52 protein-coding genes and 1 riboswitch (1 of these 53 only partly in view) are annotated in these 57,099 nt (G+C 59.3%); of the genes, 36 read left to right on the forward strand and 16 right to left on the reverse strand.

The window, feature by feature from the left end:
* Positions 1–340: 340 nt before the first annotated feature.
* Complete coding sequence (locus V2B23_RS26080) at positions 341–1,657, forward strand: plasmid pRiA4b ORF-3 family protein (RefSeq protein ID WP_430952959.1); 1,317 nt, start codon at positions 341–343, stop codon at positions 1,655–1,657.
* Positions 1,658–1,726: 69 nt separating this feature from the next.
* On the opposite strand, the gene V2B23_RS26085 is transcribed toward V2B23_RS26080, so the two are convergent.
* Positions 1,727–2,302, reverse strand: a complete 576-nt coding sequence (locus V2B23_RS26085; RefSeq protein ID WP_033235982.1) for a TerD family protein — start codon at positions 2,300–2,302, stop codon at positions 1,727–1,729.
* Between the two features lie 112 nt (positions 2,303–2,414).
* Positions 2,415–5,642: an SNF2-related protein gene (locus V2B23_RS26090; protein WP_430952960.1), complete on the reverse strand. Its 3,228-nt coding sequence runs from the start codon at positions 5,640–5,642 to the stop codon at positions 2,415–2,417.
* A 110-nt stretch (positions 5,643–5,752) separates the two neighbouring features.
* Here V2B23_RS26090 and V2B23_RS26095 point away from each other — a divergent pair, with 110 nt between their 5' ends.
* The gene (locus V2B23_RS26095) at positions 5,753–6,847 is read left to right on the forward strand and encodes an alpha/beta hydrolase (protein WP_430952961.1); all 1,095 of its coding nucleotides are present in this window, start codon (positions 5,753–5,755) and stop codon (positions 6,845–6,847) included.
* A 120-nt stretch (positions 6,848–6,967) separates the two neighbouring features.
* Complete coding sequence (locus V2B23_RS26100) at positions 6,968–8,062, forward strand: alpha/beta hydrolase (protein ID WP_430952962.1); 1,095 nt, start codon at positions 6,968–6,970, stop codon at positions 8,060–8,062.
* Between the two features lie 55 nt (positions 8,063–8,117).
* On the opposite strand, the gene V2B23_RS26105 is transcribed toward V2B23_RS26100, so the two are convergent.
* Positions 8,118–9,488 (reverse strand): dicarboxylate/amino acid:cation symporter, encoded by a 1,371-nt coding sequence (locus V2B23_RS26105; RefSeq protein ID WP_430952963.1) that lies wholly within the window; start codon positions 9,486–9,488, stop codon positions 8,118–8,120.
* Between the two features lie 319 nt (positions 9,489–9,807).
* Here V2B23_RS26105 and V2B23_RS26110 point away from each other — a divergent pair, with 319 nt between their 5' ends.
* A complete protein-coding gene (locus V2B23_RS26110; protein WP_430952964.1) occupies positions 9,808–10,725 on the forward strand; it encodes a phosphodiesterase in 918 nt (305 codons plus the stop codon).
* A 6-nt stretch (positions 10,726–10,731) separates the two neighbouring features.
* Here V2B23_RS26110 and V2B23_RS26115 read toward each other — a convergent pair whose 3' ends face one another.
* Positions 10,732–12,147, reverse strand: a complete 1,416-nt coding sequence (locus V2B23_RS26115) for a stealth family protein (RefSeq protein WP_430953079.1) — start codon at positions 12,145–12,147, stop codon at positions 10,732–10,734.
* A gap of 412 nt (positions 12,148–12,559) precedes the next feature.
* Positions 12,560–12,673, forward strand: a riboswitch (SAM riboswitch).
* 89 nt (positions 12,674–12,762) lie between these two features.
* On the opposite strand from V2B23_RS26115, the gene V2B23_RS26120 reads away from it, so the two are divergent.
* The 3 genes from V2B23_RS26120 to V2B23_RS26130 all read left to right on the forward strand — a co-directional run bounded on the left by V2B23_RS26120 (position 12,763) and on the right by V2B23_RS26130 (position 15,702).
* The gene (locus tag V2B23_RS26120) at positions 12,763–13,989 is read left to right on the forward strand and encodes an LLM class flavin-dependent oxidoreductase (protein ID WP_430952965.1); all 1,227 of its coding nucleotides are present in this window, start codon (positions 12,763–12,765) and stop codon (positions 13,987–13,989) included.
* Between the two features lie 19 nt (positions 13,990–14,008).
* Entirely contained in the window at positions 14,009–15,376 is a 1,368-nt protein-coding gene (locus V2B23_RS26125) for an NtaA/DmoA family FMN-dependent monooxygenase (RefSeq protein WP_430952966.1), read from the forward strand.
* Positions 15,377–15,456: 80 nt separating this feature from the next.
* A complete protein-coding gene (locus V2B23_RS26130) occupies positions 15,457–15,702 on the forward strand; it encodes a hypothetical protein (protein WP_033235999.1) in 246 nt (81 codons plus the stop codon).
* 3 nt (positions 15,703–15,705) lie between these two features.
* Here V2B23_RS26130 and V2B23_RS26135 read toward each other — a convergent pair whose 3' ends face one another.
* A complete protein-coding gene (locus V2B23_RS26135; protein ID WP_430952967.1) occupies positions 15,706–16,131 on the reverse strand; it encodes a nuclear transport factor 2 family protein in 426 nt (141 codons plus the stop codon).
* A 380-nt stretch (positions 16,132–16,511) separates the two neighbouring features.
* Between V2B23_RS26135 and V2B23_RS26140 the strand changes: the two genes are divergently transcribed.
* From V2B23_RS26140 to V2B23_RS26160, 5 genes are read left to right on the forward strand one after another with little or no spacing between them, the layout of a single operon-like run.
* Positions 16,512–18,116 carry an ABC transporter substrate-binding protein gene (locus tag V2B23_RS26140; protein WP_430952968.1) on the forward strand — a complete coding sequence of 535 codons (1,605 nt, stop codon included), beginning with the start codon at positions 16,512–16,514 and terminating at the stop codon, positions 18,114–18,116.
* Between the two features lie 8 nt (positions 18,117–18,124).
* Entirely contained in the window at positions 18,125–19,081 is a 957-nt protein-coding gene (locus V2B23_RS26145; RefSeq protein ID WP_045071473.1) for an ABC transporter permease, read from the forward strand.
* Positions 19,081–19,935 carry an ABC transporter permease gene (locus tag V2B23_RS26150; protein ID WP_430952969.1) on the forward strand — a complete coding sequence of 285 codons (855 nt, stop codon included), beginning with the start codon at positions 19,081–19,083 and terminating at the stop codon, positions 19,933–19,935. The genes V2B23_RS26145 and V2B23_RS26150 overlap by 1 nt, the downstream gene beginning before the upstream one ends.
* Positions 19,936–19,968: 33 nt before the next feature.
* On the forward strand, positions 19,969–21,669 hold the full coding sequence (locus tag V2B23_RS26155; RefSeq protein ID WP_430952970.1) for an ABC transporter ATP-binding protein: 1,701 nt from the start codon (positions 19,969–19,971) through the stop codon (positions 21,667–21,669).
* Positions 21,670–21,723: 54 nt separating this feature from the next.
* Positions 21,724–22,698, forward strand: a complete 975-nt coding sequence (locus V2B23_RS26160) for a TauD/TfdA dioxygenase family protein (RefSeq protein ID WP_430952971.1) — start codon at positions 21,724–21,726, stop codon at positions 22,696–22,698.
* Between the two features lie 51 nt (positions 22,699–22,749).
* Here V2B23_RS26160 and V2B23_RS26165 read toward each other — a convergent pair whose 3' ends face one another.
* Entirely contained in the window at positions 22,750–23,604 is an 855-nt protein-coding gene (locus V2B23_RS26165; RefSeq protein ID WP_430952972.1) for a hypothetical protein, read from the reverse strand.
* An 88-nt stretch (positions 23,605–23,692) separates the two neighbouring features.
* Positions 23,693–24,694, reverse strand: a complete 1,002-nt coding sequence (locus V2B23_RS26170) for an MBL fold metallo-hydrolase (RefSeq protein WP_430952973.1) — start codon at positions 24,692–24,694, stop codon at positions 23,693–23,695.
* A gap of 301 nt (positions 24,695–24,995) precedes the next feature.
* On the opposite strand from V2B23_RS26170, the gene V2B23_RS26175 reads away from it, so the two are divergent.
* The 7 genes from V2B23_RS26175 to V2B23_RS26205 all read left to right on the forward strand — a co-directional run bounded on the left by V2B23_RS26175 (position 24,996) and on the right by V2B23_RS26205 (position 36,002).
* Positions 24,996–26,096 carry an LLM class flavin-dependent oxidoreductase gene (locus V2B23_RS26175; RefSeq protein ID WP_430952974.1) on the forward strand — a complete coding sequence of 367 codons (1,101 nt, stop codon included), beginning with the start codon at positions 24,996–24,998 and terminating at the stop codon, positions 26,094–26,096.
* Between the two features lie 98 nt (positions 26,097–26,194).
* A complete protein-coding gene (locus V2B23_RS26180; protein WP_430952975.1) occupies positions 26,195–28,288 on the forward strand; it encodes a hypothetical protein in 2,094 nt (697 codons plus the stop codon).
* The gene (locus V2B23_RS26185; RefSeq protein WP_430952976.1) at positions 28,281–29,792 is read left to right on the forward strand and encodes an ATP-binding protein; all 1,512 of its coding nucleotides are present in this window, start codon (positions 28,281–28,283) and stop codon (positions 29,790–29,792) included. Before V2B23_RS26180 ends, V2B23_RS26185 begins: the two co-directional genes overlap by 8 nt.
* Positions 29,789–32,713 (forward strand): Z1 domain-containing protein, encoded by a 2,925-nt coding sequence (locus V2B23_RS26190; RefSeq protein ID WP_430952977.1) that lies wholly within the window; start codon positions 29,789–29,791, stop codon positions 32,711–32,713. Before V2B23_RS26185 ends, V2B23_RS26190 begins: the two co-directional genes overlap by 4 nt.
* Before the next feature lie 33 nt (positions 32,714–32,746).
* A complete protein-coding gene (locus tag V2B23_RS26195) occupies positions 32,747–33,601 on the forward strand; it encodes a ParA family protein (RefSeq protein ID WP_430952978.1) in 855 nt (284 codons plus the stop codon).
* Positions 33,598–34,089: a hypothetical protein gene (locus V2B23_RS26200; RefSeq protein WP_430952979.1), complete on the forward strand. Its 492-nt coding sequence runs from the start codon at positions 33,598–33,600 to the stop codon at positions 34,087–34,089. Before V2B23_RS26195 ends, V2B23_RS26200 begins: the two co-directional genes overlap by 4 nt.
* Before the next feature lie 62 nt (positions 34,090–34,151).
* Positions 34,152–36,002: a TerD family protein gene (locus V2B23_RS26205; protein WP_430952980.1), complete on the forward strand. Its 1,851-nt coding sequence runs from the start codon at positions 34,152–34,154 to the stop codon at positions 36,000–36,002.
* 170 nt (positions 36,003–36,172) lie between these two features.
* Here the strand turns inward: V2B23_RS26205 and V2B23_RS26210 are convergent, their stop codons facing one another.
* Complete coding sequence (locus V2B23_RS26210) at positions 36,173–36,943, reverse strand: hypothetical protein (RefSeq protein WP_430952981.1); 771 nt, start codon at positions 36,941–36,943, stop codon at positions 36,173–36,175.
* 132 nt (positions 36,944–37,075) lie between these two features.
* Here V2B23_RS26210 and V2B23_RS26215 point away from each other — a divergent pair, with 132 nt between their 5' ends.
* A complete protein-coding gene (locus V2B23_RS26215) occupies positions 37,076–38,011 on the forward strand; it encodes an HNH endonuclease (RefSeq protein WP_430952982.1) in 936 nt (311 codons plus the stop codon).
* A 151-nt stretch (positions 38,012–38,162) separates the two neighbouring features.
* On the opposite strand, the gene V2B23_RS26220 is transcribed toward V2B23_RS26215, so the two are convergent.
* Positions 38,163–38,762: a T3SS (YopN, CesT) and YbjN peptide-binding chaperone 1 gene (locus V2B23_RS26220; RefSeq protein ID WP_430952983.1), complete on the reverse strand. Its 600-nt coding sequence runs from the start codon at positions 38,760–38,762 to the stop codon at positions 38,163–38,165.
* 373 nt (positions 38,763–39,135) lie between these two features.
* Between V2B23_RS26220 and V2B23_RS26225 the strand changes: the two genes are divergently transcribed.
* The 5 genes from V2B23_RS26225 (at position 39,136) to V2B23_RS26245 (ending at position 44,931) form a co-directional block, all read left to right on the forward strand.
* Entirely contained in the window at positions 39,136–40,392 is a 1,257-nt protein-coding gene (locus tag V2B23_RS26225; protein WP_430952984.1) for a plasmid pRiA4b ORF-3 family protein, read from the forward strand.
* 390 nt (positions 40,393–40,782) lie between these two features.
* A complete protein-coding gene (locus V2B23_RS26230) occupies positions 40,783–42,435 on the forward strand; it encodes a sodium:solute symporter family protein (protein ID WP_430953080.1) in 1,653 nt (550 codons plus the stop codon).
* A gap of 27 nt (positions 42,436–42,462) precedes the next feature.
* Positions 42,463–42,594 carry a putative transporter small subunit gene (locus V2B23_RS26235; protein WP_430952985.1) on the forward strand — a complete coding sequence of 44 codons (132 nt, stop codon included), beginning with the start codon at positions 42,463–42,465 and terminating at the stop codon, positions 42,592–42,594.
* Positions 42,595–42,697: 103 nt separating this feature from the next.
* A complete protein-coding gene (locus V2B23_RS26240; protein ID WP_430953081.1) occupies positions 42,698–43,141 on the forward strand; it encodes a MarR family winged helix-turn-helix transcriptional regulator in 444 nt (147 codons plus the stop codon).
* On the forward strand, positions 43,138–44,931 hold the full coding sequence (locus V2B23_RS26245; RefSeq protein ID WP_430952986.1) for an AMP-dependent synthetase/ligase: 1,794 nt from the start codon (positions 43,138–43,140) through the stop codon (positions 44,929–44,931). Before V2B23_RS26240 ends, V2B23_RS26245 begins: the two co-directional genes overlap by 4 nt.
* Here the strand turns inward: V2B23_RS26245 and V2B23_RS26250 are convergent.
* A complete protein-coding gene (locus V2B23_RS26250; RefSeq protein WP_430952987.1) occupies positions 44,928–45,308 on the reverse strand; it encodes an excisionase family DNA-binding protein in 381 nt (126 codons plus the stop codon). The genes V2B23_RS26245 and V2B23_RS26250 overlap by 4 nt on opposite strands.
* Before the next feature lie 302 nt (positions 45,309–45,610).
* On the opposite strand from V2B23_RS26250, the gene V2B23_RS26255 reads away from it, so the two are divergent.
* Positions 45,611–45,835, forward strand: coding sequence for a hypothetical protein (locus V2B23_RS26255; protein WP_430952988.1), 225 nt, complete (start codon positions 45,611–45,613; stop codon positions 45,833–45,835).
* 52 nt (positions 45,836–45,887) lie between these two features.
* On the opposite strand, the gene V2B23_RS26260 is transcribed toward V2B23_RS26255, so the two are convergent.
* Positions 45,888–46,943, reverse strand: a complete 1,056-nt coding sequence (locus V2B23_RS26260) for a 2,3-butanediol dehydrogenase (RefSeq protein WP_430952989.1) — start codon at positions 46,941–46,943, stop codon at positions 45,888–45,890.
* Between the two features lie 198 nt (positions 46,944–47,141).
* Between V2B23_RS26260 and V2B23_RS26265 the strand changes: the two genes are divergently transcribed.
* From V2B23_RS26265 to V2B23_RS26275, 3 genes are all read left to right on the forward strand, one after another.
* Positions 47,142–47,609 carry a DUF3558 domain-containing protein gene (locus tag V2B23_RS26265; protein WP_430953082.1) on the forward strand — a complete coding sequence of 156 codons (468 nt, stop codon included), beginning with the start codon at positions 47,142–47,144 and terminating at the stop codon, positions 47,607–47,609.
* 57 nt (positions 47,610–47,666) lie between these two features.
* Positions 47,667–48,005: a hypothetical protein gene (locus tag V2B23_RS26270; RefSeq protein WP_430952990.1), complete on the forward strand. Its 339-nt coding sequence runs from the start codon at positions 47,667–47,669 to the stop codon at positions 48,003–48,005.
* A gap of 441 nt (positions 48,006–48,446) precedes the next feature.
* Entirely contained in the window at positions 48,447–49,292 is an 846-nt protein-coding gene (locus V2B23_RS26275; protein ID WP_430952991.1) for an MBL fold metallo-hydrolase, read from the forward strand.
* Between the two features lie 17 nt (positions 49,293–49,309).
* Here the strand turns inward: V2B23_RS26275 and V2B23_RS26280 are convergent, their stop codons facing one another.
* The 3 genes from V2B23_RS26280 to V2B23_RS26290 form a co-directional block, all read right to left on the reverse strand.
* Positions 49,310–49,663 carry a UBP-type zinc finger domain-containing protein gene (locus V2B23_RS26280; protein WP_430952992.1) on the reverse strand — a complete coding sequence of 118 codons (354 nt, stop codon included), beginning with the start codon at positions 49,661–49,663 and terminating at the stop codon, positions 49,310–49,312.
* Positions 49,664–49,725: 62 nt separating this feature from the next.
* Positions 49,726–51,165 (reverse strand): ATP-binding protein, encoded by a 1,440-nt coding sequence (locus tag V2B23_RS26285; RefSeq protein WP_430952993.1) that lies wholly within the window; start codon positions 51,163–51,165, stop codon positions 49,726–49,728.
* Positions 51,166–51,174: 9 nt separating this feature from the next.
* Positions 51,175–52,851, reverse strand: a complete 1,677-nt coding sequence (locus tag V2B23_RS26290) for an FAD-dependent oxidoreductase (protein WP_430952994.1) — start codon at positions 52,849–52,851, stop codon at positions 51,175–51,177.
* Positions 52,852–53,030: 179 nt separating this feature from the next.
* On the opposite strand from V2B23_RS26290, the gene V2B23_RS26295 reads away from it, so the two are divergent.
* From V2B23_RS26295 to V2B23_RS26320, 6 genes are all read left to right on the forward strand, one after another.
* Positions 53,031–53,555, forward strand: a complete 525-nt coding sequence (locus V2B23_RS26295; protein WP_430952995.1) for a DUF3558 domain-containing protein — start codon at positions 53,031–53,033, stop codon at positions 53,553–53,555.
* 104 nt (positions 53,556–53,659) lie between these two features.
* Positions 53,660–53,980 (forward strand): hypothetical protein, encoded by a 321-nt coding sequence (locus V2B23_RS26300; RefSeq protein ID WP_430952996.1) that lies wholly within the window; start codon positions 53,660–53,662, stop codon positions 53,978–53,980.
* Between the two features lie 28 nt (positions 53,981–54,008).
* Positions 54,009–54,506, forward strand: a complete 498-nt coding sequence (locus V2B23_RS26305) for a DUF3558 domain-containing protein (RefSeq protein WP_430952997.1) — start codon at positions 54,009–54,011, stop codon at positions 54,504–54,506.
* 63 nt (positions 54,507–54,569) lie between these two features.
* On the forward strand, positions 54,570–54,923 hold the full coding sequence (locus V2B23_RS26310) for a hypothetical protein (RefSeq protein WP_430952998.1): 354 nt from the start codon (positions 54,570–54,572) through the stop codon (positions 54,921–54,923).
* A 19-nt stretch (positions 54,924–54,942) separates the two neighbouring features.
* Positions 54,943–55,443 (forward strand): DUF3558 domain-containing protein, encoded by a 501-nt coding sequence (locus V2B23_RS26315; protein ID WP_430952999.1) that lies wholly within the window; start codon positions 54,943–54,945, stop codon positions 55,441–55,443.
* 20 nt (positions 55,444–55,463) lie between these two features.
* On the forward strand, positions 55,464–55,811 hold the full coding sequence (locus V2B23_RS26320) for a hypothetical protein (RefSeq protein ID WP_430953000.1): 348 nt from the start codon (positions 55,464–55,466) through the stop codon (positions 55,809–55,811).
* A 56-nt stretch (positions 55,812–55,867) separates the two neighbouring features.
* Here the strand turns inward: V2B23_RS26320 and V2B23_RS26325 are convergent, their stop codons facing one another.
* Positions 55,868–56,329 (reverse strand): 6,7-dimethyl-8-ribityllumazine synthase, encoded by a 462-nt coding sequence (locus V2B23_RS26325; protein WP_033236033.1) that lies wholly within the window; start codon positions 56,327–56,329, stop codon positions 55,868–55,870.
* Between the two features lie 46 nt (positions 56,330–56,375).
* Positions 56,376–56,888, reverse strand: coding sequence for an Lrp/AsnC family transcriptional regulator (locus V2B23_RS26330; protein WP_033236034.1), 513 nt, complete (start codon positions 56,886–56,888; stop codon positions 56,376–56,378).
* Positions 56,889–57,097: 209 nt separating this feature from the next.
* Here V2B23_RS26330 and V2B23_RS26335 point away from each other — a divergent pair, with 209 nt between their 5' ends.
* Positions 57,098–57,099 carry a 2-nt sliver of a Glu/Leu/Phe/Val family dehydrogenase gene (locus V2B23_RS26335; protein ID WP_430953001.1) on the forward strand. It continues 1,117 nt past the right edge of the window, so only 2 of the gene's 1,119 nt are visible here; the start codon is cut by the window's right edge — 2 of its three bases fall inside, at positions 57,098–57,099; its stop codon lies beyond the right edge, outside the window.

A 57,099-nucleotide genomic window follows, 5' to 3' on the forward strand; every position in this document is an offset into this window, starting at 1 on the left:
GGACACCGCCGAACACAACTTGAGAAAGCCCCCAACCTTTATGGTTGGGGGCTTTTTCGTGTCCCCGAAACACCACCCGGGATCGAGCGAACGGTACGCCCGTCGCCTCAGATCGACCGAATGTACCGTTCGCACCGTCGCGGGGTGGGTTAAAACTCCGCAAACCGGGTACTTTACGACGGCAAAACTCATGGGTTGTCGGTAGTTCATGGCATAGTGAACAGCTATGGTTGGCCTCCGCAACTCCAGTGGCTCGCACCTGCGACTTGTGCCGACAGGATTGGATCAGGAAGAAAACGCCGCTTCACAGCAGACTCCCGCTGTGCCCGAACATCCCTCGATGAATACTCGTGGACAGAACCGTTCACTGCCGGCAGGTCTACGAATCTCGATTCAGCTTGAAGAGGTGTCCACGCAGATATCACGGCGGTTGATTGTCGATTCCGATTTCACGCTCGACGATTTCCACGCAGTGGTTCAACGGGCTATGGGTTGGCACGATATTCATGGTCATTCGTGGCGAAAGATCGGCACACGGTTTCCGGGTGATTTTCTGGAATACGCTCCGCGCAATCGTGTGCCTGAGCGTCGTAGCCGCGGCCAGAGCGCAGTCGCCGGGAACGAGGTCCACGTCGACGAAGTTCTGATGTCTCCCGGTGACATGATCCAGTACCGGTACGGACGAGCCGGTGCGTGGCGGCATTCTGTGACTCTCGAAGCGATCGACGACGAGGCAGCGGATAAACCCGCGGTGTGCATCGAAGGTGTTGGTGCGTGCCCACCCGAAGAATGTGCCGGACCTGAAGAGTTCGAGCAACTGTTGAGGGTGTTGCTTTCCGAGGAATTGCGCTCTCGTGAGTGGACTCTGGAGTGGGCACAAACCGATTTCGAGCCGAACAAGTTTGTGTTGGAGGAGGTCAACGAGCGATTGGCTCGTTGTGTCGGTACGGTGGCGCGGGAGTCCGCGATCGCGTCGTTCCCACGCACCTTCGATATCTGGAATCTCTTCGAATTGCTCGCGCCGGCCAGCGCGCCTGAGCTGCACGACGTCTTTGCGATGGCGCGACTCGATGATCGGTCCGAGTCTTCGTCGCAGATACGTGTTGCTGTGGGCGCGCGGATTCAGATGTTGTTGACGTTGATCGGTGACGACGGAATCGATGTCGAGTCATTTCTGTCGACGGTCGATGCGGCGCTGGACCAGCCGGAACTCGCGCCGGTCAATCTTCCCAAGGCTCAGCGTTTGTTTGTTCTGCTCCGAAGCTGGGGTCTGGCCAGGAAGCTGAAGGGCAGGATTGTCCTGACTCGCCGTGGGCATTCCGCGAGTGCAGATGCAGACGTGTTGTGGAATTGCATTGTCCACGGGGTTCCCGTTGCGTCGGCGGGACCTGCGCGGGCCATTGAACTTCTCGTCCTGCTTGCTGTTGCCGCGGGCCTGGAACCGTCGGATCGGCATCACCTTGTCGCGGGGACTCTTGGCCAGATCCGATCGTCCCAGGCGTTGGATGCAGAGCCCACGACGGCGGGCAAGTCTGCCGGCACCACGATCGAGGTTCTCGATCTGGTCGGCGCCATTGGATACGACCTGGTCGGGATGACCTCGACGTCGGATATGCCCTGGGCGCAGTATCTTGCGCGGGCAGTCCTTCAACGCTAGAAAGCACCGCTGGAACAAACATGGGGTCCGAGCCTGAATCAGGCTCGGACCCCATGTTCTTGCGTGATGTCAGATGTTGACGCCGTAGTCACGGGCGATGCCCGCTAGGCCTGACGCGTATCCCTGGCCGATGGCCCGGAACTTCCACTCGTTGTTGTGCCGGTACACCTCACCGAAGAGCATGGCTGTCTCTGTGGACGCATCTTCGGACAGGTCGTAGCGAGCAAGCTCTGATCCGGTGGAGAGGTCGACCACGCGAATGTAGGCATTGGTGACCTGTCCGAAGGACTGGAGGCGCGCGTCGGCGTCGTGGATCGATACCGGGAAGAAGATGTTGGTGACGTTGGGCGGAACCGCCGGGAGGTCGATGTTGATTACCTCGTCGTCTCCGTCGCCTTCGCCGGTGAGGTTGTCGCCGGTGTGCTCGATGGCACCGTCCGGGGACCGAAGGTTGTTGTAGAACACGAAGTGAAGGTCGGAAAGTACCTTGCGTTCCGGGCCGGTGACCAACGCACTGGCATCAAGGTCGAAGTCAGCGCCACTGGTACTTCGTGCGTCCCACCCAAGTCCGACAGCGATTTTGGTCAGATTGGGTGCTGCTTTCGACAGAGATACGTTGCCGCCCTTGGCAAGTGTGACGCCCATTCAGGTTCCTCTCGTTCGAATGTGGTGATATCCGCATTCGTGAGTTCTGTATTGTCCGTTCACAAATAACCATACCGTTCCCCGGGATCGAGGGGTGGGACAAGCCTGGCGTTCACTCGAAGAGCGAACGGATGTCGTCGGCGCCCAGTGTGGAACTGAGCAGTTCGTCGGAGTCCATCACGCTGGCGAACAGTGCGGATTTCTTTGCTTTGAGGGCCATCACCTTGTCTTCGATCGTGTCCTTGGCGATGAGGCGGTACACCATCACGTTCTTGGTTTGGCCGATGCGGTGTGCTCGGTCTACGGCTTGAGCTTCGGTGGCGGGGTTCCACCACGGATCGAGAATGAAACAGTAGTCGGCCTCGGTGAGGTTGAGGCCGAAGCCACCTGCTTTGAGACTGATCAAAAACACTGGCGCAGTACCGGTTTTGAACTTTTCCAACACGTCGCCGCGGTCGCGCGTGCTGCCGTCGAGATAACAGTGCTCGATGTTGTCGGCGTCGAGTCGACGGCGAACGGTGTTGAGGAAACCGGTGAACTGACTGAAGATCAAGGCGCGGTGTCCACCGGCGATGACGTCGTCCAATTGCTCGAGAAGTGCGTCGACTTTGGCCGACGGGATCGTGGTGTGATTGTCGTCGATCAGCGAGGCGTCGAGGCTGAGTTGGCGCAGGAGTGTCAGTGACGCGAGGATGGTGAAACGGTTTTTGTCGACGTCGGACAGCAGGCCGAGGATCTTCTGGCGTTCTCGCTGGAGATGGGTGTCGTAGAGCGCGCGATGCTTGGGGTAGAGGTCGATCTCGAGTACTTGTTCCTGCTTGGCCGGTAGGTCGCGAACTACCTGCTCCTTGGTGCGCCTGATCATCAACGGTTTGACGCGTCGGCGCAGTTGTTCCAATCGTTCTGTGTCCCCGCTATTTTCGATCGGCCGACGGTACAGCTCGGTGAAGTGGGCGGAATTCGGAAAGAGTCCGGGAGCCGTGATCGCCAGCAGTGACCACAGTTCGGTCAGGTTGTTCTCCATGGGTGTGCCGGTGATGGCGAGTTTGAACGGCGTCTCGAGTTTTCGGGCGCACTGGTGGACTTTGGATTTGTGGTTCTTTGCAAACTGAGCTTCATCGAGGATGAGTCCGGACCAACTGTTGGCAGAATAGGCGTCGGAGTCGAGTCGGAGCAATGCGTACGACGTGATCACGATGTCGGCACCGACCACAATGTCGGTGAGATCAAGGTTCTGTCGTTTGAGTGTCCCGGTGACGATGACCGTACTGAGTTCTGGTGTGAATCTGGCTATTTCGGATTTCCAGTTGGAGACAACGCTGGTCGGGGCAACGATCAGAAAAGGTGGTGCCGCCGGATCGGATTGGCGTGCACGGGCAATCATCGCCAGTGTTTGAAGCGTCTTGCCGAGGCCCATGTCGTCGGCCAATATTCCGCCGAGTCCGTGTTCCAGAAGGAAATTGAGCCACCGGAATCCGTCGACCTGATAGGGACGCAGTGTGGCCAGCAATGTCGACGGGACATCCACTTGGTCGATGGAGGCATGGGTGAGCAACCCGTCGACCTGCTTTTTCCAATGTGCTGCTTGATGTTCGACAATTCCGAGCGTCGTGAGATCGTTCCAGAGTCCGGCTTGGAATTTGCTGATCCGCAGCGGACCGTTGGGGCGGTCGAGGAGTGAGCGTGCTTCCGCGATGAGGCGTTGCAGTTCGCGGAGTTCAGGTTTGTCGAGGCTGAAGTATGCGCCGTCGGGCAGCAGCAGTTCGGTGGCGCCGATGCTGAGGGCGGCAAAGATGTCGGCAAAGGGCACTTCTTGGCCGTCGGCGTTGACGGTGACCCCGAGGTCGAACCAGTCCGATCCGGCGCTCTCTGGCGAAGCGCTGGTGGAGAGTCCGATGACAACCGAATCATCGGTGGCGCGATAGTTGGCTGGTGTCCCGTCGATGGTGACGTCAGCGTCCGGATGGTCCCGGAGCAACGGAAGGACATCGAGTGTGAAGCGCATGGTGTCCAAGCCGGCCAATGGACCGTGCACCAGTTCTCGCGAGTGTGGCCCAGTGGTGTCGGAGCGCCCGAACAGCGTGCTCACGGTGTCGAGGATGGATTGCTCTTTGGCGGGGGAGCGGCCGTCGAGTGACCCGGGATGTTCACCCACACCGACAGTCAACCGATCGTTCCCGACGGTGTACTGCCACTCCCACGTCAGGTCGACACGATGATCATCGCCGTACTTCGCACGCAAGTGCAGAACCGGACCGCTGATCTCGGGTGATGCGTACGAGTTGTCGGTGGAGACGATATCGGCAATCGAGCTGAGTCTGATCGCGAAGCGGGAGGTGAAGGTTTCGCGGTGTTCTGCCGGTACGTCAATGGCGTCGCCTGCGTCGATGAAGTCCTTGAGAGCGGGGGAGACGGAGGTGTTCAACGGCGCCAGCCGGATTCTGCCGTCGTGGTCGACTGCGTAGATGCCGTGGGCGGTGCTGCCGATTGTTCCCCAGACGGGTGGGGGTGGCTCCGATGTTCTTTCGCCGTTGTTTGTGAAGAATGGGCGCGGCGTGACCTGAAGTCCGTTCTCCGGACCATGCGTCACGTCGAGGCACACGTCTACTCCGTCATCGATCATGACCGGCCCGAGGCTCGGTTTGGCATGGAGGAGTGGGATACCGGCATTGCGCGCCTCAGCGAGCAACGCCCACAGGCCGGGACTCGGAAAGTCCGACAGATCGAAATCGGTGGCGTTGTAGTGGCGGTACGCCGTCCTGGCACTGATCAGCAGGTGGATGTCATTGAGTATCCGGATGTGTTGCGCCGGGTGTTGGTAGAAGCTGCCCAGCTTGTTCCACGCGAGGCCCCCGGAAATCCATCCCCGCGCGCCCGGTTGCACCGGTTTGACCAGTAGTTGGTTTCGAGGGCCGTTGGTGCGCAGAGTGAATTGAATGCCAAGATCACTGGCGCCTCGTTCGACAGGATTCGGCCGAAGTAACGCCCGGATCGAGTCTTCCCAGTTCTTGGGCGCCGCTGGTTGTGAGGACCTTGCCGCGGCAGCTATGACCAAAGCAGCGACGTGCTTGCAGTTCATGCGCACCGGGCACGTGCAAATGCCACGGAGGATCGTGACGACGTTGGTGGTGTGGTTATGGGTGCGCCGGCTGAGGAAGACCGTAGACACGTAGTCCTCGTTGCCGACTACCTCGCCTTCGAGAGTCTGGGTCGTCTCGTCCCACTCGAATTCGCGAACGGCTCCTTGGCGGAAATAGTCGAGTCCGCGTTGAAATGTGGTTGTGCCGACAACAGCGCGGATTTGGTCCAGGTCGAGGACTAGGACTGATTCCGGCTGCATTTTTCCACCCTAATCCGCGAGTCCGACACCGCTGGAAAAGAGCGGTAATGACAGTCGATTTTAAACTGGACGGTATGTTCACTTTGTCGGATTAGAAATTGGGAGTCTGGATGAATGTCCATGTGAACACGCCTGCCCGGATTGGGAAGCTCGCGGCCGCGCTGATCGCGGTATGTGTCGCGACTGCACCGCTGGTCGGTGTCGGTAACGCCAACGCGGAGCAGAGCACCGGCAGTACCGGAAGCTTCGATTTCGGATCGAGTGTTCCCGAGATATTTCGCGATGATCCCGGGCCGCTTCCCGTTCTGCGTGACGACATTCTGGCTCCTGCAATTGTGGGCGAAGAACGCACCGGAGCGCGGGCGTCGCGTCTGACGGTCGCGTCGCCGGCCTTGAAGCGCGAGGTTGGTGTCGAGGTGTTACTTCCGGCCGACAACTCGGTTCCACGCCCGACGCTCTACATGCTCCAAGGCGTCGACGGAGGTGAAGGCTCGAACGGTTGGGTGACCATGGGCGGCGCTCCCGCGTTTTTTGCTGACAAGAACGCCCATGTCGTCATGATCAACGGCGGATCAGCGAGCCTGTTCTCGGATTGGGAGAACGAGGATCCGGCGCTCGGATTGCACAAGTGGGAAACCTTCATCGCGAAGGAGTTGCCACCATTGATCGATGCTCACTTCGGGACCAACGGCGTCAATGCAATCGCCGGGACGTCGATGGGTGCGCAGGGCGCGATGATGCTCGCTCATCGGTACCCGGATCTGTATCGCGGCGTCGCGGTGTTCAGCGGTTGCTATTCGACGATGGATACGTGGGGTCGAACCAGCGTGCAGGCGACGATTACCTCGCGTGGCGGTGATCCGGTCAATATGTGGGGCGAACTCGGCGGGGCCGAGTGGGAAGCACATGATTCCGTGTTGAACGCAGAACGCTTGCGCGGCAAGGAAATCTACATCTCCACAGCCAACGGCGCCCCCGGGGCGGATGAGACACTGCAGACACCGGAACTGCTGGAGCGGCTGGTTGTCGGCGGCGGGATCGAGGCTGCCGCAAAGGTGTGCACCAAGGTGTTCGATCAGCGATTGCGTTCACTCGATATCGAGGCCACCGTGGACTACGAGCCCAACGGCACCCATGCGTGGGCGTACTGGCGTGAGCGCTTGCCGAAGGCGTGGCCGACACTGTCGAAGGCTCTGGGAGTCTGACGGTATGTGCGCAGCGATCGCTTCGCCGCTGATCAGACGTGGTGCGAGGGGCCGCCAGGTGAGCGTGTCCGAATTACACGGTATCTTTCAAATGACTGTATTTAATTGTTTGGGAGCCTGATGTCGAAGTGCCTGACCCCGCCCACCCCCGTGCGGCGGGCGGGAATCGTTGTAACCACTGCGTGTGTGTTCGGACTGCAGGTGCTCGGTATCACTTCGGTAGGCGCGACGCCGATCTCCGACAGTCTCGAGACGTTGGAATACGGTTCGACTGTGCCCGGGTCCATGCAGGGCGACCCAGGGGCACCTGCGCAACTGTTGGACGGCATTGCTGTCCCCGCAATTGTCGGAGAGAACGTGACTGGACCGCAGTCCGTTCGCCTGACGGTGGCGTCTCCTGCTTTGCGACGTGACGTCGGCGTCGAGATTATTCTTCCCGCGGACAACTCTGCGCCGAGACCTACCTTGTATCTGCTGGACGGAGCCGACGCTCAGGAGAAGTCCAGTGGGTGGGTGAGGTACGGCGTCGCACCGGATTTCTTTGCCGACAAGAACGTCAACGTCGTGATGATCAACGGCGGCAAGGCCGGCATGTACACGGATTGGGAGAACGAGGATCCGGCACTTGGACTGCACAAGTGGGAAACGTTCATCGCGAAAGAGTTGCCCCCGCTCCTGAACGCGAGATTGAATACCAACGGCGTCAATGCAATTGCGGGCATTTCAATGGGCGCACAGGGTGCGATGATGCTCGCCCACCGAAATCCGGGCCTGTACAAGGCCGTGGCTGGCTTCAGTGGGTGTTACTCGACCACGGACTCGTGGGGTCGCGCCAGCATCCAGTCGACGGTCACGTCGCGCGGCGGCAACACCGACAACATGTGGGGAGTGCCAGGCGGACCGGAATGGGAAGCGCACGATTCGCTCCTTAACGCCGAGCAACTCCGTGGCACGGAAATCTACTTGTCCGTCGCGACGGGAGTGGCGGGCGAGAACGAAAATTTGCAGACGCCTGACTTGGCCGATCGTCTGGTTGTCGGCGGCAGTATCGAGGCGGTTGCACACATGTGTACCAAGGCTTTCGACCAGCGCCTCACCGCACTCGGTATCGATGCCACAGTCGACTACGAACCGACCGGCACGCACTCGTGGCCGTACTGGCGTGAGCGTTTCCCCAAAGCGTGGCCAACCCTGTCCAAGGCCCTCGGCATCTGACCAGAAAAATGTCCCCGCACCGATCGGTGCGGGGACATCTTTTGGTGTGACCGAATTATGCGTCGACGAGTTCCTCGGCAAACGGATTTCCGTTGCGCGGCGCGTTGAAACGGGCCGTGTCGAGGATGCCTTCACGCTTGGCGACGATGACCGGGACAAGTGCCTGTCCGGTGACGTTGACGGCTGTGCGGCCCATGTCGACAATTGGTTCGACGGCAAGCAGCAGGCCGACGCCGGCGAGAGGCAGTCCGAGTGTCGAGAGTGTCAGGGTGAGCATGACTGTTGCACCGGTGGTTCCAGCGGTGGCGGCCGAACCGATCACCGACACGACAACGATCAAGAGGTAGTCGGTGAAGTTGAGCGGAACGTCGTAGAAGCCGGCAACAAAGATGGCTGCGATTGCGGGATAGATTGCGGCGCAACCGTCCATCTTCGTGGTGGCACCCAGCGGCACGGCAAACGACGCGTACTCGCGCGGTACGCCGAGATTACGTTCGGTGACGCGTTCGGTCAGCGGAAGTGTGCCGATCGACGAGCGGGAAACGAAACCGAGTTGAGTGGCAGGCCAGACGCCGGAGAAGAAGTTCCGAACCGAGAGGCCGTGTGCAGCAATGAGAGCCGGGTAGACGACAAAGAACACGATGGCCAGCCCGATGTAGATCGCTGCGGTGAAGACGCCGAGCGATCCGATGGCGTCCCAGCCGTAGGTTGCGACGGCGGTGGCGATCAGGCCGGCGGTGCCGATCGGCGCGAGGCGAATGATCCACCACAGCACCTTCTGGATGATTGCCAGGAGCGAAGCGTTGAACTCGAGGAACTTCTCTGCCTTGGCGCCGACCTTGAGCGCCGCGATTCCGATGGCAGCCGCGATGACAAGCAGTTGCAGAACATTGAAGCTCAGTGAGGTTGTCGCGACGCCTTCGGTGACTGACGTCTTGGCGCCCAGGCCGAGGAAGTTGTTCGGCACCAGGCCGGTGATGAACGCCCACCACGATCCGGAGCTCTTCGGCTCCTTGGCAGCTTCGACGGCGACGTCGGTGCGTGAACCGGGGTCGGTGATCAGGCCGACGACGATGCCGATGATGACCGCGATGAATGCCGTGATCGCGAACCACAACAGTGTCTGGACAGCCAATCGAGCAGCATTGGCAACCTGACGCAGGTTTGCGATGGAACTGACGATGGCGGTGAACACCAGTGGAATGACCGCGACCGTCAGCAGTTTGACGTAGCTGCTGCCGATGGTCTGGACAGTTCCGACGAGCCAGTTCACGTTGCCGTCGGCGGCATCAGGCATGGCGCGGGCAACCAGACCGAGAATGACACCGATAACCAGGCCGGCAACAATCTGTGGTCCGAATGACGTTGCCCACGAGGGGAACCGGGTCTTTGATTCCGGCACGCCGGTAGAGGTGGAGCTGGGCATGACAATGCCTTTCAAAAAATTGAAGAGAGCGAAACGCGGCACGCCATGAAGAAGTTCAGGCGGGGTTTCGTGAAAATGTTTCCTGGTACGCGTCTATCAGGCCGAGCGCGGACACATTGCGCTCGCCTGCAGGCGAAGGTCGACGTAGCGTCGAGAGGTCAGGAACAACACTGCGAAGACTCTACTCGTAGCTTCAACTACCGATGATTCCGGGCGGTTCACGGGTGTGCGTCAACGAGTGCTGAGGACTCGATGACTAGTGTCGAGGTTCGGTAGGTGCACCGGTACCTGCGCGTCGGCTAGCGGAAGCGAGAGACCGATGAGCGTTCGACATGCCGAATATCCACGTCCGAAGCATTTCCTGGTGCATATAAGTGATACGCATCTCGTCGACGATGGCGACCTGTACGGTGCCGTCGACGCGGCGGCTCGACTGCGGCAGATTCTTGCCGGCGTCGAGGCTTCCGGTGCGCGTCCGCGGGCTTTGGTGTTCACCGGTGATCTCACCGACAAAGGGGAGTCGTCCGCGTACGAGACGCTGAAGTCGATCGTGGAACCGGTGGCCGGCAGACTTGGTGCCGAGGTCATCTGGGTGATGGGAAACCACGATGATCGGGAACACTTCCGGACGCGATTGTTGAACGAGTCACCGTCGACCCAGTCGGTCGATCGGGTCTACGACATCGACGGACTTCGTGTCATCACGCTCGACTCCACTGTTCCCGGCCACCACTACGGATCGATCAGCGACGCCCAGTTGGATTGGCTGCAAACGCAATTAGCGACGCCAGCGCCCGACGGAACGATTCTCGCCCTTCATCACCCGCCGATTCCCTGTATCCAGGATCTGGCTGTGCTGGTCGAACTACGAGATCAGCCCCGCTTGGCCGAAGTGCTCCGGGGAAGTGACGTGCGGGCAATTCTCGCGGGCCACCTGCATTACTCGACGACGGCGACGTTCGCGGGAATTCCCGTGTCGGTGGCATCGTCGGCCTGCTACACCCAGGACCTCAACGTAGCGGTCGGCGGACAGCGTGGCCGAGACAGCGCACAAGGCTGCAATCTCGTCCACGTGTACGACGACACGATCGTTCATTCGGTAGTGCCGATCGAGCGCGACGACGTTGTCTGCGACGACACGGTGGGTGAGGCCGTCAGCGCCCGCGACGGCGCGGTGCGGCTGGCGGACGCAGGCATTCGCATCGGTGAGCGCAACGATAGTGTGGTTGCGCAGTAAGGTGCGTCAGGCCTCCCACGGCGCTTTGACGGGGTAGTAGTTCTCGAGGAATTCGGTGACCTTGCGGGTACGTAGTTCGAGATCGATTTCCGGTTCACTGCCGTCATTGAGGCAGAAGAAATCCATCGAACGGTCTTTGAGTAGTGAATTCATCTGTCGCAAACCGGCTTTGACAGTCGTGTCGACGTATTTGACCGTAGCCGACTTCTGTACGACGGAGCGGCCACTCATCAGAGCGTAGTAGTGGTACAGCGAATTGGTGACTGAAATGTTGGTGCTCGCTCGGAAAGTACTCGCAGCGGTGGCCGCAAAATCGTCCGCGAATTCGCGTTCCATTTCCGCCATGACGCTTTTGCGCAGCGGGGTGGCGGCATGCTCGAGGTGTCGGGTTGTCATCAATCCGAATCGCTCTTGTAGGAGACGTCGATTGACCCGAGCCGCATTCTCGAATCCGCTGCGATCGTCATCGTTGTGCCCCAGACCTATTCGCGTATCCGCCTCTATGAACATGCTGATTCCACCGGGCGAGAAGAACATGTCGGGGCCGACAGATCTGCCGAAGAACATGTCGTCGTTCGAGTAGAGGAAATGCTCGGAGAGTCCGGGTATGTGATGCAGTTGGCATTCGACGGCCTGTGAGTTGTGAGTGGGCAGCACAGACGGGTCGGCAAAGAACTTTTCGCTGGGCATGAAAGTGACGCGAGGATCGTCGGCCAGCCATGCCGGACGATCGGAATCGGTGGCGACAAAGATTCTTCGGATCCACGGCGCATACATGTGCACGGACCGTAGTGCGTACTTCAATTCGTCGATTTGACGGAATCGTGCCGCGGATTCGTCGCCTTCGCCGACAATGTAGTTCTGCATCCGAAGTGCGCGTTGCGCCTGAAATTCCTCGGAAGAACCGTCGACCCAGGAAAAGACGAGGTCGATGTCGAAATTGATGTCCGATGCATGGGCGGCAAACATATTCTCGATCGTGGGCCAGATACGGCCGAAACGCTCCACCGTTCCACGGACTGCTTCTTCCGGGCGCACCGTCCGCCGGGTCAGTGAATTTTCGATGGGCAGAACAATCTCTGTGTCGGACATCGACCACAGTTCGATCTGAAGACCGATATTTGCGCCGTAGTTCAGGCCACTCGCCAGATGAACGCGCGGCCGAAACAGTCGAAAGATGCGGGCTTTTGGTGTGGTGGACAGTGCGCCGTCGGCTATCAAGAGCGCGGGACTCTTCTTCGCGTCGAGAGTCTTCGAATAGAAGGGTGTGTTCTGGCATCCGTCGATCAGCGCGCGGCGCAATTTCTTTCGGTTGGCCCAATTCACCGCGATAACTGCTCGTTCGTCGTTGCCGCGTACGAGGAGGTATTCGACACCGGCCGCGTCGAGAATATCGCGGATGAACAGCAGGTCTTCGATCATCGCTTCGAGCGGGGTTGTCGTGACGATCGGGAGGGCAAACCGATTTTTGAACCGCACAGTTTCCGGGCGGTCCTCCAATCGAGCGCGCACGGAGGACGAGACGGGTTTCACTGCGTCGGTGGTGTCCTGCTCCGGGGGTACGAAGTAGATGTCGTGCGGAGCGGGAGATTGTGTGATGACGTGCCTTTCGATGACCGGACGCACAGAGGCGGTGTCGTGCCAGTCTAGTCGGGAATTGGATCGATTCGGGTTGACCGGGATTTTGCGCATACTCGGTACCGCCACGCGAATTCGAATCCTCGAGAGTGAAAAGGATCAGGTGTCGGTTGTGGCAGGTGATGCGTGGTTTCTGCTGGTGTGTGGAAAGTCGCGTTCATAGTGATTGGGCGCTGTAGCGGCTACCGTCACGGCAGGTGCAGAGTTCCAGCGACAAGGACCGGCTAGCTGGACGGCAACCCTTCATGCCGATGGGGTGCCCCGGGATCACACCTGGCGACACGCGTGGTGTGTGTCGCAAGCGGCAGTTGCGGCACTACCCGTCAGTGAAAGATGGCTGACGGTTCTGCGGCCGGCACTGTGCGCTCCCGAGTAGTCCTCGAACAGGAGTAGAAGCCGATGACCTCCCCCCTTCCCATCCACCTCGCCGTAGCGCTTGACGGCGCCGGCTGGCACCCGGCGGCCTGGCGAGAACCCCATTCGCGTCCGAGCGAGCTGTTCACGGCGTCGTACTGGACCGATCTCGTGACTACAGCCGAACGCGGTCTGCTCGACTTCGTGAGTATCGAGGACAGTCTTTCCGTACCGGGTAACCCATTCGAGCCAGTCGGTGACGCAGTCGATCGTGTGCGCGCTCGACTGGACGCACATCTCGTGGCAGCCAGGCTGGCACCGGTGACGCGCAATATCGGGTTGATTCCGACGATCACCACGACGCATACCGAGCCGTTTCATGTCTCCAAAGCTGTTGCAACACTCGACTACACGTCGCGAGGCCGCGGCGGGTTGCAGGTGAAAGTCTCAGCGTCCGAAGCGGAGGCCTCGCATTTCGGCCGGCGCGATATCCCAGCTTTGACCGAAGATGACCGGGCGTTGCTGGTTTCAGGCAACCTTCCCGATTTCGTACGGGATCTGTTCGAAGAGTCGGCTGAGGCCGTCGATGTGGTTCGGCGCCTCTGGGACAGTTGGGAGAATGACGCCGAGATTCGTGATGTGGAGCGGCGCCGGTTCATCGATCGAGACAAGTTGCATTACATCGACTTCGAGGGCAAGTACCTATCCGTGCGTGGACCGTCGGTCACTCCGCGGCCGCCGCAGGGGCAGCCAGTTGTCGCAGCTTTGGCGCACCAGCGCGTTCCGTACGAGCTGGCTGCTCGAACAGCCGATCTGGTGTTTGTGACTCCTCTCGACGATGGACAGGTGCCCTCGATCCTCGCCGAGGTGCGGGCGGCGCAGGAACGGGTTGAGCGCTCGGGTGAACCGCTCCGGGTTTACGGCGACATTGTTGTGTTCTTCGATGCGGCAGGGGAATCGGGTCGAGAACGACTCGACCGCCTGGACAGTGCGTCGGGTACCCAGTACCGCTCCGATGCATTGATCTTCACCGGCACGCCGGCTGAACTGGCCGATCAACTTCTCCGGTGGCAGCAGTTGGGGATCGACGGCTTCCGTTTGCGACCCGGTGTTGCCGTGGACGATCTTGACGCGATTGTGAATGAGCTGGTACCAGAACTGCAGCAACGCAACGTATTCCGTACCGCGTATCCAGGTACGAATCTCCGCGGACTTCTCGGATTGCCGATCGACGTCCCCAACCGCTACGCCGCCGGCACTCCGGCCGCCTGAACAGACGAGGAATACTTTCATGAGTTCTCAGCAGCGTAAGCAGGTCATCTTGGGCGCCTATCTGGGCGGCGTCAACCACCACACGGCGTGGTGGGATCCGCAGGCGGGCAGTCAGATCGAATTCGACTCTTTCGAGCACACTGCTAAAACCGCCGAGCGCGGAAAATTCGACTTCTTCTTCCTGGCCGAAGGACTGGCGCTGCGCGAACGCGCGGGGCAGATCTTCGATCAAGACATCATCGGCCGGCCGGATACATTCACGGTGCTCGCGTCATTGGCAGCAGTAACCGAACACCTCGGATTAGCCGGCACCATCAACTCGACATTCAACGAGCCGTACGAGTTGGCCAGACAGTTCGCGACACTCGATCAACTGTCCGGTGGCCGCGCGGCCTGGAACGTCGTGACGTCGTTCGATGCCTTCACCGGGCAGAACTTCCGTCGCGGCGGTTATCTCGATCGCGCGCAGCGGTACGAACGCGCCGAGGAAACCGTCGCACTCGTGCGTGAAATCTGGGATTCGTGGCGCAGTGACGACATCGTCGCTGACAAGGATTCCGGCCGTTTCCTCGCACGAGCAGAGGCTGGTGAATTCGCTTTCCACGGATCACAATTCGATGTGAACGGTCGGTTCACTGTTCCGCGCAGCCCGCAGGGGCGACCGGTCATTCTCCAAGCTGGTGTCTCGCCGCAAGGGCGGGATTTTGCGGCCGGCAACGCGGACGCGATCTTTTCGCCGTACGGGCAGCTGCCTGAGGCGTCGGACTTCTATCGGGACATCAAGGCCCGTGCTGTTGCAGCCGGGCGTGATCCGGGTGACATCAAGATTCTGCCGTCGGCGAGCTTTGTGCTCGGCACGTCCGAGGCCGACGCTATCGAGAAGTATCGCGATATTCGCGACCAGCAAGTAACTGGTCAGACGGCGTTGATCCTGCTCGAGCAGATCTGGAATCTCGATCTTTCGGGTTACGATCCGGAGGGACCGCTACCTGATATCGCGCCGGATCCCGAAGCGCCCCCGATCATCCAAGGACGGGCATTCATCCATCAGGACCGATTCGAGACCGTCGCGAAGTTGCGCGCCGTGGCCGAGAACAAGAAGCTGAATCTGCGTGGGGTCGTGATCGACCAGTTCGAGCGCGGGCCGATAGTCGGTACTGCGCAGCAGATTGCTGAAAAGATCGATTCGTTTGTGCAGAACGACGGTTCGGATGGATTCATCCTCGGTTCGCACCTCGTACCAACAGGATTGGACGAGTTTGTCGACGAGGTAGTACCGCTGCTGCAGGATCGTGGTGTTCTGCGCGCCGAATACGAAGGAACGACGCTACGCGACAATCTTGGTCTGGCAATTCCGGCCGATCGTGGTCTTGTGGCGCCGCGATAGCGCGGGCGAGTAGCGCGCGGGGATCGGGGTACCCCGAAAACGTCGGCACCTAACGTCGGCAGTCATGGAGGAGGAAGACCATGCGTGTGAAAAGCCTGGTCGGGGCAGGCGCAGTGGCAGTTGCACTGGTTGCCGGTCCCCTTGCCCAAGCGTCTGCCCAAGCGTCCGCGGAGGGCTCTGTTGCTCCGGGCTCGGATAGCCTGCCGAACACGCTGACCTGCGAGAGTGTGTTCGATGCTCTGGAAGATCAGAGCCCGGAGTGGACGGAGGAGGGGATCGACCAGGTCGAAGACTGGTGCGAGTCGATCACCGGTGAAGAGGATTGACCGTCAGCCGCGAGCGATGACGCGCCGTGACAATCGCCAGCGACCGTCTTCGAGTTCGAACTCGTCTGCGTAACTGCCGACGCCACTGAGACGAGGCGTCGTGGCGGTGTCGACGTAAAACGTCCACACCGCTTCGGCGCGGGCCGAAGTGTCCGACGTGACCTCGACGGCGATTGCGGTGGTGACGTGGCGCGTGAAGGTGCCCGGTCCTTGGATTCCCGCAGCGCGGCGTTCGCGCACACCGGCAGCGATTTCCTCGCGGCCGCGTCGTACCTGTAGCGGCAACCCGCGGTCGGCGTTGGCTGGCATGGTCCATTCGGCGCGGCGAGTGAATTGCTCGACGTAATCGTCGACAGTTCCCGTATCGGCGAGGTGAGCGATCCGCGCGAGTGTGGTTCGGATCTGCTCGGCTGGGCTTTCGGGCTGCATCTGTCTCCTCGAGAGTAGGGGCGGATTTTCCGGACATTACCGCGATGAACTGGGAATAGTGGGCCCGGTCTCGTTGAGCGGTCATAGAATTCGTGAGTTCGGATCACCGTGAGTCCAACTATTCCCCCGACATCCGGGGAAATGATTAAGTGTGTTCACGAAGGCAAGTGCCTTGAATCTGACCGGAAGGTTTACCGTGTCCGTCCCTCTGCGATGTCTGCGCTGACTTCTTCAGCGCCACACCGGCTGGTGTAGCCCTCATTACCTACTGAACCGCACGGTTCGGGTTCTTCGAGGCCACCAGGACGACCACTTTCCCCTTTTGCGTGCCGCGCTCACCGCGCGTCGCTGCACACCCTCATACGAAGGACCGCACCTCCGTGAACTCGTCATTTCCGACGGCCGGGCTTGATCGCCGTGCCTTTTTCCGTGGCAGCGCTATTGCCGCACTCGCAATTCTTGGTACCGGCTCACTGGCTGCGTGCTCCTCGGCTGTTGGTGAACAGCGTTCGGATGCAGGTGAATCGGTGGATCCGGTGCGCGGCGGCACGCTCACGCTGGCAATCCCGGACGATGTCAGCCCGGCTGCTCTCTTGACCAGCACAACAATCGCCGGCACGACCATCTCCGGGCTTGTCTTCGAGACGTTGACCCGCTATCCGATCGATTCCGTAGTGCCGCAACCGCTTCTCGCCAAGGACTGGAAACTCTCGGACGACGGTCTGACGTTGACGCTGAATCTGCGTGACGACGTCACCTTCCACAGTGGCCGCCCGTTCACGTCTGCGGACGCGGAGTTCTCGCTGCGCACGTACTCCGATCCCAAGTTTTCCGCTCAGTTGCGCAGCACTGCTGCTGCCATCACAGGCTACGACTCCTCGGATCCGAAAAAGCTGGTGCTGACGCTCGCGCACCGCACCGGCAATATCTTCGACCTGCTGGATCTGGCGCCGATCTTTGACTCGGAGACCTTCGACAAGGCTGTGAGCGGTGAATCCTTCATCGGGACAGGACCGTTCGTCTTCACCGCGCGCACTCCGAACAGCTCGATCACTTTCGATCGTAATCCGAACTACTGGGTTGCGGAGCGTCCCTTCCTTGATCGCGTCGAGGCTCGTATCGTCCCCGATTCGCAAGCGCGTCTGACGTCTCTGAAGTCGGGTCAGGTTGCGCTCGTATCGCCGGGGTCCTTGACCTTCCGTGATTCGCAGACGCTCGGCAACACAAGCGGTTTCGCTATCTCAGCTCTCGACGGAGCGGAATTGCAGACATATCTGGGCGCCAACGTCACGGCTGAGGGGTTGACCGATGTTCGAACCCGGAAGGCCGTGGCTTATGCCATCGACCGGGATCGCATCATGAGTGAGGTGTACCGCGACGCCGGCTACGCGGTGAACCTGCCGTGGCCGAAGTCGTCGCCGGCATACGACGCGGCCAAGAACTCCACGTATACGCGTGACGTTGCCAAGGCTCGGTCATTGTTGAGTGAGGTGGGGGCACTTCCGACAATCCCGTTGACGTACACCGGTGCCAGCCCGGACTTCGAAGCGGCAGCCCAGATCGTGCAGGCAAATCTTGCCGAGGCGGGAATTCGCGTCGAGTTGGACCCGGTGGAGGCGACAATCTTCTTCAAGCAGTTGATCGGCGCAGAGTTCAAGGGACTGTGGCTGACCAGTCACACGTTTGCGCAGTATGTTCCGTCGACGCTGACCGTCAGCGCCTACCCGTTCAATGCCGCACACAATGCGTCGAAGTTCAGTTCGCCGGCATACTCTGCCGCAGCCGACTCGGCGTGGCAGGTGCCCGACGGTTCGAGTGACGCTGCAAAGAAGCTGTACGCGGACCTCGGCACCCAACTGTTGGAAGAGTTGTTCCTGATCGAGATCGGTGTGGTGGTTCCGCAGGTGTCGGCTGCTTCCACCGTGCGGGATCTTGCCTGGACCAAGGGCCGTCAGCCGCAGTTCGCCAACACCTTCCTGGCCTAGGGGAGAACATGATTCGCTATGTTGTCGGCCGACTACCGTCGGCGGTGGTGGTTCTCTTTCTTGCATCGTTGTTGATCTTCTCGGTTATGCGACTGGTTCCCGGTGATCCGGCCTTGGCGCTGGCCGGTCCCGATGCGACGCCGGAAGCGATTGAGGCGATTCGTCATTCGCTAGGTCTCGACAAGTCGGTCCCCGCTCAGTACCTGTCGTGGATCGGCGATGTACTGACGTTGGATCTGGGCCGGTCGTTTGTCCTCGGTGGTCAGATCTCGGATCTGGTGCTGGCCGGGTTGGGTAATACGGCGGTGCTCGCCGGCAGCGCGTTGCTGTTGGCGGTAACGTTGAGCCTGATTCTCAGTGTGGCCGTGGTGGTCTGGCCGAAGAAGTGGCTGACCAGCGTGGTGAACGTGCTCAACACGCTCTCTGTTGCGCTGCCCAATTTTGTGACGGGTGTTCTACTGGTCCTGGTGTTTGCGGTGCTGATCCCGGTGCTGCCTTCCGGTGGTGTTCCTCCGGGTGGATACCTGGCACGTCCCGATATCACGCTGCAGTATTTGGTACTACCGGCACTGTGCCTGGCATTGCCGGTCACAGCCGCTCTGACCAGATTTCTCTCGGAGGCACTGCGCACCGAGATGGCGCAGCAGTATGTGATCACCGCTCAAGCTGCGGGAGTCACGCGCTGGAACCTGGTGACCCGTAGCGCTTTACGCAACGCGCTTCCGACCATGTTGACTGTCCTCGGAATTCAGACCGGGCATCTCCTTGGTGGAGCGGTGCTGGTCGAGGCCATCTTTGCCTGGCCGGGAATCGGTCAACTGATTCAGCAGGGAATCGGTCGGCGCGACTACCCGGTGGTGCAGGTGCTTCTGCTGCTCTCGGTCACGATCTTCGTGCTGATTCAACTGCTGACAGACATCGTGCACGCTTACCTCGATCCGCGTATCCGCATTGGAGGACAGTAATGACTGTCGTTGATCAACGCCAGGACACGCAGACTCGACGTTCGCACCCGGTGCGTGAGGCGCTGACTCACGGCCAGGGGCTTGCGGGTGTCCTGATCGTGCTGGTTATCGCAGCAGCGGGTATCGCGGCGCCGTTACTGACGAACTACGGGCCCAACGAACAGATCGAGGGCGCAAACCTGTTGGGCGCCAGTGCACAACACTGGTTCGGCACGGATCAGGTGAACCGTGACGTCTTCACTCGTTCGCTGTACGGCATCCGCATCAACCTGGTCATCGTGCTTGTTGCGGTGCCGTTGGGTGCGATCATCGGTTCACTTGCCGGCTTGATCTCGAGCATCAATCCGGTTGCCGATGTCATCGCTCAACGAATCTTCGATGTGATTCTTGCTTTCCCGCTGCTGATTCTCGCGATCACGCTGGTGGCGATTACCGGTCCCGGTATTTTTCCGGTGGTCGCGGTGATTGTGGCCGCGGAGATTCCGATGTTCGGGCGCCTCGTACGTACCAGTGTGCTCAAAGTTCGCGAGCTACCGTTTGTCGAATCGGCCGAAGTGATCGGGGCCGGCCGTTGGTGGGTACTGCGTAAACATGTGCTGCCCAACGTGGTCGAACCGTTGAGCGTGCAGATTGCCCTGTCGATGTCGGTGGCCGTATTTGCCGAAAGTGCGATGAGTTTTCTGGGTATCGGTGTGCGACCGCCGGATCCGTCACTGGGGTCCATCATCTCTGATGCCATCCCTAATCTCGACGTCAATCCAGCTTATGCCGTCGGACCGCTGATCATCGTCTCCGCCTTGGTCTTGAGTTTCCTCCTGATCGCCCAGGCGCTCGGCAAAGCCCGTCGGATCTGACGCCGCCTCAACCACCACTTCAAGGACACAAGCATGAACGCAGTAGAGCAGCAGGCGGTCCTCGCCATCGAGGATCTGGTGATCCGGTTCGGTACCGCGGATTCCCGACGTGAATCGACCACAGTAGTCGATCAGGTGAATCTCGAAGTGGCACAGGGCGAAATTCTGGCTCTGGTCGGAGAATCCGGATCGGGTAAGTCGCTCACGGCGCGCGCTGTGCTCGGGTTGCTGCCGGAGGGCGCGCAGGCGAGCGGCTCGATCGAACTCGGCGGTCAGCAGATTCTCGGAGCTGACGAGGCGACTTTGAACAAGGTGCGCGGTACCCGGGCCGCAATGGTGTTCCAGGAACCCCAGACCGCGCTCAATCCCGTCCAGAAGGTGGGCTGGCAGATTGCTCAGGTCCTGCGGGCGCACGGCAAGATATCCCGGGCCGACGCTCGGGCCCGCGCCGTCGAACTGCTGCGGATGGTGGAGATTCCGGAGCCGGAGCGTCGGGTCGATTGGTATCCACATCAGCTGTCGGGCGGTCAGAAGCAGCGAGTAGTTATTGCTCTGGCTCTGTCGGGCTCTCCGGATCTGCTGATCGCCGATGAGCCGACCACTGCGCTCGATGTGACAGTGCAGGCCGAAATTCTGCAGTTGCTGCGGGATCTGCGCGATCGGTCGGGGACAGCGATTCTGCTGATCACACACAATATGGGCGTCGTCGCGGATATCGCCGATCGCGTGCTGGTGATGAAATCCGGTCAAGTGGTGGAACAGCGGTCGGTTTTCGATCTGTTTGCGTCACCGCGGGCTAGTTACACGCAGGCTCTGCTGGCAGCGGTGCCTCGGCTGCCGGAAGCCGAGCACGCCAAACCGGCCGTCGTGCTGGTCGATGATGTCGAGCACGCGCTCGCCGAGCCGATTCTCCGGTTCGACGACGTCTCGATCGTGTACCCGGCCCGGTTGGGTAACAAGGCGTTTCGGGCTGTTGATCACGTCAGTTTGAGTGTGCGGCCCGGTGAAGTAGTGGGGCTGGTCGGTGAGTCAGGTTCGGGGAAAACAACTCTCGGACGCAGCGCGCTGGGCGTCATTCGGGCCAGCAGCGGCACGGTGAGCTTCGACGGAACCGACCTGGCCACGATATCTGCGGCGAACCTGCGAGGTCTGCGTAAGGGTATGGCACTTGTCCACCAGGATCCGGCCGCGTCGCTGGACCCCAGGCGCACTGTCGGGCAGAGCATTGGCGAACCCCTCGAGGTGCACCGCTTTGCTACCGGAGCCCTGCTGCGGAACAAGGTCGAGGAGTTGCTCGAATCCGTCCGTCTCCCTAGATCATTTGCACACCGGGCACCGGGGGAACTGTCCGGTGGTCAGCGCCAGCGTGTGGCGCTGGCGCGAGCACTCGCCCTCGGACCACGACTGTTGGTTGCCGACGAGCCGACCAGTGCGCTCGACGTTTCAGTCCAAGCCGACGTTCTTTCACTATTTGCCGACCTACGAGAGGAATACAAGTTCGCATGCCTGTTCATCAGCCACGACTTGGCCGTCGTCCATCAGGTGGCCGACCGGGTAGCGGTGCTGCGCAGCGGGGAATTGGTCGAAGAGGGCCCCGCTGCGGAGGTATTCAGCTCGCCGCGCCAGGACTACACCAGGAGATTGGTTGCAGCGGTGCCGCTCCCGGATCCGCTGCGCCAGCGCGAAGGACGAGGAACTACTCGAGTGGAGCCAAGCCTGACTGTTGCTGTCTGACCGATCCGCTCGCACGACACACAACCTTTCACTCTCACCTCACAGGAGAATTTCATGTCTATCACCGAACTCGAACGCGTCGCACTTACCCCTGAAGAGATCTACGCCGCAGGCGGAATCACCGTCCACAAGGTAGGTGAGTTGATCGGAGCACGTATCGACGGCGTTCACCTCTCGGGAGATCTGTCCGCGGAGACCGCGTACGCAATCAACTACGCTCTCGCCGCCCACAAGGTTGTTTTCTTCCGCGGGCAGCAGCATCTGGACGACGTGTCGCAGTACGAATTTGCCGGCACACTCGGCACCCAGACCACCACCCACCCGACGCTGAAGTCTGCGGACAACAAGCTGCTCGTTCTCGACGGCGCCGCCAGCAGCTGGCACACCGACGTCACATTCATCGACCGTATCCCGAAGGCATCGATCCTGCGTCCCACCACGATTCCCGAGTACGGCGGAGCAACGACCTGGGCTTCCACCACGGCCGCGTACAACCAGCTCCCGCATTCGCTCAAGGTTCTGGTCGAGAACCTGCGGGCCGTGCACACCAATGCGTACGACTACTCCGAAATTGTCGACAAGGTGAAGCAGGGTGAGGGCGAGCGGCTGACCAACTACGGAGAGTTCACTCGCGAGATCTACGAAACGGAGCACCCGGTGGTACGCATCCACCCGGCAACGGGGGAGAAGACCCTGCTTCTGGGTCATTTCGTGAAGGAGTTCGTCGGACTCAAGCCGTCGGAATCGGTCGCTCTGTTTCAGCTTCTGCAGGCACGAATCATCAAGTTGGAAAACACAGTTCGTTGGGCATGGGAGGCGGGCGATCTGGCGATCTGGGACAACCAGGCCACCCAGCACTACGGCGTCTCCGATTACGGAACCCAGGCGCGCAGCGTGCACCGAGTGACGTTGGCCGGCGACGTGCCGGTGGACGTCCACGGTGAATCCAGCCGCATCATCAAGGGCGACGCATCCGAGTTCTCGATCATCGCGGACATCGACCGGCTCCCCGGGTTTGACGCGAACTAATCTGACGCAGAGCGTCTGACAACGAAGCGCGTTTGGTGGCCGATTGTGCGGTCACCAAACGCGCTCGTCGAGTTCAGGTGCCAGCTCGAACATATTTCCCCACGAGTGTTGGCAACCAAGGCAACTCCATTGGGGAGTGTTCGGGCCTACGACGCAACCGGTGACCGAGATCCAGGGTCTTTCGTTGTGGAGGTAGGCCGGCATTCCCGGGGAACAGCGCGAGGCCCAGTGAGCCCGGCATTGCGGGCATGGCGGGTGTGTCGAGACCATGTATTCAACAAGGTTCGTGTAACCGGATGACGCAATCCTGCCCGCACATTTTCGGCACAGAACGGCCGGACAGTCGTCTCCGGCCTCGAATTGTTCGAAGCTGCGCGATGCCGAGTGAAAAAGCATCGAATCCCCGGCTGTGTACTTCTCCAAACGCAGCGGAGCATCACAGGCGGTGCATGTGCCGTAGCTACCGAGCAGGGTGCGGGCGTGCGCAGCGGTTGACGTTGGGTCCGTGGTGTCGATCTCGAAGCGATCGGGACCAGCAGTGGAGTGGAGCGCCCACAGGATGCGGTCACCGAGTTCGTCGTCGATTTGACCTCTCTCCCTGGGGAATTGGATGGACATTGCCTTTTCGATGTTCGGAACCAGCGGAAGTTGATAGAAAGTGTCGACGTCTTCGCTCACTTCCAGGCGGGACATGCCGTCGGTGAACGGCGCCGTCAAGGTTTCCGCGCAGAGGACCGTTCGGGGTTTGGTGTCCAAGACGGTGATCAGGACGTCGCCGGCGGCCATATCGCCGTGAAAGCTCCACGGATCGACTTTGGCCTTGGGTTCGAGAAATGCCACCACGGCGTCGAGCCAGGGTGTGCCGAGAGCGATAAATACGTGCTGACCTGCGCTGCGCGTAATCATCTGCGAAGTATTGCAGAGGGTTCCGACACCGCTGCGCTATCAAGACGCCGGTCAGGGCCGACTGTGCTGTCGGCCCTGACCGGTCATTTCAGTACGTGCGGGCGAATAGTGCCGGTTCCGTACCGGAAACCTGCGTAACCTGCTCGCGTGCAACCAGATGACGCAAATGTGCGGCGCCCTCGGACAGCGCCATGGTCTTGCCCAGCGGAGAAATATCCGACCACGGCTTGTACCACTTCATATGTGCCGCAACATCCCACACTGTCAGCTTCTGATCGCCGAATGCCTCGAGTAGATGATCCAGGCGTTCCTCGTGGTGCTCGATCAGCTCACCTGCGCGACCACCCACGCTGTCGATGGGGATGCCGTGTGCGCCGAGTCCGCGCGTGATGTCCATGGTCTGGACGCGTCGTAGTGACGCGAAGAAGTCAGCCAGGGCGTCACGTTCCTCGAGGGGATACGTGAAGTTTCCGACGTGTGGCGTTGTCTTCTGCAGAACGTGGTCGCCGGTGAACATGACGTTCGCGTCGTCCAGATAGAAGCAGACATGTCCGGGGGTGTGGCCTGGCGTGTAGACCACGCGGAGTCCGCGGCCCGTGAGGTTGATGATCTCGTTGTCCGAGAGGATTCTGTCGGGAGCGGAGTCCGCGCTCGTCGGCGGCTTTCCATCGGCTGCCTGTCGGAACGCTTCGCGATCAGCTTCCGGTGCTCCGGCCTTGGCCATGTTGGCCAGCTGGTGGGCCATCCACTCTTCGCCCTTGCTGCTGGCCATTTTGTTGAACAGCTCGTGATCGTCCTCGTGCATCGCGATCCAGGCACCTGACGCCTCACGCACGCGCCCACACAGCCCGGTGTGATCCGGATGGAAATGAGTGACCACAACGCCTTCGATATCGGTGACCGAATGACCGATCTCTGCCAATCCGGCGTTCAGGCCTTGCCAGCCGTTGTCGTCGTCCCAACCCGCATCAACCAGGATCAGGCCGTTCGGGGATTCCATCGCGTACACCAGCGTTGCGCCGAGTGGGTTGTCGGTGATGGGGACCGGAATCTGGAATATGCCATCGCCGATGGCAGCTGCACCGTTCATCTGTAGTACCTCGTTTACCGATTAAGGAATCTGTTTCTATGTCCTTCATGTTTACCGTGCGCTCGATTGGCCCGTGACGCAGGTCCTACCTGGCGGGAATGTGTGACCGGCGGAGCGCATTTCGGATCGGTGAGAGTTTAACCTTCCTACTTGTCGGTATTTGTGGAGAAGTGTTGAAGCAGTGCATGTTTCGTTGTTTTACCGGTTTGACGGTTGCGCTGCCGCGGCGGTTAGCTGGAGGCGAGCGAACTAGCGTTTCGAGGGACAGGCGCCGTGCGGCGGTTCTCGAGAAAGACGGGTCATGCGTTTTCAGGTTCTGGACATCATCTTCAACCCACCCCATCCAGTGACCGGAGAGGAAGTAGCCCCGTCGGACCGACTCAATCGCGTCGTCGAACTCGCGGTTCTTGCCGAAGAGTTGGGCATCGACTCTTTCTCGGTGGGGGAGCGTCATGCCGGCCCGGTGCTGTCCTCTGCGCCGACGGTCATCTTGGGCGCAATTGCGCAGGCCACAGACCGAATTCTGCTCTCGACAGGCGTCACCGTCCTGTCGTTGCTCGACCCGATTCGAGTGGCCGAGGACTTCGGAACCATCGACCAGCTCAGCCGCGGGCGGCTCGAAATCGTGATCGGCAAGGGAAACGAGGTGCTGCAGTACCCGCTGCTCGGACTCGATATCGCCAAGCAGTACGAATACCTGACCGAGAACTACGAGCTCCTCAAACTGCTGATCAGCGAGGAAAACGTCAAGTGGGTAGGTACTCACCGGCCCTCCCTCGAGGACGCAACGACGCTACCGCGTCCGTACGACGGGCCTTTCCGCATCTGGCACGGGTCCGCGACCTCCTTCGAGGCCGTGGAGCTTGCCGCGAAGTGGGGAGATCCCATCGTCACGGCCAATGCCCTCCAGCCCCGCGAGAACTACAAAGTGCTCATCGACCACTACCGCGAGCAGTATCTCGCTCACGGCCACGATCCCTCCCGTGCTTACGTCGGGTCCGGCTCGGGTGGGCTGTTCCTCGCTGATACGACAGAACAAGCCGTCGAGGAATTCCGTCCCATCTACGAGGGTGCCGTCGCTCAGGCTGACAAGCGCAAGCACGACCCCAAAGCAGTGGGTAAGTCGACGAGCTTCCGGACCATCGAGGAAGCCGTCGATCGCGGCCCCGCCTTGGTGGGCTCCTCGGAGCGCGTCGCCGAGAAGATCCTGGACTACTACGAGAGTTACGGCCACGACTTCCAGTCCGTATCCGTCAATCACGTCCTCGACTTCGAGCAGCAGAAGGACACGTTGCGCCGTTTTGCCGAAGAAGTGATTCCCCTCGTGAAGGCGGAAGTGTCGACCAACCTGTGGAGCGTCGGCGACGAGGATCGGGCGAAGGGTTTCACCGCAGTCGACTGAGCAGGTGAGCGTAGTCAGGTCCGACGCTGCGACGAATCACAGCCTGCAGTAGCTTATTACCGACATCGTGGTCGGTTTTACACTGCAATGAAAGTTCTGTGAGTGGGAGTAGTGCGTTGACGTTGGGTGTGAACTCGCTACCAGCGACAGAACTGTCGGACAGTCTCTGGGTCGATATTCTCCCGTGGCTGGACGACTATGTGTCCGACCGTGCCGCCTTGCTCGAACCGTTGGCGCCGTCCCCCGACTGGTGGTTCAGTGAGTCGCCGTCGTTCACCGTTCTCGAGGTCGATCTCGAAAAACTGCTGTCCGAGGTGGCGTCGCTCTACATTTCCCACCATTCGTCGGCGGTTCTGAAGGAGAGTTTCCCGCTCCTCGAACCGAGCGTGCCGATCAGTGCCCTCGCGCTCGACACGCGGGCTGTGACGTCGCTGGCCCGTTTGGCCTCCCAAGGGAGTGTCGGCGACCTGCTGACTCACACCACCGCTGAGATTTTTGGTGTTCGTGGAACCAGCGAGCAGACAGTTCACGATGTGGTTCTGAGCTTGCTGATGTGCGCGGTGATGACAGATCCGCGCTCGCGCATCGAGACGCCGAACGACGGAGCCGCCCCGCCCGCGATCACGGCCTTGCTCGACGATCTCGAGCAGCTGGCGATGTGGCGACGGGTCCGCGGTCAAGAGGCGCGCCCGCTCGTCACTGTCGAGATCGATGACGAGTCGCCGGAACCCATCCAGGAGCTGGCTGCCCGGATTTCTGCGTTGACACCCAACGATCTACCTGCCGTGGACCGTACCGACGCAATGGACGAGATCGACAACCTTTTCTCACAACTCGACGAACGCGAGTCGATTGTCTTGCGGGAGCGCATTGTGGCGCCGGTGCCGCAGCGACGCGGAGCGGTTGGCGCGAAGCTTGGCGTGGGTTCGGGGCGGGTAGGGCAGATCGAGGCTGAAGTGAAAGCCAAGATCAACGACGCTTGTGGGTTCGGAACTGCCGTCGGCAATTTGCTTGCCAGCTTGCGGGTCGAGATTCAGCCGGTCGCGTCGCTCGAGCGCCTTCTGGAATTGCATCCGAGCATTGCCGCCGAGGTTCCCGGGTTCGAGGTTCCACTGTGGCTGGTTCTCGATCGGATCGACGACTACTTCGAAGTCACCGATGGTTGGGCTGCCGCGCCCGGCGTCGCAGCAGCAAAGAAGCGTACGCAGACACTGCTCGAGGACTTCGAATCACCCAACGGTGTTGTTGCTCTCGGTGACGTTGCCGATGCGGTGTCGATGTCCGCCGGCGAACTCGAGAAGTGGCTCGCCTGGTGCGGAATCACCGTTGTTGCCGGGTCCGCGTTGACGAGGGCGCGTCGAATTTCCGACCTGGCAGTTGGCGCACTGGAGGCATTAGGGACGCCGAAGTCCGTTCCCGAGTTGGCGGCGCTGCTGAAGACGGATCGCCCGGAACGGTCGATCGAGCGGGCCCTCGAAGCGGATGATCGCACCACATTCGACGCCGGTTCATGGCACCTTCAGGCCTGGGGTAGTGCGGATTCCATTGTAGAAGAACCTGTTCCGGAGCAGAGTGAGTTCAATGTCGGCGGCGACGGAATCGTTCGACGTAAGCGCACACGCGATACTGCCAAACCGCCGGAGCAGACGCGTCGCCTGTACCGCTCCGGCAATGTCTGGCGATACCGTACGACAGTCACGGCCGAGCACTTGCGAGGTTCGAGTTTTGCCGTCCCGGCCGGCCTGGCGGTCGCAGCTGGTTGTGCGCGCGGCGAGAGGGTGGAACTCGAAAGTCATCTTGGCGTGCAGGCAGTTCGGTGGAGCGGTGCGCAGCCGACCTTCGGCACGATCCGCCGGTTCCTGCGTGAGTTGTCCGCTGTTGTGGGCGAGGACATCCTGCTCGAACTGTGGCAGGACGGGACTTTCCGGGTGGTGCGTCCGGTAGCTGTGCACGCCGATGTTGATCCATTGCGACAGGCACTCGCCGAAATCGGAAACCGCGAACCGTTGCGCACCGCCGATCGGCACGTCGTGCGCATTCTTGCCGAGGCGGTGAGTCTTCCCGGGGAAGATCGGCCGCGAAAGCTGCTGCGAGCCTATGAAGATCGAGGTGAGGACGCAATCCTCGACTTGTTGGAAGCGGCTTGGGTTCACTCCGAAGTGTCGGCGGACTCGGAGGTCGGCGATGCCTGACATCTCCGAGATCTCGATAGTCGGCACCAAGGCACTATCGGCTGACGAATCCCTTGCCGGCGCGGTGGGATTGCACCACACCATCACCACGGCCCTCGCCGACCTGGTGGACAACAGCCTCGACGCCGGTGCTGCGCACGTGTTGATTCGCTTTGTGCAGGACGGGACTCGGATCGTCTCGATGATGCTGATCGACGACGGCTGTGGAATGGACGCCGTCACCATCGACGCAGCGATGACATACGGTCGCCGACGCGATTACGGCGCAGCAGATTTGGGTCACTTCGGCATTGGTATGAAGGCCGCATCGCTGAGCCAGGCTCGGGTGCTGCGGGTGTGGTCGAGGCGATTGGGTAATCCCACCCAGGGCCGCGAGATCGACTCGGAGCAGGGGCGCCAGGCGGTTTCGGTAATCGAAGAGGGGGAGGCTGCGGCCTTTTTTGACGCGATCACACCTCGCTTTCCGTTCGAGTCGGGCACCATCGTCGAATGGCGCGGCATCACAACCTTTCTGATGTCTGCAAACGCGGACGAGCAGACCAGTTGGCTCGAACAAACCATCAGTGACGTGCGCAGCCACCTCGGTGTGGTGTTCCATCGATTGATCGAATCCGGCCGAGTTGCGCTGACCGTCGATGTCTTCGACGTCGAGGCTGGGCGGGCAGGGGCGTTGCGCTCGGTAGGCGCAATTGATCCGTTTGCCTATCCGCGCACTGGTTCGCCGAATTACCCACAACCGCTGACTGTGTCGATCAACGGAGCGGCTTCCGTTGCTCACGCCCACATCTGGCCGGCGCGGAGCAACGCGCCGGAGTTTCGGCTGCACGGTGCGCCCGGTAGGGATCAGCAAGGGTTGTACTTCTATCGTCACGATCGGCTCCTGCAGATCGGTGGCTGGAACGGGATCGTTCGCGGTCGTCCCGATTACGGATTGGCCCGCGCCTCAATCGACCTCGACGACAATTTGTTGCAGCACATCACGATCAACCCCGAAAAGTCGGGAGTCACTCTTGATGCCACTGCAACGGCTGCCATCGACGGCGCCGTATTCTCCGGGGGAACCGGGAACTTCCGTTCTTATCTCGGCGACGCCGAAAACTCCGTCCGCGCGGCGCGCAGCCATCAACCCCGGCCCATCAGTGTCATTGAACCTTCTTCGGGTTTGCCCGAGGATGTGCTCGATTCTTTCAGCGACGCATTCGAATTCACTGTTGGCGCCGACCCTGTTGCCATTGGATGGCGAGCATTGGCACGCGATCAATTCTTCGAAGTAGATCTCAAAACCCGCACCCTGTGGATCAATGCGCGTTTTCGGCGCGACCTGCTAGGGCGCCGAAGTCTCGACAACACGGACGCACCGGTGCTGAAGTCGCTCATCTATCTGCTGGTCGGTGAAATGTTCGAGGGTGTCAGGATCAGCGCGCGGCAGAAGGAAAAGATGCAGGCGTGGCAGGAAGTCCTGATCTCTGCAATGGCGGCACATCGAGAGCAGGTAGCGCAGTGAGCGAGGAAGTCTTCCGTGCCGTGGCACGCGAACTGGGCGACGGGTTTCCACCTGAAAACGTTCTGTACCCGGTCAATGCGCGGTTGCGGGCCAGCTTTCCCGACGGGTTGACCATCGCCGACATCGTTGACGTCTTCCTGGACGACAGCGCTGTTGCCGTACGTACCGCTCTGCGGTCACGATTGCGTCAGTGGGATGCCGAGAGCGTCGAAACGTGGGTAGGAGCCACCGCCGTCCAGAGCGACGAACGTCGAACCCTGATCTACGAATTGCTCGGACTGCCAGCTCAGGTGCACGAAGACCTCAGTGCGAGGTTTCCGCGTGAAGGTGGACCAGTGGTCATCGCGGCTCAGCAGCCGTGGGATCCCTGGTACGCAGCCGAGCGACGGCGCGAGCACGACTTCTACTGGCGTGCCTACAAGCGTGTTTTGGCTGACAAGAATTGGGACAACGCGACAATCGGCAAGCTGGATGTAGCCACCACTGAGGTCGTTCACCGGCTCGCCGACCCAACCCGGCCGGAGCCGTATCAGTCCAAGGGACTGGTGGTCGGGTACGTCCAGAGTGGAAAAACAGCGAATTTCAGTGGGGTAGTGGCCAAGGCGATCGACGCCGGCTACCGATTGGTCATCGTCTTGACCGGCACTATCGAGATTCTGCGGAGCCAGACTCAGCGTCGTCTCGACATGGAACTGGTCGGTCGGCAGAACATCAGCGCCGGTGTCGACGACGACTACGCCAATGACGAAGATTGGCGCGCGGGGAACTTTCTCGAGCACGAAATTGATCCCAACAAGACGAATGAGATTCCGGCAATCCGTCGACTCACCACGTCGAAGTTCGATTACAAGAGCCTGCTTGCGGGCTTGAGCGCGTTGCATTTCGAAACGGTGGATCACTCGCTACCACTCAACGATCCGAAGAATCTGTATCCCAGCAATATTCGAATTGCCGTTGTCAAGAAGAACGTCTCGAGTCTCAAGAAGCTGGTCGCGGATCTGAAGAAAGTTCCCACCGAACTCGATCAGATCCCGGCTCTGATCATCGACGACGAGGCAGATCAGGCATCGGTGAACACGATCGATCCGAAGAAGATGAAAACCGAGCAGATCGAGCGGACGGCGATCAACGGCCAGATCGCCGAGATCCTCGGACTCCTCAAGCGTGCTCAGTACATCGGTTACACCGCAACACCCTTCGCTAATGTGTTCGTCGATCCGGAAGACAGTGTCAACGTCTTCCCTTCGGACTTCATTGTCAGCCTCGAGCGGCCAGGCCCGTACATGGGTGGCGCGGACTTTCACGATCTCGACGATGTCGATGACGACGACAAGACTCCGGCCAATTCGAACGAGAAGGCGTACGTACGGGATCTTCGAGCCGAGTGCGACGAGGATCGCGCTGCCGAGCAGTTACGAGCGCTCGATTCGTTTGTTCTGACCGGGGCGATCAAACTTTTCCGGGAATCGAAGGGCGCCAAAAAGTATCGGCACCACACGATGCTGGTGCACGAATCGGTGAAGCAGGCTGAGCATGACGCCGTAGCCGACGACTTCAAGGCTTTGTGGAAATCGGCTGGATACAGCCAGGCCAAGAGTCTTTCCCGGCTGGACAAGCTCTGGGCCGAGGACTTTGCAGTGGTGAGTGCGGCTCGGGGCAGTGAACTGGAGAATCCTGGTTCGTTTGCCGAGTTGGAGGAGTTCATCGGCGCTGCCTACGACAAGATTTCCGAGGGCACCAGCCCCGTCATCGTGGTCAATGGCGCGGCCGAGAAGGACTACAAGCAGGATTCCCTCGACTTTCAGGAACGCGGCGTATGGAAGATTCTCGTCGGGGGCACGAAGCTGAGTCGCGGCTTCACCGTCGAGGGACTCACCATCACGTACTACACCCGCAGAACTGGCCAAGCCGACACGTTGATGCAGATGGGCCGATGGTTCGGTTTCCGGCCAGGCTACCGAGACTTGGTGCGGCTGTTCATCGGCCGTACCGTCGGTGGACCGGCCGGTGCCGAGTACGACATGTACAAGGCATTCGAGGCCATCGTGCGGGACGAGGAAGAGTTCCGGCGTGAGCTCACCAGGTTCAGTGGTGTGAACGAGAACGGTGAGCCATGGGTCACCCCACGCGATGTGCCGCCAATGGTGTTCCAGCAGCTTCCGTGGCTCAAGCCCACAGCGCGGAACAAGATGTTCAACGCCGAGCTGGCTTACCGCGGTATGGGCGGCGAGAGTTTCAGTTTCACGATGCAGCCGCCGCGCGGTGACGGCTCGATCAATGCCCGACATTTTGCTGCTGTCGGTCCGGTCCTGAAGTCGCTCGGCGATTCCGGGACCTTCAACTTTGTGGACAAGGACGATGTTGTGCGGTCCTTCACCGCACGGTACGGAATCGTCCCAGCTCCCGTTGTTCTGGACACAGTCGATCAATTCGAATGGGCGACGGGCTGGAACTTCGGGCCGCACCGTGAAGCGCTCTCGGCGGCAATCGAATCCGGGTTGCTCGAGGACTTCGCCGTTCTTCTGCCACAACCGAAGACGCGCGAGCCCATCGAGATCAAGGGCTGGCACGAGAAACTCCCGATCGTCAATCGCAAGCGTCAAGAACGTGAGTATCGGACGGGGTTCACCGGCACCGCCGTTCGTGAGCGCGATGCCATCGAGCACATCGCCGGCAGCCCGAAGAAGAACGGTGGACCCCTGGCTGGGGCACTGCACCGCAAGACTCGCGGTGCGTTGATTCTGGTATTTGCGAATGATCCGGGTCCGCGTCAGTTGAAGCGGGCACAGGCTGGTCCGGTGGATTCGCGTGACTTTGCGACACTATTTTCGTACGCCCTGCCGCAAGCTGCGGAACCGTTGGGGCGGATCGGTTTCCGGGTGAAACAATCAGGGACAGGTGCGATAGTCGATGCAAACTAGGTGTGTAGTGGTGAAGGACAGGGACGGATTCTGATGGCAAAGACCATTGCGACAATCAACCTCAAGGGCGGCGTCGGTAAGACGACGATCACGGCGGGGTTGGCAGAGTTCATGTCGCTCGAATTCGGCCAGCGTGTGTTGCTGATCGACCTGGATGCGCAGATCAACCTCACCACCATGATGATCAGTGAGGATCACTGGCTCGAGCTGAACAAGAAGGGGCTCACCAGCGCAACAATCTTCCGTGACGCAGTTGAAGGTACGTCGAATTTCGATCTGCAGGGGACAATTCAGCGGTCGGTCTCGCCGGTCAAGCACGTGACTGGCGTAGATCTGCTGCCATCATCGCTGGACTTGATCGAGTTGCAGGAGGAGATCAGTGCCCTTCGGGTGGCTGACCGCAGTTCCACCAAGCCAGTGGAGTTGTTACGCGATGCCGTGGCTCCGGTGATGGATTACTACGACTACGTCTTGATCGACTGCCCACCCAATCTGGGCCCGATCACGCTGAATGGGCTGGCCATGGCCGACGGCTATGTCATTCCCACGATCCCGGATGTGCTTTCTACCTATGGCATTCCGCAGATCCAGACTCATATCGCCAAGTTCGGCAAGGAGATCGGCCGTGAACTCTTCGAGTTGGGGTTGGTGATCACCAAGTACAAGTCCAATTCCGCAGTGCACCGGACCACCGTCAGAAATCTCCGACGCGACCCCAACGTCCCACACGTCCTGCCGGAGTATCTCGCGGAGTCGAACCAGATTGCCGCGTCGGCAGAGTTTCATCCGTACGGCACTTTGAAAGTGAAGTACGGAAACGCAGGTCAGTTCGATCAGATGCGTGCAATTACGCAGAACATTCTCACGGAAGCGCAGGCGAAGCTATGAGTGCGGGTATCGATGAAGCGCGTCGTCGGGTGCAGGTGCAGGAAACCGGTGCAGCGCTCCTGAAGTTGGGAGCAACCAACGGCTCGGCATCGGTGTTGCTGGCCAAGCTCGTTCAGGTAGTGGCGGAGGAAGCTGCCCGGACCCCGCGCTTCGCGAAGGCGATCGAAGAGGCTTTTGCGGTTCCGTCCGAGGGAGCGGCCGTTGCAGTACCTGCTGCTGCACCGGCGCCGCGTCGTCGGGCAGCGGCCCCGAAGGTGAAACGGGAGCCGGGGGCTTTCGACCCGTTCGAGGTCTTCAAGGTTGACGGGGAAGCGGTTCTGCTGGAGCGCCTTTCGGCCCTCGATGCAGACGGGATCAAAGACATCATCGCGGAACAGGAAATGGATACCCACAAGGAGACGGGCCGCAAGCGCAAGGTGGATGTGCTCGCAGTCTGGACCGTCGAGCGAGTGAAGGCACTGACCTCGAAGGGCAGTGCGTTCCGGTAGGTCAGGGACCTGATGTGCAACTGGCTCGTCTGTTTTCACTGTTGTCTGACGGAGGTATTTCAATGACCAGCACGCTTCGCCAAGCAGAGAGCTACCGACTGCCGGGCGATCACCGTTGGGTGGTTGTCGATGTCGAGACGTCAGGCCTGCGGGCTGCGTCGCATCGCGTGCTCAGCATCGCTGCACTGGTTCTTCGTGAAGATGGCACAGTTGAACAGCAGTTCTCGACGCTGCTCAATCCGGGGTGCGATCCGGGACCCGTTCACATCCACAACCTGACGCCTGATCGTTTGGCTGGCGCCCCACGATTCGAGGATATCGCCGACGAGTTCGCTGAGTTGTTGTCCGGTCGAACGATGGTGGCGCACAATGCGTCGTTCGATTACGGTTTCCTCGACGCAGAATTCCAGCGTGTAGGCTCCGGAGCCCCGGTCGACAAGCGCCTGTGCACGCTTGCTCTCGCGCGTCGCTTGGAGCTTGATGTACCTAACCATCGACTCGAAACCTTGGCAGAGTACTGGAAGATCGAACAGTTCAACGCGCATGACGCGTATGACGACGCACGGGTGCTTGTTGATGTCTTCGGGCGGAGCGCAACACTCGCAGAATCACTTCAGCTTCCGCTGCCTGTTGTCGGTTGCAATGACCGTCGTGTCACTGTCTACCCACAACAGATAAAGCGGATGCCGTCGTCGTTCACCAATCCTGGGCGCCTCGATCTTGTGCATGGCCTGGTTCAGGGGATGAAGGTTGTTATCAGCGGATCCACACGTATTCCTCGAATTGCGTTGGCAGCCCGTCTCACCGAGGCAGGGTTCGACGTGATGAACGGAGTTAGTCGCCAGACGAGCGTCGTGGTGTGTGAGAACCCCGCGTCGCAAAGCGGGAAGGTGCGTAAGGCCGGCGCCAACGGCATCCCCGTCATCTCGGAGCAACAGCTCGACGAACTGTTGGCGCGAGCATTGCCGGGTGTGCTCAAGACAGAGAGCGCTCCGATCGTAGTGTCACTGGTCCCGGAAACCGTTGTGCCGGTGCAGTCGCCGGTTGGGCCAGACCCTGTTGTCCGGTCGCCAATTGCAGCTGCGTCACCAGATCCGAACCGAAAAGCGAAGGCGTGGAATGGCCGTCGGGTATTGATTCTTGGCGGCAGTCATCTCGACGGTGTGATCATGCGGTCACGTCTTATTCAATTAGGTGCCAGGCAATCACTCAATCTGACCACCGCGGTTACTGACGTCTTGATGCTCGACGGAGGCCAGTCTGACAAGCGGATGGCTAGGGTCACCGAACGAGGGCTCCCACAGATAGCTGAATCCGATGTCAACGAGGCGTTGGTCTCCGGTGTGGTTCCGGAGCACATGAAGCTTGAATCACGTTTGTCTGCACCTATTCTGATTCGTGGCGAGGCCATCGATCTACCCGCAGCTCGGTCGTCGTGGTCGGTCAATGTTGCGTGGCGGGCGGAGAACGTCGGCGGCGAATTCGATGTTGACGTGGTGGCCTTCCTTCTTGATGACACAGACAAAGTCGACTCCGATCAAGACTTCATTTTCTACAACAATCTCGCGGACGAAGATGGCGCAGTTGAGCTTTCCGTTGACGGAGACAGCGAGCAGAGTATCCGGACAGACCTAGATGCGTTGCCTGCCGAATGCCGGCGGGTTGTGATCGCAGCTGCTGTCGACGGTGAAAAGACTTTCGGCGACCTGGGAGCAGTCACTGTCAGCATTGATGGCCCCGACGGAACATTTGCGACCTTTGTACTCGATCTCGGGACAGTTGAACGGACCATGGTGCTTACCGAGATCTATCGCCGTGGAGATGTCTGGCGTCTGCGAGCCGTTGGTCAGGGTTATGACCACGATCTTGGTGCAATGGCAGTCGGTTACGGCGTTGAAGTGGACGAGGACTGATCCGGACCATTCCGATCGCGACAGGATGGTGGTTATGGAACTCGGTTTGGCCGGCCTTACGGCCACTCGCATACTTGTGGACTTCGATATCTATATCGATGCCGGCGGAGTCTGTCAGTCACGATAGAAAGCCCTCGACCGTTTGCCGTCTCAGGTGTGGCTCGCGGACTTCAGAACAGCGTGGGCATTGCGCGTTCGCCGTGACGAGCCTCGGCAACGCGGGCAGTCCAGCGCTTGACTAGCCACATCTCGATCAGCTCTGGGTTTGTCCGGGCTTTGGTTGCCCATGCGGTGACCAACTGGTTGTAGCGGTGATAGCGACGCAACGTGAAACTGCTGACGGACGGATCTTCCAGCCAACCTTCGTGTATCAGGGTCGAGACACCGAATTGGTCGATCAATTGTGCGCGACCGCCCTCTACTGATACTTCAGCAGCCCACATGAATGCCGACAGAAGAGATACCCCGACCCCTGGTGTCATGGGCCACCCCGACCACGTGTCACGGTGGATGTTCGGCATGGTGCGGGTCTTGATGCAGTAGTCGAGGACAGCCTTGATCGTCTTCAGCGGATCGTCGCCCTCAGCGATCTGCGTGTTGAATACGTCAGGGAATCTCCGTTTGAACCGGCGACTGCGGTGAGCGCTCTGCCAAGCTGCGCACAGAAATAGCAATCCGAGGCCAGCATGGTCGGCGGTAACGAGCTCGCTGCCGGGTCGAAGGTCGTTGCGCTGGACCGTAGCCAGACCGGACGTGACAACCTTGCCGTCGTCGTCTCTACCGTGTAACTGGATCTCGTGCTTGGCCTCTCGTAGGTGGGCATTCCACCAGTCCAGATCCACTCGGGCTCCATCGTCAAGTACGTGCAGATCGTAAGTCCGTGCCTGGCACCACTGGACGCACGCCTCTGGCGTCTCGAATCCGTCGTCCTCGATATGCATGTGGGCGATCCTGGCACGCCTCACCGACATATCGCTGCAGTTGGCCGGCGTGGTGCCAGGATTGAGGTAGTTACCTCGGATAACGTGAGCGCCTGTGCGTGCGCACGAACATGTGGGGGATAGGACGCTTGAGTGACGGACATTGTGAGCATCGCGCACGGAGCCGAAGATTTTGATACGCGTCTGCGGCGCGAAGCAATGCAGTTTCTTACAGTGCGAACCAACGACGGTCTCAACTCAATCAGCAAGCAGGAGCTGCTCGATTTCACCATCGACGGCGAAATGTTCAGATTGATGGATCCCCAACGAGGTATCCGCAAGCCACGTCAGCTCTCGTCGGCTCTTTCGATCAGCACGGTTTATCGCCGTGAAGGCGCTGACCGACCATATGAGGATGCAGTCGGAGCCGACGGATTTCTTCGGTACAAGTGGAGCGGGATGGACCCGGATCATCAGGACAACCGCGGGCTGCGTGCGGCGATGGAGCAGAAAGTGCCGCTGATCTGGTTCTTCGGCGTGGGACCTGGGCAGTTTCAGCCGGTCTTTCCCGTCTACCTCGTTGACGAAGAGGTGGGTCTCCATCAGTTTGTCGTTGCCACCGAATTTGCTCGTGATCTCCATGTGACGGATTCTCCGATCGAATCTCATCTTCGGCGTTACCTGATCGCCGAAACCAAGCGACGGCTGCACCAGCCGGTATTTCGAGCGACAGTGATGCGAGCCTACGAAACGCGTTGTGCTGTCTGCTCCTTAGGTCACAGCTCATTGCTTGACGCGGCACATATTGTGCCCGATTCCGATGAGGCTGGGGTAGCTTCAGTCCGAAATGGGTTGGCAATGTGCAAGATTCACCACGCTGCATTCGATGTCCATATTCTGGGGATCAGTCCTGATCTTGTGGTTGAGATCAGACAGGATCTTCTCGAAGAGATCGATGGTCCGATGCTGGAGCACGGGCTGAAGGAGCGTCACGGTCAGAAGCTGATGGTGATCCCAGCTCTCAGATCTGAGCGCCCTGATCCAGAGTTGCTTGCGTTGAGCTACAAGAAGTTTCAGTCCGCTGGCTGATGTTGCTCACAATGTGATCGCAGGACCCGTAGCTGAAAGGGCAGACTCTGTCGGTTCACCTGAGGTCGCCGGCGATAGCGAAACTGCTTGCGCGCGTACACCTCTGCAATCGCAGAGATGCACGCGCGCAATATAAACGGTGGGCTGCTGGCTACTTGCCGGGCGTCGAGGCGACTGCCGTGATGCCAAGCTCAGCATCGGCCGCGTCATCGCCGCAATCGCAGTCACAATCGTCGCCGCAACCACCGGTGTTGCATTCGCCGGCGTAGCTGTCGTCGTCTTCGTCGCAGTCGAGGGTGCCGCCGAAGGACTCAGCAAAATCGTCGTCGAGTTCGTGAGTGAAGGCGTGAACCTCGTCGACCAGGTTGAGGAGATGCTGCGGGGCGAAGGGGTCCGCATCAAGCATCGTCGAGACGAGCAGGTGGTCGCCGCTGAAGGCGAAGCGCAGGCGCGGCCATTCCTGTGCGAGTTCGATCAGCTGCGTCGCAGCATGGGCGGGATTCCCGAGACCCGTGAGGACCGAGGACCAGACGTTGATCTGGGGGCCGTCATCCGCGACCGTCACGTAAACGACAAACCCGTGAACCGGCACGACAATGTCGCCGTCATCGTCGGTGTCGGGCTCGCTGCCCAGCAGTTCGGCGAGAGTCTGAACGCACAGGCGAACCAATTCGTCGCGCTCGTCCGTCACCAGGGCAATAGCGCCGTTGATGTGGAGGGGCTGGTCGGCGGTCGTGTTGTGGTCGCTCATGGATCCTCATGTTCTGTGCCAGTCCGAGCCGGCGCTGGGCACTGTTTTCGTGCGGTGGGTGTCAGGTCTACGGTAGTCGGCGCACACTATTGTCCGCTTAGTGGATGATCCAAAGTGTCCGCTTCGGCGCGCGCTGAGCTGGACCTTGCCGCAGCAGAACGATGTGACTCCAGTCCCGACAAATCCGGCAGCGTTGTGGCAGTGAGTATCTCGGCTTGTCGGTAGGTAGATCTAGTCTCCACAAATGACGGGTCAGCGAGTTCGACGAGCTTCACATCTGCGTTTGGTGCCTGCATTTCAAGCGGCACAAACCGTCCGTACGCCGAGGCAGATGCGGAATCAGCGTCGACGGCCGGAGGTGGCGAATTTTGTCATGCGGATCGAACTTGATTGCGTCGCGCCACCCATTTGGCGACGGTTTTCGGTGCCGTCCAACATCGAACTCGACCAACTTCATTCGATTGTGCAGGCGGTGATGGGATGGGGAGATCAACACGCTCATCAGTGGGTGAGCGTCCATCATTCAACGAGCAATGGCCCAGATCGGTATATCGCGCGAGAGGTGATCCAGTACGACGGATACCAGGAAGACGAGTTTGGTGAGGACGAAGTCCGTATCGACGAGGTGGTCACCGCGGTAGGGGAGTACGTCCGATACGAGTACAACGTCCGTGCCAAGTGGAGTCACACCTTGGTTCTCGAGCAGATTGTCGAAGACCAGCCGATTTCTGAGCCGTCCTGCCTTGACGGCGAGAGGGCGTGTCCGCCGGAGGATTCTGGCGGACCGATCGGGTATCGCGAGTTCCTGAGCGCGCAGACGAGTACCGGGCTGTTCGATCCCGAGCGCTTTGTTCGGACCGAGTCCGATGTGGCAGTCACCATTGCAGTAGCACTGCATAAGTCACCGCCTGTGGGCAGCTCGCTGTTCGAGAAGTTTTTGCGCCGCCTGTCGGTTCATTCCGCGCCGAAACTGTTTGCCGCAGTTGCGAAGGCGGAGCTTTCTGGGGGATATGACAACTACTTCGAGGTGATGCGTGAGGGAGCAACCCGCCAGCTGCTGTGGCTGCTGAACGCTGCGCGAGGCGGTGGGATTGCGTTGACGGCGTCCGGGGCACTTCCTCAGGACCATGTTGCGTCCGCCCGAGACGAACTCGATTGGGACAGTGAGTGGATCGATGCCGCGGCAGGGAGTGGCTCGCAATTAGTAGTACTCGTTGAAGTCGCAAAGACGCTGAGATTGGTCCGAAAACTCCGAGGCACATTGATTCTGACTCGACTCGGCGCGTCAGTTCTTGCATATGAAGGCGAGCTGTGGCGCCACATCGTGATGGCCATGCCGTTGGGAAAGGGGGAGCTGGCGCAGGAAGCCGGCCGAATTCTGTTCCTTACGTTGGCTGCAGGCTTGTCAGAGTCCGAACGTAGTGAAGTGATGATCGAAGGTCTCACGGCATTGGGTTGGTCGACAACAGACGGAACACGCCTCGGTGACGACGATTGGACGTGGATTGTGCGAGACACTCTCCTGTACTTGCGAATGATCGGGGCGATTGTCTCCAATCCGCTGGACCAGCATGTTTCCGCTGATCCCGAGTGGGGCCGACGGTTTGCCAGGATGGTCCTGTCGAAGTAGTTAACCGATCGAATCGAGCATCGATTTCGATCGATGCGGAGTTGTTATATGCGCTGGAAGCGCACGATTTTTCGGCGACGGAATCTTGAATATTTTCAGGTTGCAAAATATCTGAATTTTTGTTCGAAATTGCTATCATGCTATGGTCGATTCTCAGCTGTTGAATTGCGTAGTCGAGCCAAAAGCTTGCGCAGAAGATTTATTTTGTGGAGGTTGGGTTTCGGAAAAGACGAAGTGCGTGTTGCTAGTCAATTGAATATGTGGCCGGTGTTGGTTTTGACGGTCGCTCCTAGGGCGTGCAGAAACGCAGCGCAAAGATCCTGAACAGGGGTTTTTGCGCGTTGTTCTGCCGATTATTTGCGAAGGATGTGGCATGTGACGGGGTCCGACATGGTCCAGTTCAGTACATTGGTAATTGTTTCACTGCTTGTTGCTTTTTATGGTGGAACATTTCTGATTTCTCTTCGTATCGGTAAGAAACAGGAAAATGCCGACGGTTTTATGACCGCCGGAAACAAATTAGGATTTGGTGTTTCGGCCGCGAGTATGACGGCCACCTGGATTTGGGCGTCGTCGATGTACGCATCCGCCACCTCTGGCTACACCTACGGAATCTCCGGCCCCATTCACTACGGTTTGTGGGGCGCGTTGATGATTCTCTTCATTTATCCCTTTGGTCAGCGAATTCGTAAAGTGGCGCCGAAAGCCCACACTCTGGCCGAGGTCATGTACGCGCGGCACGGACGCTCGAGTCAGCTGATGCTGGCGGGCTCCAACATCGTCGGCAGTCTTATCAGTTTGATGTCGAACTTCCTCGCTGGTGGCTTGCTGATCGCGTTGCTTTCACCGTTCAACTTCATCCAGGGCGTGTTCATCGTTGCGCTGGGCGTCCTGCTGTACACGCTGTGGTCGGGTTTCCGCGCTTCGGTGCTGACCGACTTCGTTCAGTTGATCGGAATGCTCGGTGCGGTAGCGGTTTTGGTGCCGTTCATCTTCTTCGCTTCAGGGTTTCCCGCGGCCTTCGAATCCGGCGCAGGCAACCTCACTGCTGAGCAGGGCAACTTCTTCTCGAGCGTTGCCTTCTTCGAACAGGGTGCGCCGTACATCGCGGCAGTCCTTGCCTACGCAATCGGCAACCAGACCATCGCCCAACGACTCTTCGCGGTCCGCGAAGACCTGATCAAGCCCACCTTCATCACCGCAACTGTGGGATACGGCGCAACGGTCATCGGTGTCGGAATGCTGGGTGTTCTCGCGCTGTACCTCGGAATCGAGCCGACTGATGGTGACGTCAACAACCTGATTCCGCAGATGGCCGCGTCGTACCTGCCCGGAATTTTGCTGGCTGTTTTCTTTGTCATGATCATCGGCGCGCTGTCGTCGACAGCGGACTCGGACCTTGCTGCACTCTCGTCCATCGTCATGACCGACGTTTACGGTCAGGCCGTCGCAGGCAAGGCTAACGCCAACCCGCGGCGGATGTTGCTCATCGGCCGAGTCACGATGATTGTTGCCACGGCGGCGGCTATCTCCTTGGCAAGTCTGCAATTGAGCATTCTGGATCTGTTGGTGTTCGTCGGCGCGCTGTGGGGCGCTTTGGTGTTCCCGGTTATCGCGAGCTTCTATTGGGGGAAGGTCACCAATAAGGCGTTCACCGTGTCGGTGCTCGTTGCTCTTGCCGCGTTCCTGCCGGTGCGATTCAGTTGGGTGCCGATGGACGGGATGTTCGGGATTGTCTCGGACGTCGTTTCTGTGATCGGCATCGGAGTGGTTTTGGGGCTCATGGCCTTTGGATTCTTCGGGCTCAAGGTTGCGCAGATCGTCGGAGGCCTGGCGATCGTGTTGTCCGCGCCGTTTGCGATCGGGTTCTTGCATGACTACCCAACGCTCAGTGGATCTTTGGTTGCCTATGCCGTCAGTACCGTCGTGTGCTTTGCGATGTCCGTAAATCAGCGTGAGACGTTCGATTTCGAACTGATCAAGCAGCGGACCGGAGATTTCGACGAGGAAGAGTTTCCTGCTGTGGGAGCGTCCGGAAAGTAACCGTCGAGACAATTGGAAGGGTTTCGAATGAGCACAGCAATTTTGACTATGTACGTTCTGATCTGGCCGGCGTTGGTCCTGGTTGTACTGGGAGTCATCAGCAAGGGATTCTTCAAGGATTGGGCAACTGCTCGCCGCAACGGTGAAGATCTGGTCTAACTTTTCGCGCCGCCACCGACGCTCTTGCTGTCGGTGGCGGCGGTCATATTGCGTCGGACACAGGGGTCGGCGTTATAGTTGCTCAGTGCAACACAACGGAGCAATGTCGCTCACCGGGCCGCCGGCCGTCCATGACGAGCTGGTGCACCTGACGCGAGAGCTGATGACCGGCAATCGCCAGTCCGACGATCAGCCGTCCATCGCGCAGCACTCGTTCCTCTCCTTCATCGGCCGCAACGACGGCTGCCGGGCCACGGAGATCTCCGACGTTTTCGGCGTCAACCGCTCGACTATCTCCCGCCAAGTGCGTGGATGCATCGACGCAGGCTGGGTGTATGCCGATCCGGGACCCGTTCGCTTGGGCAATCCGCTCCACCTCACTGACGAGGGTCGCAAATACCTCGACGCCGCCGACGCGCGTCGACTCGACCAAGTTGTCAGCAGGCTGCACGATTGGAGTGAGTCCGAGATCGAAGAATTCGCCCGTGCACTTCACCGCTTCAGAATCAGCACAGAATCGCAGACCGACGGAGATGACACCCTGTGAGTGAGTACAGCGCCAAAGCCCAGTTCACCATCTCCGACAACGAGTCGGTGGTGCACACAGTCTTCACTCACGCCGAGCGCACCCCGAACCTCACGGTGTTCTCGAGGCCGATGGGCAATGGGTGGGTCGACGTCTCGGCGAAGGAATTTGCCGAGCAGGTCATGGGCGTGGCAAACGGGTTGATTGCAGCCGGTGTTCAGCCAGGGGACCGCGTCGCACTGCTGTCGGCCACCCGCTACGAGTGGACGCTTTTCGACTTCGCGATCTGGGCGGCCGGCGCTGCGACGGTTCCGATCTACGACTCGTCATCGAAGGGCCAGGTTGCTTGGATTCTCGAGGATTCCGAGTCCGTCATGGCCATCGTGGAGACGGGGACGCACGAGCAGTTGTTCCAGGATGCGCCGCCTAGCCTGCGCGCTGTCATGCAGATCGACGCCGGCGCTGTGGCAGAGCTGACCAAGCAGGGCATCGACGTCGACGAAACCGAGTTGAAGAAGCGCCTCGACGGTATCCGCGCTGACGACCTTGCATCGCTCGTCTACACATCCGGTACGACGGGACGGCCGAAGGGCTGCATCCTCACTCATCGGAATTTCCTCTCCGAGGTGCGCGGCATTCTGACTGCGTCGATCGGTAAGGTCGCGGTTCCCGGGAACCGAGTTCTAACCTTCCTTCCCCTTGCCCACGTACTTGCTCGGGCAGTGTCGTTGGCGACGTTCGAAGCTGGTGCTGCGCAGGCGCATTGGTCTGATTTCTCGAACATCACAACTCAATTCGAGCGGTACAAGCCGAATACCATCCTCGGTGTTCCGCGGGTATTCGAGAAGGTTCGAGACGGCGCGGCGCGAAAGGCGGAGTCCGGCGGCAAGATTCCCGGTGCCATCTTTGCGTTCGCAGAAGCAACGGCCAAGGAGTACAGCCAGTCTCTCGACGCGGGCGGCCCATCCCTAGTGCTTAAGGTGAAGCACGCTGTCGCAGACAAGCTTGTGTACTCGAAGCTGCGCGCAGCACTCGGCGGCGAGTGCTGGTTCGCCATTTCCGGCGGTGGAGCTCTCACTCCGGAACTCGGCCACTTCTTCCGCGGGCTCGGCGTTCCGATCTACGAAGGCTACGGACTCACCGAAACCACGGCAGCGCACTGCGTCAATATTCCCGGCGCTCAAAAGATCGGAACCGTCGGGCAGCCTATGGGCGGCAACGGAGTTCGCATTGCCGAAGACGGTGAGATCGAGCTCAACGGTGGAGTGGTCTTCAAGGGGTATTGGAAGAACGAAAAAGCCACCGAAGAGTCCTTCGACAACGGTTGGCTCCGCACCGGCGATCTCGGTGAACTCGACAGTGACGGTTACCTTTCCATCACCGGTCGCAAGAAGGACCTGCTGGTCACGGCAGGTGGCAAGAATGTTTCGCCCGGTCCGATGGAAGACCGCATTCGGTCGCACTCCATCATCTCGCAGGCAGTGGTCGTTGGCGATGGAAAGTCCTACGTCACGGCGCTTCTGACAGTTGATCCCGAGGTGTTCGAGAAGTGGAAGGCTGACAACGGCAAGCCTGCCGAGGCGACCGTCGCTGAATTGCGTGAGGACAAGGATCTTCGGGCAGAAATGCAGAAGGCGGTCGACGACGCCAATTCGGCTGTCTCGCATGCCGAGTCGATCAAGAAGTTCGTGATTCTCGATCGGGATCTCACTGAGGAAGACGGAGAGATGACTGCAACCCTCAAGATCAAGCGGAACGTAGTCGTCGACCGGTTCTCCAAGGAGATCGAGGGTATGTACACCAAGAGCTAGGCGCGCTTGGGGAATTGCTCGCGATAGCCCATGACGTCGTCGAGTCGGAATCGGCGGTGGGTTCCGCGTAGCTCGATCGGGAGCTTGCCGGCATCGGCAAGCTTGCGGACATACGTATCTGAGACGCCGAGAATTTCCGCGGCTTGAGACGTTGTGAGCAGTTCGGACACGGCACCGAGCGCAACGCTGTCACCGCCCGCGAGGTAAGTCAGCAGCGCCACGACGGCATCGCCCACTGAGGGCGGGACGTCGATTGTCACCCCGTCGATCACGAGCGTCGTCGTGGCGGTTGACGTTTGAGCGAGTGCAGACAGCGCGGTCTTGATCTTTTCTGCGTCGGCGCTACCGACTGCTGAAATTACGTGGTCAATGCTCATGTCGAGCTCCGATCGAAGTAACAGTAGGGATGCGGATAGTCCACCGAACCTCCTATGCTTGGTTGTGCGAGCATAAGCTACTTGCAACGAACCGCGGCATCCGCAATCACACCTTGTGCCTGCAATTTCCGGCATCGGGTGTTGCTCATCGAACCCGTTCGTATCATCTCGCGGGTTTTGGCCAGCCTGATCGGAATTCAAGTCGTTTGGAGAGAAGAGTTTTCGCGTGTCGCTCGAACCTAGCTCCCAATATTGCTGTGACTCGACGTAGCATCCTGAATGTGGCTAGACGATCGGTAACAGTGAGATTTGATTCAGAGGAACTGGAGGCTCTCGAGGCTCTCCAGGAGCTTACGGGCGCGGACATCTCCAGCGTTGTTCGCGAAGCAGTCATCGAGCACGCAAAGCGATGTGCCAGGCAGGCGCCGCCGCGCGATATCGGCGACAAGCGTAAGTCCCTGACCTTGAACGACGCCTTCGCGCGATACTCGGCGATGTGTGTTGAGCAGGAGCGGGAAGCCTCCTAAACCAAGGAGCGGTGGAGACATGACGTCCCCACCGCATTTCCCGGTTGTTGAATTATGAACGAACTAGAATCTTGACTGCAGTGTCGTTGTGTTCGATCAAGGTTGTGAAGCCTTCTGAAATCAACTCTTCGAGTTGAATGCGTCCGGTGATAAACGGCGCCAGGTCGACAACCCCGTCCTGAACCATTTTGATGACGGCTTCATGATCGCGGACGTATGCGATTGTTCCTCGCAGATCGATCTCTTTGAGGACCAGCTTTTGCATGTCGATGGTCGCCGGCTTCCCCCAAATCGATACGTTGACAACTACTCCCGCGGGTCGAACGGTGTCGAGCATGGTGTCGAGCACCGCGTTGACGCCGGCACATTCGAATCCGACATCCGCGCCGATGCCATCGCTGATCTCGAGAACGCGGGCCTTCACGTCCTCGTTGCTCGGATCGATGACATAGTCAGCGACACCGCTGGACAGTGCCTTTTCCTTACGCGCACCGCTCAGTTCCGTGACGATCGTTGTTGCGCCAAGACCTTTGAGTACTGCGGCGACCAGCAGCCCGATAGGTCCGGCTCCTCCGACAATCGCGATGTCACCACTTTGGGCGCCGCTACGAACGACGGCATGGTGCGCAACGCTTAACGGTTCGATCAGCGCAGCTTCGTCCAACGGGATGTTGCCGATCTTGTGAACCCAACGCCGGTCAACCACAACCTTTTCGCTGAGTCCGCCACCGCCGCCGGCCAATCCGATGAATCCCATCTGAGTGCACAGATGATAGTTACCGGCCTTACACGGAGCGCATTCGTTGCAGACGAAATACGGTTCAACGACGACGTTTTCACCCACTTCGACGTCAGTCACGCCCTCGCCGACTTCCTCGACGGTGCCCGAGAATTCGTGCCCCATCGTGACTGGAGCGTTCTCATGAGAGAGGGGGTGCGGGTGACCGGGCGCCGAGATGAAGATTGGGCCTTCGAGGTACTCATGGAGATCGGTGCCACAAATCCCGCACCAGGCGACCTTCAATTTGACGGTACCGGGCCGCACTTCGGGCTCGGGAATGTCTTCGATTCGGATGTCCTTCTGACCGTGGAACCGTGCTGCCTTCATAGATCCGCACCTCACTTCGTTGTGAATCCGCTGGTAGATCAACGTTAGGACTGCGGCGACGGGGTGTGAAGGGTTGCAATGGATTGCAATGTGTTGGAACCGGGACTGCCTCTCGTGCGTCCAATGGTGTGAGGTCCGGCGATAGAGGGGAGTGCGGTGAGGGGGTGGGGTGCTTTTCTGTCGCTCGCAGCGACCGTTGTGCTCGGGGGATGCTCCTCGACAGTTGAAGGTGCGGCATTCCCTGTCGACTCGATTGGAATGTTCGATCCGTGCGAGGTCCTCACCGACGGAAATCTGCGGGATCTGGGAGCCGACCCGAACACTCAGAAGGCTGACGTTCTGAATACCCATTTTCCGGGTTTCAACCTCTGCTCTTGGGAAGGGCAATGGTTCTCTCTGGGGCTGACGTCAACCAAGTACTCACTTCAGGAAGTGGAAGTCAACCCCCAGTTTCGGGATTTCCGGAACATCGAGGTGTTGGGGCGGAACTTGCTGATGTTCAAGGATCACGATGACGCATCTGACTCTTCATGCCTTGTCGCGTTTGCTACTTCTCGGTCCACTGCGATGATCAGCATCGATGCGTACTTCCGCGCGGAACGTCCCGAAACGCCGTGTGCGCTCGTCGAACAGGCGGCACAGGTAGTTATCCCTCTGCTTCCGTAGCGAGTGTGGAATCAAGAATTTTTCGACTATACGTTTGATGAGGAAGGGGCAGGTTAGGTGTCAGAAGTCGATGTGGGTATCAACTTGGATCCAAATATCGCTCAGCAGTTGGTGAAACCATGTGAGGATCTCATAGCCGAGTTCAGAAGGCTGATTGTTAGTGCGCGGAAACTGCGGCGCGTTGATGGTTTCGGCACGTTGGGCTCAGGCCTTGCCCTCCAAGGCAAGTTTGCGGGCAAGGCGGTCGGTGGTCCCGACTCACTAGTCAATGCGTTGGAAAGTCATATCGCAGTAGTCGATGACATGCGTGCGTACTTCCAGAAGTGCATCGACGATGCTAAGGAACAAGAGCAGGCGAATGTCGACTCACTCAGAAAGATAAGCCCGGGAAACTGAATTGTCCCGCACTACACGGATATCTGACCTCTGTTTTGTGGGGATTACCATTAGCTGGGTGATCAAGAGGAAATGATTGTGGCTTTACAAGCTGCGGCGGAATCTGCAATGGAGCAACACGGTTACCTTTGGTTTGTCGGCGACTGACAAGCATCGCCGTGAATCCGAGAGTGGGAATGACGATTGATGTACGTACCCACCACATAGACTGCAGTCATGTTTTCGAATGAAGTTAGCCGTCGGACCTTTGTCGTGGGAGTTGCAGCCGCGGCTGCCTCAACCCTTGCAATGACGAACGCGTCGGCCTCCGTTCCAGCGTCAGTGAATCCGACTATCACTGCGCGCCAACGGTTCTTCGGACCCGAGAATGTTGATCCATCGACCGGGGCAGTGGATTCGTCAAAGACGATTCTTTCGTGGTTTGGTGTCACGAATTTTGCGATGGCCATCGCAGGCAACGTCGTTCTACTGGACGCGTGGGTTCCACGAGGCGAGTTCTCGAACTACGTGCCTACCAGCCCTGAAGAACTGGCCGCCCTAGCGCCGAGTCACATCCTGATCGGACATGGGCATTTCGACCACGCGGCCGATGCCGCCGAAATTGCCTCGATATGTGGTGCAACCATCGTTGGAACAGACGAGCATTGCACTCAGATCGCAGAGCAGGCAACAACTGAGCTCCGAACATTGCCGCTGGATTCCGGCCGAACTGACTTCTCGCTATCCAATGGTGTTGCCGTGCACTCTGTTCGACACTTGCACTCCGCGCTGCGTGCCCCGCGAGGCGAGCAACCACCTCTCGTTCTTGTGCCCGATTTCCGTCCGGCTATCGAACATCCGCCGACATCTCACGACACTGCACACCTGGCGTCGCATTTCAACGACGCTGAGGGTGGATCGTTGCTGTACCAGTTCGTGGTCGGTGACTTCGTACTGACCTGGCACGACAGCACGGGGCCGCTCTTCACCGACGCTCCGGAGATTCTGGACGCCCTGCGTGCGTTGCCGGCCTCCACGGTTCAGATCGGGTCTATCCAGGGCTACAACCAGTACACGAACGGGCTCAGCGACCCACTCGACTACATCCGGGCACTGCGGCCTTCCCTCTTCGTGCCGGCGCACCACGACAATTGGCTCGCACCGCTCTCCGCTCCGGCCGTCGCGTACGAAGAGCGGTTATGTCAGGCACTCGCAGGCTTGCCGACGTCACCCGAACTACTATTGCTCACCGATCCGGCTGACTATGTCCAGCCTTCACGGCTCACGTTCGACATACCGGTGAAGTGACAGACGCCAATTCAGGGTCAGTGGATGTGCTGCTGCCAATCAGCTGGCACTCGGCCGGCCGGACCAGGAACCGGCTGGTCGGTGGGATGCGAAGTGGGCGGGGCTAATTCAGGACCGTCGTACGCTTCCTGAGTTTCGAAGCTCCAGAACCAATCCTCGCCAGGTTCGAAACTCTGCATGAAGGGGTGCTTGGTAGCCGCGGCATGAGCGCTGGCATGTTGTGACGGGGATGAGTCACAGCATCCGATGTGACCGCACTCAGCACATCGACGTAAATGCATCCACCAACCGCCAGCAGCGTCGCATTCGACGCACCCGGCACCGCTCGGCGGCACACTCGGATCAATTCCAACTGGAAGTCCGTCGGTCATGGTCAGTCCCTTCGTTGAAGTGGCTCTGCTTCATTCATCGTGCGCGCCGAGTCGGGCGTGCGCTACTCGGCGTCGTCGACGTGGTTGCGCTCTGGTCCGGATATGGGCAGGAGAACACGGAAGCGGGTGTCCCCGGGTTTGGATGTGACCCGAAGTTCACCATGATGTTTGCCGACAACGATTCTCCACGAAATATCCAGGCCCAAGCCTGTTCCCTCTCCGACAGGTTTGGTCGTGAAGAAGGGCTGGAAGATTCTGTCGATGACGTCGTCGGGGATTCCAGATCCGGTATCGCAGATTTCGATGCAGACTCGATCGCCGTCGCGGCTGGTGCGAACAGTCAAGGTCCCACTGCCGTCCATTGCGGCAACAGCGTTGTCGATCAGATTGGTCCACACTTGATTGAGTTCGCCCGCATACGCATCGATGGGTGGGAGTGCCCGATCGTATTCCTTGACGACGGTGATGTCACCGATCTTCTGTCCCAACATGATCAGAGTGCTGTCAAGCAATTCGTGAACGTCGATGGTCTGGAAGGGAGCGCGGTCCATTTGCGAATACTGTTTGGCCGCACCGACAAGCGTGGAGATTCGGGTGGTGGAATCGGCGATCTCGTTCATCAGTAGCTCAGACTCGATGGTGTAGTTCAACCAACGAATTGCCCCCTCGAGCACAGACTCGTCCACTGCTGCGGCAACAGTCTCGAGCCAGTTGGTATCGAGACCAGCTTGGACGAAGGTTGGTGCTAAGTCCCAACCTTCGCGGATGGAATGGTCCTCGAACCATTCACCCAGGGAGTCTTCCCGATCGGATGCTTCAAGGGGTGTGAGCGTCGGAGCCTTGGCAATAACTTCCGCGACTTCCTCTTGCATATGCATGAGGGAGACAAGTGAATCGCGATCGTAGACGCCTGAGGCGATCATCCCCAATTTCCGTCGCATGCCGGCGACGCGTTCGCGCAACGACGCGGTCGCCCGCACTGCGGCGGCTGCGGGATTGTTCAGTTCGTGGGTCAATCCGGCGGAGAGTGAACCGAGGGCGAGAAGACGCTCACGTTGATCCATGATCTGGCGGGAGTTCTGGTTCCCGAAAAAGACTCCTTCGAGAAGGTGTACAGCCATCGGAAACCATTCGCGCACTACAGCGCCGAACTTGTCGGCATCGAGAACGAAGAACGTCGACGGCTTGGTTACTCGCAGCGACGCCGAATAGATCTGCGGGACACGATCACCCAAATACGACGTCCAACCGCCAGAGTAGACGCCTCTCTGCGAGGTGCGCACCATCTCGATGTCTTCGCCGCCGGAGAGTTTAGACATGATCAGCTCGCCCTCGATCAGGACGTAGAAGCATGATGCCGGGTCGCCTTCGAGATAGACCTGGCCGCGGTCGATTTCAGTGATATGGCCACTTTGGCAGAGTGTTTCGAGTTGATCGTCGGTGAGCTCCTCGAACAGGAATAGCGTGCGAAGAAGTTCTGGACTGCATGCTGGAACAGACATCAAATCTCCCTATTGTTGAGCGAGATAGCGGTGGACGAACATCACGGCCATCGCTCCTTCTCCGACAGCGGACGCGACCCGCTTGGCTGATTCGGCATGCACGTCGCCGGCGACAAAGACTCCGGGAACACTGGTTTCGAGGTGATGGGGTGCTCGGTCGAGGGGCCACCCTTGCGGTGTTATGCCGTCGGCGGCAAGGTCGGGGCCGGCGACGATAAATCCATGGCGATCGCGAACGACCACGTCGCCGAGCCAATCCGTCAGCGGAGCGGCGCCGATGAAGATGAACAACCAATGCGCGTCGACGATCTCTTCTTCACCGGTTGCCCTGTTCAGCAGCGTGATTCGCTCGAGGTGATCGTCGCCGTCAGCGGCGATAACTTCGGTGCAGGCGCGAACCGATATCTTCGGATTTTTCTCGATCTGCTGAATCAGGTAGTAGGACATGGATGCTTCGAGTGAGGCGCCCCGGATGAGGATAGTGACGGATCGTGCACCGCGTGAAAGGTAAACAGCTGCTTGGCCGGCGGAGTTTGCCCCGCCCACGATGTAGACATCCTGTTCGCTACATCGCGCGGCTTCGGTGACAGAAGACCCGTAGTACACGCCTCGGCCGGTGAACGTGTCGAGACCGGGAGCCGAAAGTTGCCGGTACGAAACGCCGGTAGCCAGGATGACGGAGTGTGCGTCAACGGATGTGCCGTCGTCGAAACGAACTGTGCGCGCAGAGCCGTTGATTTCGAGACCCGTCACATCGCGGGCTGTGATGACCTCAGCACCGAACTTTGTTGCCTGCCTCCGCGCGCGATCGGCTAACTGGGATCCGGAAACACCGTCCGGGAAGCCGAGATAGTTCTCGATACGAGAGCTTTGACCGGCTTGCCCACCTGTGGCGCGTCGTTCGATGAGGACCGTCCGCAAACCCTCCGAGGCGCCATAGAGAGCAGCACCCAAACCTGCCGGCCCACCGCCGATGACAACCAGATCGTAGAAGTCCTCGGACAGGGTGGTGCTCAGGCCGAGTTTGTCTGCGAGTTCGGTATCCGTCGGCTCAACCAGTACGTCACCATTGGGAGCAATGACGACGGGAAGGTTCAATTCGTCGGCCCCTGCGGCGGCGAGGAGTCGTTGTCCCTCAGGCTCGTCCGACATATACCAGCGGTAGGCAAGTTGGTTGCGTGCCAAGAACTCTCGAACATCAGAGGATCGTCCCGACCAACGATGGCCAACGACTTTGGTCTCCTCGGCAGGGTGGTGACTGGAGCCGGCCCAGGCGTCGAGGAGAGCGTCGATGACCGGGTAGAGCTTTTCTTCCGGAGGATCCCAAGGTTTGAGCAGGTAATGATCGAGGTCGACGACGTTGATGGCGTCTATCGCGGCTTCGGTATCTGCATACGCAGTGAGCAGAACGCGTCGAGCTATGGGGTAGAGATCCATTGCTTGCTCGAGGAATTCGATTCCGCTCAAACCAGGCATGCGGTAGTCGGCGACGATAACGGCGACAGCATCTCCGCGAAGCTTCATTTCACGCAGAGTTTCGAGCGCCTGATCGCCCGATTCGGCGCGGATGATCCGATATTTCTCGCCGTAGCGTTTACGAAGGTCGCGGACGACGGCGCGGGAAACCCCGGGGTCGTCATCGACGCTGAGAATAGCTGGTTTGGCAGGTGCTTTCGGCGCGTTCACTCGGTGCCCTCCCGACGTTGTAGTCAACCCCTCCAGTATGCGACTGTCACGAGCAGCGTCAATCGCTACAGATGCGCTGCAAGCGAACATGGGGACGTGAACTGGGAAGTTGTCGGTAGCGGGAACCAATCGAGTCGCCGGCGCATCAAATAGAGTGAGTTCATACCGAAGGGGGCCCGATGAGAATGTCGATGGGGGGTCGGCTTTTCTTGGCAGGGATTTTGGTATGGGCTTTGGTCGGATGCGGCTCAGCCGTGGAGGGGGAGGCTGAGCCGCTATCCGGTCAAGCGGGATTATTCGATCCGTGTACGGACATTCCGGATTCTGCGATTCGGGGCGTCGGACTTGATCCGTACACGAAGGAGGTTGACATCGCGGGTGTTGAAATGCCCGGATGGAAGATCTGCACTTGGTCAGGCGACTGGTATTTTATTGCGATTTTTTCAAATATCTACTCGATCAACGATATTCGCAACAATCCCGAGTACGGCAACCTTGTTGACGGCTCAGTCGGTTCTAGGCAGGGTGTCATGTTCACCAAAGTGGACGATTTGGATGGGGATTCTTGCTACATCGCTGCGGAGGTGAATCAAGGTTCCATCTGGCTTCGAGTCAACAGGAAAGGACTCCGCGCCATTGAGGAACCTACCTGTGGGCTCGCCCAGAAGTACGTTGACGAACTTGAAGATTTTTGGCCGCATTGAGAGTTGGAATGGACAGTTAGGGGTGGACTGTGTCTGTACCTGATGCAGTTGGTGATGCTGTTTCTCAGTGGTCGGCTTGGAAGTCGGCCGCTGCGAGCGGAACATTGAACGTCGACATTGACGCGTCGCGGCGGCTGGCAAGGGCATGCCGGAACTACGTGACTGACCTGGAATCGGCTTTGGAGCTGGTCGATTCCGTCGATGTCGTTCGGGGTATGGGGACGCTTCAATCTGGAATCGACCTCGCGCGCAAATTCTCCCTGAAAGCGTCCGGTGGCGAGGATTCGCTTGAGAAGTCACTTCTCAGCCACATCGCCGTGGTGAAAGAGATGCGAGCCTACTTCCAAGCCTGCATCGACCGCTATGAATCCGTGGACGACGACAATGCCAACCGCTTGGCCCGGCATCAGGTATCGGGGTCGTAGCGTGGGAGTCCGGATGCAGCTTCGACTTATGCTGGCAGCCATTGTCATTGGGTTGTTTGCGGTGGGGTGTGGTTCAACCGTCGAGGGCGAACCTGAGCGCGCATCTGGTCAAGAGGGTTTGTTCAACCCGTGTACAGACATTCCGGACTCGGCGATTGAAGGAGTTGGTCTTGATCCGGGGACGGAAAGCGTCGATGTTTTCGGCGTCGAACAACCCGGGTGGAAGATTTGTTCCTGGGACGGAAGCTGGTACAACGTCACCGTCTATTCGACGAGTTACACCGTGTCGGATGTTCGCAGCAATCCGGACTACGTGGATTTCAAAGATATCGACATCGGTGATCGAAGTGTCACGCAATACCGTCGTGCAGACAGCACAGACGAAGCTTGCTACGTAATCTTTGCAGTGGGGCAGGGTTCAGTTTGGATCAATGCGGAAAAGGATTCCTTGAGCGAGCACGCAGGGAACAGTTGTGACGAGACGAGGAGGTTGGCCGATGGGCTCGTCAGCTATCTCCCACTCTGAACCAACGCGGAACTTTGAAGACTGCAAGATCTGGCTGCAAGTCCAATCGGGGGAATCAGAGTCATGAGTTCACAGCAGTCGACGACAGATCTACAACTGACAGTAGATCCGATAGTCGCTAAAGACCTCGTACTTGCGTGTAATGCGTGGCTGGGTGAACTCGGTTCAATTAAGAATGGATTGACGCGCATTGCAACGGTTTCGGGGATGGGCACGTTGCAATCGGGCATCGTCTTGGCTGAGAAATTCTCAAAGAAAGCCGTTGGTGGCGAGGACTCGTTGGAGAAAACGCTCGACAGCCACATCGCTGTGGTGAAGGAGATGCGAGCCTACTTCCAAGCCTGCATCGACCGCTATGAATCCGTGGACGACGACAATGCCAACCGCTTGGCCCGGCATGAAGTATCGGGATCCTAGATTGGCGCGACTTCGACTTGTGCTGGCAGCCATTGCCATTGGAGTTCTTGCGGTGGGGTGTGGTTCAACCGTCGAGGGTGAGCCTGAGCGTGCATCTGGTCAGGAGGGATTGTTCAACGCCTGTACGGACATCCCGGACTCAGTGATCGAACAAGTCGGCCTCAACCCTTTGACAAAGGACATCGACATTGACGGAGTCGAGCAGCCCGGATGGAAGATGTGTTCTTGGACCGCGTCGTGGTATTTCTTCACAATCATGGCGACGGATTACACACTTGATGATGTACGGAACAGGCCGGATTACACGAAATTCGATGAGTCGAATATTGGTGATCGAGTCGGACTGTGGTTTCGGCGGGAATCTGACGAAACCATCGACGGATGCTACCTGGCGGTTGGGGCATCCAAAGGTTCCGTGTGGCTCAACATTGAAGCAAAGGCGGGCACACCTCACGAAAGTTCTACCTGTGGGCTTGTCGAAAGCTTTGCATTGCAACTGGTTTCGTCCTTACCCCGATGAATCTCCGAGAGGTAGGACCAATGGCGAGTCAGGACAGCGGCGAACTGTTCGTCGATCCGAACGTGGCCAAACTAATGGTTGCAGCTTGTGATGCGTGGATCGGTGAGCTGCAATTGATGGTCAAGCATTGTGAGCGACTCAGCGACGTCAAGGGTATGGGCTCTCTTCAGTCAGGTCGCGATCTGGCCGCAAAATTCTCAAAGAAAGCGCGCAACGGCGGTGGCGAGGACTCGCTGGAGAAAACGCTCGACAGCCACATCGCCGTGGTGAAGGAGATGCGAGCCTATTTCCAAGCCTGCATCGACCGCTATGAATCCGTGGACGCGGAGAATGCCGCCGCCCATGGGAAGCTCGAGATCCCCGGATAGGCACAAAAAATCTCGCTGAGCGGGAGGGCATCCGACTCAGCGAGACTGTGGAATGACTAGGCGGTGGGCAGAGACTTCAGCGAGGTGACCGTAGCGTCCACAGCGCGTGCTGCTTCGGCGCCCTTCTTCACGAAATGGGTGCTGAAGTAGTCGACATGCTCGGCATGCTCGTGGAAGTTGTGCGGCGTCAGAACGACGGAGAAGACCGGAACATCAGTATCAAGCTGCACTCGCATCAAACCGTCGATGACGGCTGTCGCCACAAAATCGTGGCGGTAGATGCCACCGTCGACGACGAGGCCGGCAGCAACAATTGCCTGGTAACGGCCTGTCTGCGCCAAACGGCGAGCGTGCAGCGGGATCTCGAAAGCGCCCGGCACCTCGAAGAAATCGACTGAATCGCGGGCGTAGCCCAAACCGACTATTTCGTCTGTGAATCCGTCACGTGCACGGTCCACGATGTTGCGATGCCACGTCGCCTGAATGAACGCGATGCGCTGTCCCTGGATGTCACTCATAACGACAAAACTACTGCACCAGGAAGCGTCGTCGCGAATGCATGTCTCAATCCTGCTGCCGCGGGAACGCTGTGGAGCGCCCCCAGCCGGCATCGTTGGTGAGGTGCTCGAGCAGCGGCTGGATTCGGTAGGGAAGAGGATTGGTCAGCGCGATCGTGGTGGTGGAATGCGTGACACCAGGAAGGCTGACGATCTGCTCCGCCAACTTCTGCAGCGCAGCGTGGGTGGAGGTGGCTACGCGCACCAGCAGATCCTCGCGTCCCGTGGTGGCGTGAATTTCGATCACCTCGGGCAACTCGGCCAAGCTCCTTGCGATGGCGCTGATTTTTCCCTGCTCCAATTCGAGGCCCACAAATGCCTGAATGGGGATGCCAACTTCGGGGAGATCGAGGTTGGGGCGGAAGCCGGTGAGGATTCCGCCTGATTCCATCCGCTTCATCCGAGCTTGGACAGTGTTTCGGGCGACTCCCAACGAGTTGGCGAGTTCGGCGACGCTCATGCGCGAATCCTTGCTGAGCAATCCGAGCAACTGGACGTCGAGCTTGTCGATGCTGAGCACTTTGTGAACCTTTCCTCAGTGATCGAGGTCACTGGATGATCGTATTGCTTAGTTCAATGGATTTGCATTGACCAAATCGTAGCTCAGGATGAGCATTGGTTTCACGAATTGCTTAGCGGGACAGTTTTCGTAGATCACTGTACCCATCGACGATTCGCCTCGATCTCACGCCTGTGTCGTACAAGTTCTTTGGAAAGGTCTATCTCACAAT

The organism is Rhodococcus sp. 24CO, from assembly GCF_050586165.1.
Lineage (GTDB): Bacteria > Actinomycetota > Actinomycetes > Mycobacteriales > Mycobacteriaceae > Rhodococcus_F.

What these genes read in the sequence shown, in the direction of transcription:
- V2B23_RS26080 (WP_430952959.1), top strand. Translation starts at nt 341, where the DNA reads ATGAATACTCGTGGACAGAACCGTTCACTGCCGGCAGGTCTACGAATC.
- V2B23_RS26085 (WP_033235982.1), bottom strand. Translation starts at nt 2,302, where the DNA reads ATGGGCGTCACACTTGCCAAGGGCGGCAACGTATCTCTGTCGAAAGCA.
- V2B23_RS26090 (WP_430952960.1), bottom strand. Translation starts at nt 5,642, where the DNA reads ATGCAGCCGGAATCAGTCCTAGTCCTCGACCTGGACCAAATCCGCGCT.
- V2B23_RS26095 (WP_430952961.1), top strand. Translation starts at nt 5,753, where the DNA reads ATGAATGTCCATGTGAACACGCCTGCCCGGATTGGGAAGCTCGCGGCC.
- V2B23_RS26100 (WP_430952962.1), top strand. Translation starts at nt 6,968, where the DNA reads ATGTCGAAGTGCCTGACCCCGCCCACCCCCGTGCGGCGGGCGGGAATC.
- V2B23_RS26105 (WP_430952963.1), bottom strand. Translation starts at nt 9,488, where the DNA reads ATGCCCAGCTCCACCTCTACCGGCGTGCCGGAATCAAAGACCCGGTTC.
- V2B23_RS26110 (WP_430952964.1), top strand. Translation starts at nt 9,808, where the DNA reads ATGAGCGTTCGACATGCCGAATATCCACGTCCGAAGCATTTCCTGGTG.
- V2B23_RS26115 (WP_430953079.1), bottom strand. Translation starts at nt 12,147, where the DNA reads ATGATCGAAGACCTGCTGTTCATCCGCGATATTCTCGACGCGGCCGGT.
- V2B23_RS26120 (WP_430952965.1), top strand. Translation starts at nt 12,763, where the DNA reads ATGACCTCCCCCCTTCCCATCCACCTCGCCGTAGCGCTTGACGGCGCC.
- V2B23_RS26125 (WP_430952966.1), top strand. Translation starts at nt 14,009, where the DNA reads ATGAGTTCTCAGCAGCGTAAGCAGGTCATCTTGGGCGCCTATCTGGGC.
- V2B23_RS26130 (WP_033235999.1), top strand. Translation starts at nt 15,457, where the DNA reads ATGCGTGTGAAAAGCCTGGTCGGGGCAGGCGCAGTGGCAGTTGCACTG.
- V2B23_RS26135 (WP_430952967.1), bottom strand. Translation starts at nt 16,131, where the DNA reads ATGCAGCCCGAAAGCCCAGCCGAGCAGATCCGAACCACACTCGCGCGG.
- V2B23_RS26145 (WP_045071473.1), top strand. Translation starts at nt 18,125, where the DNA reads ATGATTCGCTATGTTGTCGGCCGACTACCGTCGGCGGTGGTGGTTCTC.
- V2B23_RS26150 (WP_430952969.1), top strand. Translation starts at nt 19,081, where the DNA reads ATGACTGTCGTTGATCAACGCCAGGACACGCAGACTCGACGTTCGCAC.
- V2B23_RS26155 (WP_430952970.1), top strand. Translation starts at nt 19,969, where the DNA reads ATGAACGCAGTAGAGCAGCAGGCGGTCCTCGCCATCGAGGATCTGGTG.
- V2B23_RS26160 (WP_430952971.1), top strand. Translation starts at nt 21,724, where the DNA reads ATGTCTATCACCGAACTCGAACGCGTCGCACTTACCCCTGAAGAGATC.
- V2B23_RS26165 (WP_430952972.1), bottom strand. Translation starts at nt 23,604, where the DNA reads ATGATTACGCGCAGCGCAGGTCAGCACGTATTTATCGCTCTCGGCACA.
- V2B23_RS26170 (WP_430952973.1), bottom strand. Translation starts at nt 24,694, where the DNA reads ATGAACGGTGCAGCTGCCATCGGCGATGGCATATTCCAGATTCCGGTC.
- V2B23_RS26175 (WP_430952974.1), top strand. Translation starts at nt 24,996, where the DNA reads ATGCGTTTTCAGGTTCTGGACATCATCTTCAACCCACCCCATCCAGTG.
- V2B23_RS26185 (WP_430952976.1), top strand. Translation starts at nt 28,281, where the DNA reads ATGCCTGACATCTCCGAGATCTCGATAGTCGGCACCAAGGCACTATCG.
- V2B23_RS26195 (WP_430952978.1), top strand. Translation starts at nt 32,747, where the DNA reads ATGGCAAAGACCATTGCGACAATCAACCTCAAGGGCGGCGTCGGTAAG.
- V2B23_RS26200 (WP_430952979.1), top strand. Translation starts at nt 33,598, where the DNA reads ATGAGTGCGGGTATCGATGAAGCGCGTCGTCGGGTGCAGGTGCAGGAA.
- V2B23_RS26205 (WP_430952980.1), top strand. Translation starts at nt 34,152, where the DNA reads ATGACCAGCACGCTTCGCCAAGCAGAGAGCTACCGACTGCCGGGCGAT.
- V2B23_RS26210 (WP_430952981.1), bottom strand. Translation starts at nt 36,943, where the DNA reads ATGCATATCGAGGACGACGGATTCGAGACGCCAGAGGCGTGCGTCCAG.
- V2B23_RS26220 (WP_430952983.1), bottom strand. Translation starts at nt 38,762, where the DNA reads ATGAGCGACCACAACACGACCGCCGACCAGCCCCTCCACATCAACGGC.
- V2B23_RS26225 (WP_430952984.1), top strand. Translation starts at nt 39,136, where the DNA reads ATGCGGATCGAACTTGATTGCGTCGCGCCACCCATTTGGCGACGGTTT.
- V2B23_RS26230 (WP_430953080.1), top strand. Translation starts at nt 40,783, where the DNA reads ATGGTCCAGTTCAGTACATTGGTAATTGTTTCACTGCTTGTTGCTTTT.
- V2B23_RS26235 (WP_430952985.1), top strand. Translation starts at nt 42,463, where the DNA reads ATGAGCACAGCAATTTTGACTATGTACGTTCTGATCTGGCCGGCGTTG.
- V2B23_RS26240 (WP_430953081.1), top strand. Translation starts at nt 42,698, where the DNA reads ATGTCGCTCACCGGGCCGCCGGCCGTCCATGACGAGCTGGTGCACCTG.
- V2B23_RS26250 (WP_430952987.1), bottom strand. Translation starts at nt 45,308, where the DNA reads ATGAGCATTGACCACGTAATTTCAGCAGTCGGTAGCGCCGACGCAGAA.
- V2B23_RS26260 (WP_430952989.1), bottom strand. Translation starts at nt 46,943, where the DNA reads ATGAAGGCAGCACGGTTCCACGGTCAGAAGGACATCCGAATCGAAGAC.
- V2B23_RS26275 (WP_430952991.1), top strand. Translation starts at nt 48,447, where the DNA reads ATGGCCATCGCAGGCAACGTCGTTCTACTGGACGCGTGGGTTCCACGA.
- V2B23_RS26280 (WP_430952992.1), bottom strand. Translation starts at nt 49,663, where the DNA reads ATGACCGACGGACTTCCAGTTGGAATTGATCCGAGTGTGCCGCCGAGC.
- V2B23_RS26285 (WP_430952993.1), bottom strand. Translation starts at nt 51,165, where the DNA reads ATGTCTGTTCCAGCATGCAGTCCAGAACTTCTTCGCACGCTATTCCTG.
- V2B23_RS26295 (WP_430952995.1), top strand. Translation starts at nt 53,031, where the DNA reads ATGAGAATGTCGATGGGGGGTCGGCTTTTCTTGGCAGGGATTTTGGTA.
- V2B23_RS26305 (WP_430952997.1), top strand. Translation starts at nt 54,009, where the DNA reads ATGCTGGCAGCCATTGTCATTGGGTTGTTTGCGGTGGGGTGTGGTTCA.
- V2B23_RS26310 (WP_430952998.1), top strand. Translation starts at nt 54,570, where the DNA reads ATGAGTTCACAGCAGTCGACGACAGATCTACAACTGACAGTAGATCCG.
- V2B23_RS26320 (WP_430953000.1), top strand. Translation starts at nt 55,464, where the DNA reads ATGGCGAGTCAGGACAGCGGCGAACTGTTCGTCGATCCGAACGTGGCC.
- V2B23_RS26325 (WP_033236033.1), bottom strand. Translation starts at nt 56,329, where the DNA reads ATGAGTGACATCCAGGGACAGCGCATCGCGTTCATTCAGGCGACGTGG.